Origin of the sequence: Pseudoalteromonas sp. 0303, assembly GCF_013349995.1 — a bacterium.
Taxonomy (GTDB): domain Bacteria; phylum Pseudomonadota; class Gammaproteobacteria; order Enterobacterales; family Alteromonadaceae; genus Pseudoalteromonas.
Genome location: NZ_JABVXF010000003.1, coordinates 1 through 57,671, shown reverse-complemented (window position 1 = coordinate 57,671; position 57,671 = coordinate 1). Strand labels below are relative to the sequence as shown.

Below are 57,671 nucleotides of genomic sequence, written 5' to 3'. Positions count from 1 at the left end.
TCAAATGCCCAAGAAGCCGGAGGCAGTAATGACTGCGCTTTAATGCCGTTACCGTAATATACAGCTTGCATGATTTTATCGACATCAATGGCGCTGGCGAGTGCTTGGCGTACACGTACATCATCAAAAGGCGGGCGTTCAGTGTTAAAGGCCCAATAACCAATATTTAAGTTTTGCTCTTTTTGAACTTTAATATCTTCACGTTGCGATAAAATACTCAACTGTGCGCTGCTTGGGTGCGCAGTAACATCACACTCTTTAGTGAGCATTTTCGCAACGCGTGTGGTGCCGTTTGGCGTAATGTCATACACCAGTTGCTCAAGTACTACAGGGTGTTTCCAGTAGTCAGGGTTGCGGTAATAGCGAATTAAACGGTCGCGACGGTATTCTTTATATACATAAGGGCCAGTACCCACAGGGTATTGGTCAAATAAGTTTTCTTGGTTTCGCGCTTTAAGCTGCATGGCGTATTCTTCCGATAACACCACGGCAAAGTCAGTTGCAAGGTTTGCTAAAAAGCTGCTTTCAGCATTATAAAGCTCAAACCGTACTTGGTAATCAGAAACACGCACAATGCGACGAATAAGCTGATCAATACCCACACTTTGAAAATAAGGGTAACTGGCATCACCAACAAAGTGATAAGGGTTATAAACGTCGAATAAGCGGCTGAAAGTAAAAATTACATCATCAGCGTTAAAATCACGGCTTGGGGTAAAGTATTTTGTGGTATGAAATTTAACCCCTTTACGCAGGGTAAAGGTAATTGCTTTGCCGTCTGGGCTAATTTTCCAATCAGTTGCCAGCTCTGCTTTAAACTCGGCAGACACCGGATCAATACTTAACAGGCGATCATAAAGCTGATTGGCGATAATATCGATAGTCGAACCCGTCGTTGTCACTTGCGGATTAAACGACACAGGGTTTGCTTCAGCGCAATAGACTAAGCCCTGGTTCTTTTGTTCTGTGGTTTTTTCTTCGTTATCTAGGCAGCCTACTAAGCACACCAAAGACAAAGCAAGTAACGGTTTAAACACCTGATTAGCCTCTAACTATTGCTACTGATCTAATAAATTGTATTTTTTCAAATAGCCACGTAATTGATGATACGTTAATTCTAAGTGTTCTGCAGTTTTCTTTTGGTTAAATTGGCTATGTTCAAGCGCTTTTTTAATGACATCAATTTCAAAGTCGTTAGACAGCTGCTTTAAATTACAAGGAAATTGAATGTCGGGCTTATTGAATGTCACAACGTCTTGATTTTGTGTCGTGGCGATAGGCGCAGCTTCGACGTTTGCAACAGGGGCACTGCTAACAGCAGCTTTAACGCGTTGTTTAGGTCTAAATTTACTCGCAAATGGGTCTAAAATAATCTGGTGAACGGGAATATGTTCGTTACCATGACGATATAAACTACGTTCAACCACATTCTTTAATTCACGAATATTACCCGGCCACTCATAAGATTGTAGCGTTTCGATGGCGCTACGCGTAAAGCCACTAAATAGCTCCCACTCAAGATCGCGAGCCATGTTAATTGCAAATTGTTCTGCCAATAACATGATATCTTCTTGACGTTCACGCAGCGGGGGCAGGGTAATAACATCAAAAGCGAGGCGGTCGAGTAGGTCGCTTCTAAATTCGCCTTGCTCAGCTAGGTTTGGTAAGTCTTCATTGGTCGCACAGACTAAACGGGTATCGACTTTAACGGTTTGCTTACCACCAACGCGTTCAAATTCGCCGTATTCAATAACGCGTAGTAGTTTTTCTTGTACCATCGCCGAGGTATTGGCTAATTCATCAAGGAATAGCGTACCGCCATTAGCACGTTCAAAGCGGCCTTCGTGGCGTTTACTAGCACCGGTGAATGCGCCACTTTCATGACCAAATAATTCACTTTCGAGCAGGTTTTCGTTAAGTGCTGCACAGTTGAGCTTTATATAATTTTGGTCCCAACGCTTAGATAAGAAGTGCAAACGCGCAGCAATAAGTTCTTTACCCGTACCGCGCTCACCAATAATAAGGACTGGCTTTTCTAAACTGGCTAGTTGCGAAACTTGATCAAGCACACTTAAAAAACTGTCAGATTGGCCGAGTAAATTATCCTGTTGGCGAAATTGGCTCATATTCCCTAACTCTTAGTCATTTTTACTAAGATCTAGTGTATTTCATTATCTATGAGAACTAAAGAAATTTATAAATTTAGTTTAACTGTTTGAATATATTAAGTTATTCTAAGTTTATAAAAGTTGGCAAGCATATTGATACTAGATATACCAACTGATTAAGTTAAAACACCAAAGAGGTAAATGTTATGGGAATTTTTTCACGTTTTGCAGACATCGTTAATTCTAATATCAATGCCATCTTAGATAAAGCAGAAGACCCAGAAAAAATGGTTCGCCTGATCATCCAAGAGATGGAAGATACATTAGTAGAAGTTCGCTCTACATCAGCAAAAACACTTGCTGAGAAAAAAGAGCTAGTACGTCGCGTTGAAACTTTAAAAGTTCAAGTTGCAGACTGGCAAGAAAAAGCTGAATTAGCACTCAGTAAAGACCGTGATGATTTAGCACGTGCAGCACTGATTGAAAAGCAAAAGTCAGCAGATGCAGTCGCAGCGGTTGAAACTGAGCTTGAGCATGTAGAGTCTCACATCGAGAAATTACAGCAAGAAGTAAGCACCTTACAAGAGAAGCTAGCTGATGCAAAAGCGCGTCAAAAAGCAATCATCTTACGTCAACGCTCTGCTGAGTCACGTCTTGAAGTTAAAAAAGCACTCGACAGCTCTAAAGTTGAAGACGCTTTAAACCGCTTCGAACGTTACGAAACTAAGATCGATGGTCTAGAATCACAAATAGAGTCTTATGATCTTGGTAAAAAATCATTAGCTGACGAAATTGCTGGTCTTCAGCAAGACGAGAAGATTGATGATGAGCTAGCTGAGCTTAAGAAAAAACTAGCAGATAAAAAATAATAAATGGGGGCATGTCCCCCAATGCTTAAACACATAACGGATTGACAGGAGAGTACCATGTTCGACGCAGAAGTTTTGATGGCACCGATTATTGTTTTTATGGTGGTTGTTGCCCCACTTTGGCTGATTTTACATTACCGTAGTAAAAAACAAGTGAGCCAAGGTTTAAGTGAACACGAGCACCGCCAATTATTAGAGCTTGCACAAAAAGCAGATAAAATGGCAGAGCGTGTTGAAACATTAGAAGCCTTACTTGACCAAGAGGCTCCGCAGTGGAGACGTAAAGTATGAGTACCAAACGCGAATTATTTAGAGACGCAGAGCGTGGCAAAATAGCAGGTGTGTGCGCAGGTATCAGCGATTACTTTAACATGGAGCTTTGGCTAGTACGTATTTTAGTCGTGACAGCTGTGCTATTATCAGGTGGTCCATTTATTGTTGTTGCTTACATTGCTGCTTGGTTTATTTTAGATAAAAAACCAGCAGAAAAAACAGAGAAAAGCGCAGACAGCATTCACCAAGACCCGCTTGAAGTAAAATTTAAAGTATGGCAAAAAGGGGAACCACCTCGCCGTGCATTGCAAGACTTAAAAGATCGTCTTGCTCGAGTTGATGGTCGTTTACAAGAGATGGAACGCTATGTCACATCAACAGAATTTACGGTTAGCCGTGAAATCAACAAACTTTAAAGGATATATACGCACCTTGTTTGCATCGTGATACCCAGCGCAAATAAGGTGCTAGACACTTTATGAGCCAATCATTCGCAAAGAACACCTTTAATTCGTTAAAAAATAAAGCGGAAAAAGCCCTTCATCGTAGTTTAGACCAACACGTGAAGTTAGCCGTCACAGGCTTAAGTGGCAGCGGTAAAACCGCTTTTATTACCGCCTTGGTTAAACATTTAACCAGCCAAGCTGACGATAAAAACTTACCTTTTTTTGATGTGATGCGTGAAAAACGTCATATCGCTACAAAAATAGTGCCGCAGCAAGCACTGACAATACCGACATTTGAATACACAAATGCATTAGCAGCGTTATTACCTGTTGAAGGTGAGCCAGCATGGCCTGCATCCACTGAGCGTATAAATACGCTACGTTTAGCAATTAAGTACCAAAGTAACTCGGGGCTACGCGGTCACTTTGCACCGCAATCAACGCTCTATTTAGACATTATAGATTACCCAGGTGAATGGCTACTTGATTTGCCAATGCTAGAGCAATCATTTGCTGATTGGAGTGAGTCACAATACTCACTCTTGCAGCAAACAGCACGCAACGAAAAAGCGAAGCCATTTTTAACCGCCCTTGCTGAACTTGATTTATCCGCAAATGTTGATGAGAGCAAACTTGCTGATGTTGCTGCGCTTTATCAACAGTTATTAGTCGGTCTTAAAAAAGACACCAAACTTGCCATGCTGCAACCTGGTCGCATGCTGATGCCAGGCGAGCTAAAAGGAGCGCCGCTACTGCAGTTTTTTCCGGTTGCCAATGTGCCTGACGACATAACCGAAGGGTCGAATCTCGCGCATCTTAAAAAGCGCTATAAAGCCTATGTAAAAGAGGTTGTAAAACCTTTTTACGAGCAGCATTTTCGTCATTTTGACCGACAAATTGTGCTGGTGGATGTGCTCAGTGCCTTGAATGAAGGTAGCGAAACGCTGCATGAGCAAAGCCGTGTTATTAACCAATTGCTGGCGCACTTTAATTATGGTGAAGCAAGCTTCTTTAAACGTTTGTTTAAACCAAACATCGACAAGCTACTGTTTGCGGCCAATAAGTCAGATCATATTAGTGCGCAATATCATAAAGATTTAGCGCTATTGCTTGATTCAATCGTGCATGACCAAACGAATCATTTAAAGTTCGAAGGCGTGCAAATCGAAACTATGGCAATGTCATCTATCTGCGCAACAGAGCCACGCCAAGTGGCTGAAAAAGGCCAGCAGTTAGCTTGTATTTATGGCAAGCCTTTAGGCGAGCAAGAATGGCTAACATATTTACCGCCACAGCCACCTTCACGCCTTCTCAACAAACAAGAGTGGCCAAAACAGGGCTTTGAGTTCTTATCGTTTTCGCCACTGCCATGTCCTGATAAACGGTTAAAGCATATTCGTTTAGATCATGTCATGCAGTACCTGATAGGAGATAAACTAACATGAGTGAGCAACCAAAGGAGATGAACTTTCAGGCAGGTCGCCGTATTTCAAGCTCTGCAAGTAACGAAGCTCCTACAGAAGAGTTAACTGTTGCTAAAGTGATAGAAAACGCCGAATTTATCGACACTGAAGAAGATCAGCAAGATAGCATTGAGCTTGAGCCCGTGTATAAAAAGTCGAAATGGCAAACCCTAAAAGGGGTGTTTGTTGTTAGCTTTTTAGTTTTAGTGCTACTTGAGTTTGCGATGTCATTGTTTGTGACGTTCCAGCAATCAATTATTTTAGGTTCGGTGTATTTAACGGCTGTTCTCAGTGGTGTGCTACTGATTGCCCGTGTCATTTGGCGCGAGTACCGTATGCTAAGAAGTTTGAAGCGTAATCAATTGCATCGTACCGAGGCCGACCGCTTACTTAATAGCGAGCAAGTAGGTGAAGCATTACCATGGCTAGAAAAGCTTAATAAACATCAAACGCTTACTGGGTTTGAAGAGTTTAAACAGCAAATAGCAAGTCACCATACTGATAAAGAAATCATGACCTTATACGCAGATAGCTTATTGGTAAGCCAAGATCAGCAAGCGAAAAAACTGATTAACCGTTTTGCCACTGAGTCTGGCTTATTGGTTGCGCTAAGCCCGTTGGCTTTAGTCGATATGATGGCGGTGCTATGGCGTGGCACTAAGCTCATTGAGCAAATTGGCCGTATTTACGGTATTGGTTTTGGTTATGCAAGCCGTATTAAATTGTACCGCTTATTAGTGAAACAAGTATTGTTTGTTGGTAGTGCAGAGTTAGTTTCAGATTTAGCAGCAACGGCACTAAGCGCTGAATTACTGGGGAAATTGTCGGGCCGAGCAGCGCAAGGGCTAAGTGCAGGTATTTTTACCGCGCGTATAGGGTATAAAGCGATGGAGCTTAGTCGCCCGTTACCTCGCTTAGAGCATAAGCGCAGCTTGCTGAAAGAAACCGCCAATAGTATTGCCCGTAAAATTGCCTCACGTACCAGCGACAAAGAGACCGAAAATACAAAATGACAACTTTTGTGTACAGTTAATAAAAACAGCTGAGTGATATTTAGCCATCTGAGCATCCGGCATGCTTGTGCATTGTGGGTATCTACGTTTTATTTATGAGTATGAAGTACTGATAATAAAAACGAGAACACACAATGACTAAGCATCACTTACATACACAATGTATTCATGGTCCAGAAAAACCAAATGACCCACATGGCGCACTGAGTGCGCCACTTTACCAAACCTCTACCTTCTCTTTTGCTAATGCAGCCCAAGGTGCAGCCCGATTTGCTGGTGAAGAGCAGGGCTTTATTTATACCCGCTTGGGTAATCCGACAACCCAAGAGCTAGAACAAAAAGTGGCTCAGTTAGAAAACTGTGAAGCAGCGGCTGCCACAGCGACCGGTATGGGGGCTGTGTCTGCGTCTGTGCTTAGCTTTTTACAACAAGGTGACCACCTAGTCGCATCAAGCGCGTTATACGGTTGTACTTTTGCATTTTTTGCTCACATGTTGCCGCGCTTTGGTATCGAAGTTACTTTTGTTGATATGACCAACGAGGCTGAACTTCGCGGCGCGGTTAAAGCCAATTCAAAAATGATTTTTGCTGAAACACCAATTAATCCGACCATGGCGGTGCTTGATCTAAGTTTAATCGCCGATGTTGCCAAGCAGCATCAACTGATAAGCGTTATCGACAATACCTTCTTAACGCCTCTGCTCCAGCAACCTACCTCGTTTGGCATTGATATTGTGGTACATAGCGCAACTAAATACCTAAATGGCCATGGTGATGTGGTGGCAGGACTTGTGTGCGGCACAGAGGAGCATATCAACCTGATAAAAATGACGGTGCTAAAAGATATTGGTGCAACGATTAGCCCTCATGATGCATGGTTAATTAATCGTGGTTTAAAAACCCTTGCTGTACGCATGGAGCGCCACTGTGCGAGTGCCCAAGTAGTTGCTGAATATTTAGAGCAACACCCGTTAGTAAGCCAAGTTTATTACCCTGGGCTTAAATCACACCCGGGTCATCAATTTATTGGCTCACAGATGAAAGCCGCTGGTGGTGTTATTGCCTTTGAAATAAAAGGCAGCCTTGAAGATGGCGAAACATTTATAAATAACACCCAGCTTTGCACGCTTGCTGTGAGTTTAGGGGATGCTGAAACCCTCATTCAACATCCTGCATCGATGACACATTCGCCTTATACACCTGAAGAAAGAGCAGCTGCTGGGATCAGTGATGGCTTAATTCGATTATCAGTTGGTCTTGAGGATGTTAACGACATTATTAACGATCTTAAAACTGCATTTACATTTATTGGGTAGGTTGTAATTTTAAGTTTACGGTTGTATTTGCTTTTATCCCTTTAAAAATGTGGTGTGTAAACTTTTGGATCTTTCGTTGTAATTTTAACTTTACGTTAAGGCTGTTTCTGCAAACCTTAGAAACAGCCTTAACTATTAAAATTTCGCTTACTTTTACATAGTATCGGCTTAACAAGTTAATGAGATTCTGATCAATGCTGATCAAGATTTAACGAAGAAGGTTATTATGGCTAAAGCAAGTAATTACACCTCCAAGCAACCTGATGAAAATGGGGTTATCCATTGGAGCGAAGAAGAAAATAAAATATGGTCTGAGCTAGTTGCTCGCCAACTCGCTTGCATAGAAGGTAAAGCCTGTGATGAATATTTAGCAGGTCTTAAGAAAATTAATTTACCAACAGATCGTATTCCACAACTTAGTGAACTCAACGAAGTGTTACTCGAAACAACGGGCTGGCAAGTTGCGCCTGTTCCGGCACTGATCGATTTTGATGAGTTCTTTCGATTACTAGCAAACAAGCAGTTCCCAGTAGCGACTTTTATTCGCAGCCGTGAAGAGTTTGACTACTTACAAGAGCCAGATATCTTCCACGAGATTTTTGGTCATTGTGCGATGCTTACCAACCCAGCATTTGCTGAGTTTACACACAAATATGGTCAGTTAGGTTATGCCGCTGAAAAGAAAGATCGTGTTTATTTAGCACGCCTTTACTGGTTTACCGTTGAGTTTGGTTTAATGCAAACCGAACAAGGTCTGCGTATTTATGGTGGTGGTATTTTATCAAGCCCAGGCGAAACACAGTATGTGTATTCAGATAAGCCAGAAATCAATGCGATGAATGTGCTTGATGTATTACGTACACCTTATCGTATTGATATTATGCAGCCTGTGTACTACACCATTAACTCAATCAATGACTTATTTGATATTTCACAAATGGATATCATGTCGCTGGTGAGTAAAGCAAAAGAATTAGGGCTACATGAGCCAAAGTTTCCTCCTAAAGAAAAATTAGCAAGTTAAGGATTTATAATGTCTTCATTAAGCACACAAAAGTGTGAAGCGTGTCGTGCGGATGCGCCTAAAGTATCTGATGCTGAATTAGCAGAATTGATCAAAATGATCCCAGATTGGGTGCCTGAAGTGCGCGACGGCATTATGCAATTAGAGCGTGTTTACAAGTTTAAAAACTTCAAACAAGCACTTGAGTTCACTAATAAAGTGGGCGATATGGCTGAAGAAGAAGGTCACCACCCAGGTCTGTTAACCGAGTGGGGCAAAGTAACCGTTACTTGGTGGAGCCACTCTATCAAAGGGTTACATAAAAATGATTTTATCTGTGCTGCTAAAACAGACGATGTATTCGCTGCACTGTAAACTTTAAGTTCTGCCCAGAACGATAAAAGGCGTAACCTCAGGTTGCGCCTTTTTGCTTTTTTAGAGTCCAAGAATTAACATTAGGCTCTTATCTTTGCGAGAACACTAGAAAAGTAAATAATGAAAAACAAAGCGCTTATTCTGCCATTCCTACTCATTTTACTGCCCTTAATTGATAGCTTGTTTATCCCGCAAACATTTGGCATTCAATGGCACAGCCCTAAGCTGATGTATCAAATAGGCGTAGCACTGATGATTGTAAAGCTCACTATGGTTGCCATTGGGCTTTGGTTATTATTAAAAGCAAAGCGCCTTTATATGGAAGCTAGTAAATCGACCCGTATTCTTAAATTTTCAGTCTTTTTACTCGGCGGCTTACAGGTGGTGATAATGACAGCAATATGCTTTTGGTATTTAGTAGCGGGCACGCAAGCGAAACATTTTATGCTGCAAGACAACATTGCTGTATTTACCGCTGATTATGGCGTATTTGCACCGGTACATCATGAGTTCTCATTTATATGCTTTGATGCCAAGGGTTTTTACCACATGCAACCAATTGCCCAGCTACCTTGGCTCGGAACCTTTACCTTTACTAGCCAAGATTCACGTTTGATCATTCAACATAAAAACCAAAGTGGCGCGAATACTCAAGAAATTTCATTAAAAGGGTATGGCTGTTTGCAGTGAGAGGTGTTGGCTTTGTGAAAGGAGGCTGCAATTATAAGTGGTTTTCAGGAAGCTGAGATTGGCTTAGTACGGCAACAATCATTATAAAACCATCTTCTTTAATAAAATAAGCGGTATGTTTACCAACAGAAAAGTAAAAACCATTTGGATAAATGTCATTACAGCTACGCCTAATTTCTGGATTTTTTGAAAGTGTTTTATAAAGTATCCAAGAAGTCTTTACCATCAACTACATTACTTTGAGCTAAGTCTCTTGTTGCGTTTTCAAAGCAATGCTTAATATAGTCGACTTTCTTATTTTTTAATTCTTCATAATCCTTTATAGACATAAACTCTACGGCGTCCTCGTTGTTTTTACTAATTTTAATAGGTTCACGCTGGGCGTTTAAAAGTCGCTCAGCAAAATTACGTTTTGCATCATTTGCTGTTAGTGTATTCATGGCTGACCTCTAAAATAAAGTGATAGGGGAATTATAGTAAAAAGCATGAAATGGTCGAAATAATTAAATCGCGCGATTAGAGTAAGTTCTGGAATAAAGGGGGCGGGTCTTGCTTTTTGCTTCCTAGAAAGTCAAAAAACAAGCGCAACTCTTAATAATCATTACTACCCTTTATTAGAACTGCCAGCTCTTAAAATATTAAATAGCTGGCAGTCATCTCAAGCCTAATAGTTATTGCTTTACCTGAACTTCGACTTCTTGTCCGGTTTGTAGTTGCTCGGCGCCGCGTACTGCGACTTTATCGCCCGCATTTAAAGCGATGTTAGAAGTCGGGGTGACTTCAACCAGTTTATCTTTGCCATTACCTACTTTTACGGGAATTTGCAGGGCTTTGTTGTCGTTGTCGATTTTGACGATATGGGTGCCTTTTTTGCGTAAGATCAGCGCATCGCGATTCACCAGTAGTACATCACCTTTGCTCTTTAGTGGCACGGCTACATCAACCAGTTGGCCAATTGCCCATGTTTGCTCGGCATCATTTGGTAGTAGGGCACGTACTTCTACGGTTTGTGAACGCGGATCGGTTGATGGGATCACCGCTGTTACGGTGGCTGTTGTCATATCTGGGGCTGATAAGTCGCCGGCTTTAATTGGTAACTCTATGCCTTTGTGTAAAAACTTTAAGTATTTAACAGGTACATACAAACGCACTTCTAAGTTATTAATATCGAGCAGAGTGACCAGTTCATCTGCGCGATTTATTTCGCGACCAGCGCGTTTAAAACGCTCGCTGATCACGCCGTCAAATGGGGCGCGAACGGTTGCACGCGAAAGCTGATCGTCTATTACTTTTAATTCAACCTTAGCCAGTGCGATATCAGACAACGCAAGGTCATGCTTATTTTGCATATCATCGACTTGGCTTGCTGCAGCACTGCTGGCTTTGGCGAGTTTTTGTAAGCGAGCGAGCTCTTGTTGATATAAGCGTAGGTTTATTTTGGCGCGATTGAGCATTTCTTGCTGGCGTGCTTTTTCAAGTTCAAGCGGTAAGGTGTCCATACGAACTAGGGTGTCGCCACTTTTAACCAGAGTACCTGGCTCAACAACATATAATAAACGCCCGCTAACGCCTGCTGTTAGGGTTACATCATCTTTGCCAAACAAAGTGCCGCTTACTTCAATTTCGCTTGTCAGTGGAGCTTGTGTGACGGTTTCTACCGTAACAGGTACGACGGCAAAGGCGTTAAATACAATAAGACTGAATAGCGCACAACAGCGAGCGGTTAATTTACGAAAAGGTGTGTTCATTGTTTTAATACTCATTGATTCGATACCAAGCTTAAAGGCGTTTTTTCTGGTTGCTGTTTGTTATTAACAGGCGGCAGTTGTCTGCCAAGTTGCAATAAACTTGGCATTAATATCAGGGTGAATAGGGCGCTAATGGCCATGCCGCCGACGATCACAGTGGCAAGACCACGGTAAATTTCTGATCCTACCCCCGGCATAAGCATTAGTGGCAGCATGCCAAATAAGCTGGTTAAGGTACTTAAGTAAACGGGTCTTGCACGCAGCAGCACAGCTTGGCGAACGGCGTCTTCTCGACTGAGTCCTGCGGCCATTGCGACACGGGTTTGGTCAACCAATAAAATGGCATTATTTACCACCAGGCCCAGCAAGATAATAAAGCCAATCATGGTCAGTAAGTCGAGCGATTGGAAGGTAAATAAGTTAAGTACGAATAGGGCCAGTACACCGCCTGCAATTGCCAATGGCATGACCAGTAAAACTAACGCGCTGTCTTTGGCTGACTTAAACAATGCGGTCATTAGCAAGAATAAAATAAACAGAGCCAAGATAAAGTTGATTGTCATTTCTTGCATGGCCGAATTCATCTTTTGTGCGTTACCCGCCAAAATCGCGCCAGAGCTGTCAGGCAAGCTTGCACGAACTTTTGGCATAACTTGCTCAGAGAGAATAGTTTGCGCTTGTTGCAAGCTCATGTCTGCTGGTGGCGTGACAACAATACTCACGGTACGGCGGCCATTAACACGTCTAAGCTGGGTTGGCCCCACGGTGCGCTCAATATTGGCAAGTTCGCCTAAGGTTTGAATACCTGATTGTGGGGTCACAATGGGAAGGGCTTTAAGCTCCTCTGGAGTTTGCCACGGTATGCCACGCAAAATCACGTTCATGCGTTCGTTGCCATCAAAGTATTCATTAACAAATAACCCACCTGTGTAGGCTTGCACTGCCTGAGATACATCACGACGAGTTAGCCCAGCTTGGGTTATACGACGGTCATTGGGTGTGAGCCTAAGCTCTGGCTCAGCCATATCGAGTCGTGGTTGTGGCCTTGCGGTGGCATTCGGCATTGCGTCGGTGACAGCTTGCAGCGCCACATTAGCACCGGCGATTAGCTCGTCCATATTCGGGCCCGTTAAATCGATATTGATATTACGACCATCACCGCCATTAGCAACTTGGATCATCGACCCTCTAAAGAAGAATACTTGGGTGTCGGGTAAATCAATGAAGATTTCTTCTCGGGCTACCTTCATTAATTCTTCAACACGTTGCGGATCGGCAGAATAAATAAAGCCGCCAGCATTCGAACCAAAAGCATAAAAGTTAAAATCTTTTATCCCCGGCTCTTTTTCACCTGTGTAATAAGGCATTAAGCGCTTTTTGATACGCATCAGTAGCTCTTCTTCCATAAACTGCACATTGCCGCCAGGCGGGGTATTTAAGTTAAAGAAAAAGCCATCGGTTGGTGCGCGCGGCATAAAATCAGTTTTCGGGAGCATGGTCATGGTCGCGACGAGTGAGCCACCCAATAACGACACTATCCACACTATTTGTTTAACGCGGGTATTGGTAAGCGCCATGATGAAGTTAGTTAGCTTATGCCAATATTCACGATAAGGATCCGCTTTGAGTTCTTTGTCTGGCCAAAAATGGTTAGCCAACGGAATAAGTGTAATTGCGCAAATCATAGAGGCAATTACAGCAATAGATAAGGTGAGCGCCAAGTCAGAGAATAACTGCCCCTCAATACCTGCCATAAATAAAATTGGCAAGAAGATAGCAACGCTGGTGGTGGTTGAGGCAAATAAAGCGCCTGTTACTTGAGCTGCGCCTTTTAGCGCGGCTTTTTTACTATCAAAGCCTTCGCTTCTGAGCCTTGCGATATTCTCTTGCACTATGATGGCGGCATCAAGTACTAAGCCAACAGCAAAGGCAAGACCTGCCAGTGAAATAACATTTAAGCTGCGGTCAAAAATATTTAACGTTAAAAACGCGACTAACAAAGAGACAGGAATTGTCGCTGCAATCACAAACGTGGCCTTTAAGCCTCTAAAGAACAGCCATAAGATTAAACACGACAGCAGAACACCCAAGCCTAAGTTACTTTTAACCAACGACAAAGCATTACGAATATGCACTGAGGCATCAAAACTTAATTCAATCGATAAGCCATTCTCAGCCAGCGGCCCTTCGTTTAGTTCTTTAATAGCTAGGTTAATGTCGTCGAGTAGGGCAACGGTATTGGCTTCGTTAGCGCGCGAAATACGAATGTAATACGCGGGTTTACCATTTCGACCACTCATCCCTAAACGGTCAGAGAAAGTGCGCTCTACACTTGCAATATCGCCAAGGTAAATAGGTCTATCACCTGAATAGCCAACGCGCATTTGTGCCATGCTCGATAAATCATATTGCCCAGTAAAGCGCACGGTATATTGACGACGGCCAACATTGGCAAGGCCACCAGAGGTATCGCGTGAGCTGGCTAATACGTTACTAATTTGGTCAAGGCTGACGCCAAGTGCGGCGGCTTTGTGAGGGTCAAAGGTAATACGTAATTCTTTTGGTCGTTCACTGGCTAAGTCAACGCGGGCAACACCAGGAATACGTGCCAAACGGGGCTCAACAAATTCATCGATTTGTTTTTGGAACTGCGCCATGTCTAAATCAAGGCTGTCGCTATTAAAATCTTTTGGGGTGACCAGTAACGTTGCAGCGGCTTCACCATTATTACCGCCAGCAAAAACCACAGGATCAAATGCATCTAACGGCAGGGGCGGCGCTTGGTTAAGGCTTGTTAACACATCAAGCATGGCCTGTTGCATGTTTTGTCCAACAGCAAAAGTCAACGTGATAGAGCCATTGCCACGGTTAATGTAAGTATTAACCTCTAAGGCACCCGGGGTGTTTTTTACTGCGTTCTCAAGCGGCTCAATGATCACCGATTCAATCTCTTCAGGTGCAGCTTGGCGCCAGCCAGAGAAAATAGTGATCTGCGGTTGCTCAATATCTGGTGTGAGCTGAATTGGCAGCTTAAAAATACTCAACATGCCAAACAACATAATCAACACCAAGATGACAATAACACTCGCAGGGTTTTTCAGCGAACTACGTGTCAGGTTCATTGTGTGTGTTCCAAAATCAGTTTGTCTGCATTGTAGTGCGATGTAAAAAAAGTGCCAGTGAGGTAAATGAAATGTGTTTCAGAAGTAACGCTGAATAGCCGTAATTAAGCGATAAAGTGTGTATTTGAAATAAGATGTAACAATTTAGCTGAGGCGCTTTAAGTTTTAAGCATTAAGTAATAGCGCCTGAAACTAGTGAGTAGTATCTTTTCGGCTAAGTGAAGCCACATTTTGCTCAAACACACGTTTTACTTCTGCACTGTAGTGATTGTGGTCGTTAATGGTGATAAACGGGTTCGTAAAACTAACATCACAGAAAACCGTATAACACTGGATTGTAACTGCAACTCGATCTGGGGTTGCAAGGCCATCTAAGGTTGTTTGCAATGCTTCAAAAACATAATCTTTATTAACGTGCGATGTTAAAGCAACTTCAAGTTCTTTAACTTCTATGCGATGTGAATTCATATCAGTTACAAAAAATTCGTATAGGTAACTACGTGATACAAACAGCAAGATTGCCACAAGGTAGAATAACCCTGTGTAATAAAATAACTCCGTGTGGGTAAAACTCCGAAAAGACTTAAACATTTTTACTATTATTTTTGTTTGTTTTTTATACTAAAACATATTTGTGAGTATATCTCAACAAACTAGCTAAAAATCATTGCATTACAGATAATAAAAAGCGCGAAACTAGTTAGCATCGCGCTTCTTATCTCAAACTTAAGCTGACGGCTGACGGCTGACGGCTGACGGCTGACGGCTTAAAGCTCCGCTTTATTATTCATCAATCGAGCGAAGTAGGGCATTAATACCTACTTTTTCGCGAGTTTGCTGGTCAACTTTTTTCACGATGATGGCAGCATATAGGCTGTGCGAACCGTCTTTTGACGGAAGTGAACCTGGAACAACGACTGCACCAGCTGGTACTCGGCCGTAATGGATTTCGCCAGTTTCACGGTCATAGATACGTGTGCTTTGGCTGATGTAAACACCCATCGAGATAACGGCGCCTTCTTCAACTACAACGCCTTCAACAATCTCAGAACGTGCGCCAATGAAGCAGTTGTCTTCGATAATAGTTGGGTTAGCTTGTAGTGGCTCAAGCACACCACCAATGCCTACACCGCCCGACAAGTGAACATTTTTACCAATTTGTGCACATGAGCCAACCGTTGCCCATGTATCAACCATGGTACCTTCATCAACGTAGGCGCCAATGTTGACATAAGATGGCATTAACACCACGTTTTTACCTACGAAGCTGCCTTTACGTGCCACAGCATTAGGCACAACACGCATGCCGCCTTGTTGGAATTGCTCTGGTGTATAGTCGCTAAATTTAAGTGGTACTTTGTCGTAAAACTGATTAACACCATCGCTCATTGGTTGGTTATCACGAATACGGAAAGACAGTAGCACCGCTTTTTTTAACCATTGATGTACAACCCACTCACCACTGATTTTTTCAGCAACACGTGCAGCGCCACTATCAAGTAATTCAAGCGCGTCGATAATAGCTTGTTTAACTTCACTTGATACCGTGCTTGGGCTGATGCTATCGCGGTTGTCCCAGGCGTTTTCGATCATGGTTTTTAAATCTGACATAAGATCCTCTTATTCGGTTTCTGCGTTGAGTTTTTTACGCAATGCTTGATGAATTTTAGCCTGTTCTTCGTCTGTTAATGCTTGGTATTCGTTATTTGATACCACGAAGAAATCTTCTGCTCGTTCACCAACTGTGGTGATCCGTGCGGCATGAATATGTAATAAGTGCGCTTGAAATACTTCCGCAATTTTTGTTAATAGACCCGGAATATCCACCGCTTGAATTTCAATTAAGCTGCGGTCTTTACGGGCATGCGGTCTAAGCACAATTTTTGGTTTGATATTAAAGTCTTTGAAGCGCTGAGAGCGATTCTTTTTAAGGCGAATTTTCTTTTTCGGGTCGCTAATTGCAAGATCTAAAGCACGTTTAATGCCTTGCGAACGGTTACTCGCAATCGGGTCACCATTGACTTCTAAAATAACAAAGCTAAATAGCACGTAGCCATCTTTTGTGGTCAGTACCTGCGCATGTTGAATCTGTGCTTTTTTCGAACCAATCACACTAACTAAACGTGAGAATAAACTGCCCGAGTAAGGGCTATAAGCAAATACTTGTGTACCACCATGCATTGCGGTGTTAGACACGGCAACGCTAGGCTGGCTTAAATCGTCACAGCTTAGTAAGTGCTCTGTGTGCCACGAAATCTGTTGCTCGCTAAAAGCAGTAAAATAATTGGCTTTAAAGCGACTCCAAATTAAGTCGATTTGATCTTCGTTACAACCGTGATTCAGTAAGCGCTGTTTGGCTTGCTGTTTTTTATCACGTATTTGATCACGTTGGTCCATTGGGTTTTCAAGCCCTAAACGAAGCGCGCGCTGGGTGTGTAAATACAACTCACGTAGTAGGGTATTTTTCCAATCGTTCCACAGGTTATCGTTAGTTGCGCGAATATCGGCCAAGGTTAAGCAGTATAAGTAGTCAAGCTGGCGCTCATTTTTCACCTTACTTGCAAAGTCTTTAATCACATCTGGGTCATTAATATCTTTACGCTGCGCTGTAACCGACATAAGTAAGTGATTAGCCACTAACCACGAAATAAGCTTGCCATCTGAGGCTGGGAAGCGGTGTAGCTTAGCAAACGCGATTGCATCAACTGAGCCAAGCTCAGAGTGATCGCCACCACGGCCTTTAGCAATATCGTGGAAAATACCGGCTAAATAAAGTAACTCAGGCTTGTCCATGCGAGTGACAATTTCACTACATAACGGAAATTCGCTGACTTTTGATTTATCAAAGTACTTATAAATATTGTTGATGAGTTTATGGGTATGTTCATCCACGGTGTAGGCATGAAATAAATCAAACTGCATTTGCCCAAAAATATTACGCCACTGTGGTAAGTAGGCAGCAATAATGCCGTGCTTGTGCATCAGCGTAAATGCGCGGCCCATACCATTAGGGTGTTTGATTAAACGCAAAAATGCTTCGCGACAGGCGGCGTAATCTTGTAAATCCCCCAATAAACGACGGCGAACTTGGCGCATTGTACGTATGGTACTTGGGTAAATATGGGTGATCTCTGGGTTATCAGCAATATGCTCGAACAACACAAATAGCTGATCACGGCGGAAGAACACCGATGGATTCTTAACACGAATTTGATGGCCAATGCGCTCAAAGTTACGGTCAAGCTCAATCACAGGTAACTCACCGGCACCCGGTAAAATGCTTTGCTCAAAGTATGAAAGCAGCATTTGGTTAAGCTCACGTACGCGGCTCATGATCCTAAATAAGCGTTTCATCATGCGCTCGACCGAGGCTTTACCGTCACTACCAAAGCCGAGAATTTCTGCGGCATGAGGTTGATGATCGAACAATAAGCGGTTTTCAGAGCGACCCGCAGCGATGTGCAGCGCAAAACGAATGTTCCAGAGGTTTTCTAAACACTCAGACAGCTCTTGGTATTCTTCGTGAGTAAGATAGCCGTGATTTATAAGTTCTTGTAATGTTTCGGCTCTAAAGTGCTTTTTAGCAACCCAAATAATGGTCTGTAAGTCGCGCAGGCCACCTGGGTTCTCTTTGATGTTAGGCTCAAGGTTATAAGCCGTACCATGGCATTTTTTATGGCGTAAACTTTGTTCTTGTACTTTTGCCAAAAAGAATTCGTCTGAGCGCCAAATCGGCGTATCAATTAAATGATTTTTTAATTTTTCGAATTCGATATGGTTACCGAAAATTAATCGGCTTTCGAGTAAGCTGGTGGCAAATGTCACATCTTCGCGTTTTTGTTCTAATGCTTGTTCTATAGTACGAACGCTGTGACCAATTTCTAAATTTAGATCCCAAAGCATGGTAACGAACTGGCCAATTTTTTCGCACACGGCTTCACTTGGCTGCTCGCTTACTAGCAACATAAAGTCGATATCTGAATAGGGGTGTAATTCGCCACGACCATAACCACCCACAGCAATCAGGGCAAGATCACTTTCGTGAGCAAGGTCGTAATCGTGAAACAGTTTAATTAATAAGCGGTCGATAAACTCAGCGCGGGCATTAATTAAGTTGCTAACGGGTTGTTTTGAGAATTCGTTCTGTAGCCATTTATAAAAATAACTAGAACAGTCGCGATAATCGCTAAGTTGCTCAGCTTGGCTGAGCAACTTTTTTACTTTATTGGGTAATGCCACTGGGGCTGGCTCCTAGTGTTCGATGATCCTGTCAATAGTATCATCTGATCGGAGCGTTAAAATTTCAACACCATTTTCAGTCACTAACAGTGTATGTTCCCACTGTGCAGACAATGAACGGTCTTTAGTTACGACAGTCCAGTTGTCTTTAAGTAGCTTACATTGGCGTTTACCAGCATTAACCATAGGCTCGATTGTTAAGCACATACCTGCTTTTAATACTTCGCCAGTACCTGCTTTACCATAGTGCATTACTTGTGGCTCTTCGTGGAACTCAGCACCAATGCCGTGACCACAATATTCACGAACGATTGAATAGCTAAAGCTTTCTGCGTATTTTTGAATTGCAGCACCAATATCACCCAAGCGTACGCCTGGTTTTACCATTTTAATTGCAAGGTATAGGCTTTCTTGCGTGATATCAGCAAGGCGCTTGCCTTGAATGTTAGGTGTACCAACGTGGAACATCTTAGATGTATCACCGTGATAGCCATCTTTAATCACAGTCACGTCGATATTTACGCTATCGCCTTCTTTAAGTGGTTTGTCATTTGGAATACCGTGACAAATTACATGGTTCACTGAGGTGCAAATTGATTTTGGGAAACCGTGGTAATTAAGCGGTGCTGGAATAGCATCTTGAACATTAACAATATAATCATGACAAATTGTATTTAGTTCATCTGTGGTTACACCTGGCACCACATGCGGTTCTATCATTTCTAGTACCTCGGCGGCTAAGCGCCCGGCAACACGCATTTTTTCGATTTCTTCAGGGGTCTTGATCACAGCACTCATTGAGGCTCCAAAGTTGTTTTTCAGGTCAGTTTTTAGTGCACAAATTTTGCACTAGACGTTGAGTTTTCAATTTTAATATGGTATAAAGCGCGCCGTCTTTTTACAAATAAATTCTTAACTGATTTTTTGTATTTAAGGCAAACACAATTTTATTTTAACACACACACGTATCGTCACATACACTTGGGTGCACTTAAGTTACAAATTAACTGCGGTGTTGGTGCTATGGGATATGTGGAGGCCTAACCCTAAATTATAGAGGATTATACAAATGGCAAACGTTTCAATGCGCGATATGCTTCAAGCTGGTGTTCACTTTGGTCACCAGGCACGTTACTGGAACCCTAAGATGAAGCCTTTCATCTTCGGCGCTCGTAACCGTGTTCATATCATCAACCTAGAGCAAACTGTACCAATGTTCAACGAAGCACTTAAGTTCTTATCGAACGCAGCTTCTAACAAAGGTAAAGTACTTTTCGTTGGTACTAAGCGCGCAGCAAGCGAAGCAGTTAAAGAAGCAGCGATCCAAAGCGAGCAGTTCTACGTAAACCACCGTTGGTTAGGTGGTATGTTGACTAACTGGAAAACAGTTCGTCAATCAATCAAGCGTCTTAAAGACCTTGAAGCGCAAAGCCAAGACGGTACTTTCGAGAAATTAACTAAGAAAGAAGCGTTAATGCTTACTCGTGAAATGGAAAAGCTTGAAAAGAGCCTTGGTGGTATCAAAGACATGGGCGGTCTTCCAGACGCGCTTTTCGTTATCGATGCAGACCACGAGCACATCGCTATCCGTGAAGCTAACAACCTAGGTATTCCAGTTGTTGCTATCGTTGATACTAACTCTAACCCAGACGGTGTTGATTACATCGTACCTGGTAACGACGATGCGATCCGTGCTATCCAACTTTACACAGGCGCTGTATCAGCTGCGATCACTGAAGGTCGTGAGAACAACATCGTTGCTCAAGCTGAGAAAGACGACTTCGTAGAAGCTGAATAATTAGCTGTCATCAAGTCTTCATCTAATTAAGGTGAAGACTTGTTATTCTTGTTAAGCGGCCTATACCGCTTCCCTATAACAGAATTCAATTGAGGATATTCTAATGGCTGTAACTGCTGCCCTAGTTAAAGAATTACGCGAGCGTACTGGCGCTGGCATGATGGATTGTAAAAAAGCGTTAACTGAAACTAACGGTGACATCGAGTTAGCGATCGAAAACATGCGTAAGAGCGGTGCTGCAAAGGCTGCTAAAAAAGCAGGTAACATCGCTGCTGAAGGTACAATCTTAATCAAAGAAGGTAACGGTTTCGCTGCACTTCTTGAAGTTAACTGTCAAACTGACTTCGTTGCTAAAGACGCTAACTTCCTTGGTTTCGCTAACCAAGTTCTTGACGCTGCTGCAGAATCTAAAGCAGACATCGAAGCACTTAAAGCACAATTCGAAGAAACTCGTGTTGCTCTAGTTGCTAAAATCGGTGAAAACATCAACGTTCGTCGCGTTGAGTACATCGACGGTGACAAGCTTTCTTCTTACCGCCACGGCGACCGTATCGGTGTTGTTGTAGTTGGTGAAGCTGACGAAGAAACACTTAAGCAAGTTGCTATGCACGTAGCTGCGTCTAAGCCTGAGTTCGTAAACCCAGAAGACGTACCAGCTGACGTTGTTGAAAAAGAAAAAGCAGTTCAAATCGATATCGCGATGAACGAAGGCAAGCCTGCTGAAATCGCTGAGAAAATGGTTATCGGTCGTATGAAGAAATTCACTGGTGAGATCTCTCTTACTGGTCAAGCTTTCATCATGGAACCTAAAAAATCAGTTGGCGAAATTCTTAAAGAGAAAGGCGCAACTGTTTCTAACTTCATCCGTTTAGAAGTTGGTGAAGGTATCGAGCGTAAAGAAGAAGACTTCGCTGCTGAAGTAGCTGCTCAAATCGCTGCTGCAAAAGGCGAGTAATTTTCTAACTTAGTGACGTAGGGCAATAAGATGAAATTAATCTGCTATTAGCTTTTGCGTCACTGATGAAAATTCTTTAAAATAACCGCGTTTTATGTGTAACCATAGCGCGGTTATTTTTTATCTCATTACTAAGGCTGGCCCAAATATTATGACTATCAATCGTAAACCTATTTTTAGACGTGTTCTTCTTAAACTTAGCGGTGAAGCATTAATGGGAGACGAAGGCTTCGGCATCGACCCAAAAGTACTTGACCGTATGGCTCAAGAAATTAAAGAACTTGTAGAGCTCGACGTAGAAGTAGGTTTAGTTATCGGTGGCGGTAACTTCTTGCGTGGTGGTTCATTAGCAGAAGCGGGTATGAACCGCGTAGTTGGCGACCACATGGGTATGCTTGCGACTGTAATGAATGGTTTGGCAATGCGTGATGCACTGCACCGTGCATTTGTAAATTGTCGTTTAATGTCTGCAATCCCACTGAACGGTGTGTGTGATGCTTACAACTGGGCAGAAGCTATCAGCCTATTAAAATCTGGCCGCGTTGTAATTTTCTCAGCGGGTACAGGTAACCCATTCTTCACGACTGACTCAGCAGCGTGTTTACGTGGTATTGAAATTGAAGCAGATACTGTAATCAAAGCGACTAAAGTGGATGGTGTTTACTCTGATGATCCAGTGAAAAACCCAGACGCTACACTATATCGCCACTTAAGCTACAATGAAATCATTGATAAAGAGCTTAAGGTTATGGATTTAGCAGCATTTACGCTGGCGCGTGACCACAACATGCCATTAAGCGTATTTAACATGAATAAATCAGGCGCGCTTAAGCGTGTTATTATGGGCGAAGATGAAGGAACGCTTATCTCTTCACAAGCCTCAGATGAAACTAGCAAATAGATTAGGATTGAACCGTGATTAACGATATCAAAAAAGATGCGTCAGAACGTATGCAAAAAAGTGTTGCGGCACTAGGCAGTCAATTATCTAAAATTCGCACAGGCCGTGCGCACCCAGCATTACTTGACGGTATTCAAGTGTCTTACTACGGTGCTGACACGCCATTAAACCAAGTTGCTAACGTAACAATTGAAGACTCTCGTACACTTGCAATTAGCGTGTTCGATAAGTCACTAGCGCAAGCAGTAGAAAAAGCGATCATGGCTTCAGATTTAGGTTTAAATCCAATGTCTGCAGGTACTGTTATTCGTGTTCCACTTCCTCCACTTACAGAAGAGCGTCGTAAAGACCTTATCAAAATCGTACGTGGCGAAGTTGAAAGCGGTCGTGTTGCTGTACGTAACATCCGTCGTGATGCAAATGGCGACATTAAGAGCTTATTGAAAGAAAAAGATATTTCTGAAGATGAAGCACGTCAAGCAGAAGACGAGATTCAAAAGCTTACTGATAAGTTCATCAAAGAGATGGACGCGCAACTAGCTGCTAAAGAAGCTGAGCTAATGGAAATTTAATAACCGCTGTTTATCTTTCAGACATTGATTCTGCAAGTAAACAGGCGAAACTAAATTTATTAGTTTTGAAACGCCGTCTAGGGTATACTAGACGGCGTTTTTTTATGGAATACTCGATATTTATGGTTCTTAACGCTGATAAAATTTCCCAGCAAAGTTTGCCTAAGCATGTCGCTATAATCATGGATGGCAACGGACGTTGGGCACAAGCGAAAAATCGCCCACGTGTTTATGGGCACAAAAAAGGCGTTGATGCGGTTCGTCAATCAGTGCAATTTTGTACTCGCTTAGGTATACAGTCGTTAACACTATTCGCATTTAGTAGCGAAAATTGGCGACGTCCAGAGGACGAAGTAAATACGCTTATGGAGCTATTTTTATTCGTACTGGGCAAAGAAGTTAAAAAACTTCATAAAAATAATGTAAAGCTAAACATAATTGGTGATTTATCACGCTTTTCAGAAGGCCTGCGTGAGAAAGTTGATGCAGCCCATGAATTAACTCGTAATAATACGGGTCTACAGTTAAACGTGGCAGCTAATTATGGTGGACGTTGGGATATTACTAACGCCGCAACAACGCTTGCGAAAAAAGTTGCAGCCGGTGAAATGGCCGCAGAAGATATTACTGAAGAGCTAATGGCTGAACAAATGAGTATGGCCGACCAAGGTGAGCTTGATTTAATGATCCGCACCGGTGGAGATCTACGCATCAGTAACTTCCTTTTATGGCAAGCGGCTTATGCAGAGCTTTACTTTACCGATACGCTTTGGCCAGACTTCAATGAAGCTGCATTTGCTGACGCTATCGCATGTTACGTTGCCAGAGAGCGACGATTTGGTTGTACAGGCGAACAAATAAAACAATTACTCGCCGAGACCTAATTACTAGTTGAAGGTACACACATTGCTAAAACAACGAATTTTAACCTCGCTCGTGTTGGCACCACTTGCACTTATTTTGGTTTTTTATACCCCATTAACACTATTTAGTTATATCGCCGCCGGTATTGTTTTACTCGGTGCGTGGGAATGGTCTGCATTTATGGGCCTATGCGATAAAGTTAAACGTTTTGGATTTGTAGCCGCAACGGCTGCATTTTTGGCATTACTTAACTGGCATTGGCCCATTGAATCACTTTGGCAAAATGGTCAATTAGTGGGTGATGCAAACTACCTATTTACCTTATCATTTGCATGGTGGATTGTGGCAACTTACTTAGTTTGGCGCTACCCAGCTATGGCAAAGGCTTGGAATGAAGGCATTGTAATGCGTGCCATTGCTGGTTTTTTAACGTTAGTGCCACTTTGGCTTGCACTAAATACACTACGTAGCGCAGGGTATGGCGAATCTACTCACTTTGGTTCAATGTTAATTTTAGTTGTACTTGGTATTGTGTGGAGTGCAGATATTGGTGCTTACTTTACTGGTAAGAACTTAGGTAAACGTAAACTAATGCCAAAGGTAAGTCCTAATAAAACGATTGAAGGTTTATTAGGTGGTGTAGTGGCTTCGGTTGTTTTTGTTTTAGCATTTTGCCATTTCACTAATGTTGATATGAGTGTTTGGCCAATCTATGCCGTGATGACTGCATTTATCGCGTTATTCTCAGCTGTAGGCGATTTACTCGAAAGTATGTTTAAACGTGAAGTTGGCTTGAAAGACAGCGGTTCATGTTTACCAGGTCATGGCGGTATTTTAGATCGTATCGATAGCTTAACCGCAGCTGCACCAATTTTTGTACTTTGCTACGCATGGACACTGAGTTTATGAGCAAAGTAGAGCAACTTGTCGTACTGGGCGCAACTGGTTCAATCGGTTTAAGCACCTTAGATGTTGTTGCTAGAAACCCGGAGCGTTTTGCGGTTTTTGCTTTAGCGGCGGGGAAAAATGCCGAGCAAATGGCTGAGTTGTGTATCGCACATCAGCCTAAGTTTGCTGTAATGGCTGATCAACAAGCCGCTAATGCGCTATCGAATTTACTTGCAAATAGCTCGTGTAACACACAAGTTCTAGCGGGTGTTGATGCGATGTGTGAGCTTGCTGCACACACAGATGTTGATGCAGTGATGTCGGCGATAGTAGGTGCTGCAGGTCTGTTACCGACTTTAAGTGCAGTTGAAGCTGGCAAAAAAGTGTTGCTAGCAAATAAAGAATCCTTGGTTATGTCGGGTCAGTTGTTTATTGATAAAGTAAAACAACATGGCGCCACTTTACTGCCTATCGATAGCGAACATAATGCGATTTTCCAATGTATGCCAGCATCATTACAAAGTGCATCTGGCCTACTAGCTGATAATGGTGTAAGCAAGATCTTGCTTACAGGTTCTGGCGGTCCTTTCTTAAAGCGTGATTTAGCGACATTACCATCAGTGACTGTTGCAGAGGCTGTGGCACATCCAAACTGGTCAATGGGACAAAAGATTTCTGTTGATTCAGCGACTATGATGAATAAAGGCCTAGAGTTTATAGAAGCCAAGTGGCTGTTTAACTGCTGTGCCAGTGATATTGAAGTGGTGATCCACCCACAAAGTATTATTCACTCTATGGTGCAATATCAAGATGGCTCAGTGCTTGCGCAAATGGGCAATCCAGATATGCGCACACCAATTGCTCATGCTTTAGCTTTTCCTGAGCGTGTCGATGCGGGTGTAAAACCGCTCGATTTTTCACAAATGGCAGATTTTACTTTCACTAAACCAGATTATGCTCGTTACCCTAATTTAAAACTTGCCATTGATGCGTGTGAAATGGGGCAAGGTGCAACCACCACAGTAAATGCGGCGAATGAAATAGCGGTTGCAGCATTTCTAAATGGTCAAATCGGCTTTACAGATATTTATCGAATTAACGCTGAAACGCTCAATGCAACACAAAATATCAACGTGCAGACCCTCGATGAGATTTTAGCTTGCGACCAAGCTGCACGTGTAAAAGCGACTGAGTTTGTAAAAAGAGGCATCAACTAGCATGTTTGATTTTTTCTGGAATCTTGGCTCATTTATTCTTGCTCTGGGTATTTTAGTGACTGTGCATGAATATGGTCATTTCTGGGTTGCGCGGAAAGCCGGCGTGAAAGTGCTGCGTTTTTCAATTGGCTTTGGTAAGCCATTAGTCAAGTGGTACGACAAACAGCAAACTGAATATGTGATTGCAGCAATCCCACTAGGTGGCTATGTCAAAATGCTTGATGAGCGTGTTGACGAAGTCCCGCCAGAGCAGCGACATTTATCATTTAATGCTAAATCAGTAAAAGCACGTATTGCGATTGTGGCTGCTGGCCCGATGGCAAACTTTTTATTCGCTATTTTTGCCCTTGCTGTAATGTATATGGTCGGCGTTCAGTCATTAAAACCTGTGGTGGGTGAGGTGTCTCAAGGCAGTCGTGCCGCAGCTGCTAATATTGAGCCAAATCAGCAAATTATTAAAATTGGTGAAGACGATATCAATACTTGGCAAGATGCCACATTCTCGCTCATGAGCCGCTTAGGTGAGCAAAGTGTTGTGGTAACGCTTCGCGATCAGAATTATCAAAAGCATGTGCGTACTCTTAACTTAGATGGTTGGAAATTAGATCAACAAGACGTACCACCATTAACCTCGATAGGCATTGTACCATTTCGTCCTAAAGCACTTTTAGAAGTAGCGATGATCAGCAAAGGCTCGGCGGCAGAAGCTGCAGGGTTACAGGTTAACGACAAAATCCTTGCTGTAAATGGTGAAAATATCAGCAGTTGGACCCGGTTAGTTTCATTAATTCAGCAATCACCTAACAAATCCTTACAATTTAGTGTACAAAGGCAAGATAGTATAAAAGAGCTGTCAGTGACGCCACAAAGCAGAACCAATGATGCGGGCGTTGCTCAGGGCTTTTTAGGTGTGTCTCCGGTGGTTGAGCCATGGCCAGAAAACTATATTGAAACTAGACATTATGGCCCTGTCGATAGTATTGTGCTGGGCATACAAGAAACATGGCGTTTAATTACCCTTAGTTTTGACATGATTGGTAATTTAATTACCGGTCAGGTGTCGGTTAAAAATTTAAGTGGCCCGGTGGGCATTGCAGTTGGCGCGGGAACTAGCGTAAGCTATGGCTTGGTTGCATTTTTAAGCTTTTTAGCATTGATTAGTGTAAACCTTGGCGTATTTAACTTATTACCGCTGCCAGTGCTAGATGGTGGGCACTTAATGTATTACATAATTGAACTTTTTCGCAAAAAGCCGGTCTCTGAAAAGACGCAAGAATTTGGTTTTAAAGTGGGGGCCTTGCTGCTTCTGTTTTTAACATGTTTCGCTTTGTTCAATGATGTATCGCGTTTATAACAAGTAAGCGAAAAATTCCAATTTGAACACGATTGTAAAACACCGCAAAAGTTAAATTTATAAGGTGTTGAGCGGTAATACAGTTGTAAAGGATAAAGATAACAAAATGGCTATAAAAAAACATTTGGCAGTTTCAAGTTTATTAGGTGCTAGCTTTGCAGCCCTAGGCCAAAACTCCTTTATTGTAGATGATTTAAAAGTTGAAGGTTTACAGCGTGTTGCACTGGGTGCAGCGTTAACGCATATCCCTATCAACGTGGGCGATAATATTGATGAGTACACAATTTCTAGAACCATAAAGGCTCTCTATCGTTCAGGTCACTTTGACAATATTAAAGCATTACGTGATGGCAACAGTGTTATCTTCCGAGTGACTGAACGCCCAACGATCAGCATGATCGAATTTGATGGCAATAAAGACATCAAAGATGAGCAACTTAATGAGTCGCTAGACCAGCAAGATATCCGTACTGGTGAGCCGCTTGATAAAACGGTTCTTGATAACATTGAAAAAGGCTTAGTTGAATTCTTCCACAGTATTGGTAAGTACAATGCAAAAGTGGATGTAAGCATTACTAAGTTACCGCGTAACCGTGTAAAACTTTTATTCACATTTGATGAAGGTGACGCAGCGTCAATTCGTCAAATCAACTTGGTTGGTAACGAGCTTTTCTCAGATGAAGAGCTACTTAAATTAGCCGAGTCTCAGCAAGATTTACCGTGGTGGAAATTCATGTCGAGTGACCGCTACCAAAAGCAAACTATCGAAGGCGATTTAGAGAAAATTCGTAGTTACTACTTAGACCGTGGTTACCTACGTTTTAATATCGATTCGACACAAGTATCAGTTAGCCCTGAGCGTGATTCTGTTTATGTAACAGCAAATATCACCGAAGGTGTTAAATACAAAGTGAAAGGCTTTGACTTTATTGGTGACCTGTTAGGCCGTGAAGAGCTTATTAAGAGCGTTATCCCGCTAAAAACTGGTGAGCTTTATAACGGCTCTGTGGTGACATCATCAGAAGAGTTTATCAAAAGCTACTTAGCACGTTTTGGTTATGCCAATGCTGAAGTACGTACCATCCCAGAAATTGATGACGAAAATAAAGAAGTTCAATTAACGCTTTCTGTTAATCCGGGCAAACGTGTTTATGTTCGTCGTATCATTGTGGGCGGTAACCAAAATACTTCTGATGAAGTGGTTCGTCGTGAAATGACACAGCTTGAAGGTGCATGGTTATCAAACCAAAGCCTTGAGCGCTCTAAACTGCAAATCCAGCGTTTACCTTACATGGAAAGCGTTGATTTTAATGTTGTACCAGTACCAGGTGTAGATGACCAAGTTGATGTAGATTTTACTGTTAAAGAACAATCTGCAGGTAGCTTTAACGCAGGCCTTGCTTATGGTTCTTACTTAGGTCTGCAATTTAACATTGGTGTGAGTGAATCAAACTTCTTAGGTACCGGTAACCAAATTGGTTTTAACATCAATACTTCACGTGGTTCTGAGCGTATTAGTGTGTCTTATACTGACCCTTACTTTACGCCGGATGGTGTATCGCAAGGTAGTAGCATCTTCTACAGTAACTATGATGCAAGTAAATTCAGCCTCATCGACTATAAATCGAAGAGTTACGGTATTGGTACAAACATTGGTTTCCCAATCGATGCGGTAAACCGTATTAACTTTGGTGTTCGTTGGGTGCAAGAAGAGCTGTCTGATATTGCAGAATATGAGCAAACACGTGTTATTCGTGAAACATTCTTAGACCCTGAAAATCCAGACGCAGGCTTTGACTTTACTAAGTACGAGTTAAGTGCAGGTTGGTCACGTGTTACTGTTAACCGTGGTTTATTCCCAACAGCAGGTTCGCGCCAATCTCTTAACTTAACTGCGACAACGCCAAACTCTGATTTACAGTACTTTAAACTAAATTATGACTCGCGTTTCTACTGGCCAATCAGTAATGACCACCGCTGGGTGTTCTCAACGCGTGCGGCACTTGGTTACGGTAATGGTTACGGTACAACCAATGGTTATGACCAAACACTGCCGTTCCAAGAGTTTTTCAGAATTACTGAAATGGAACTACGTGGCTTTGACCGTAATACGATCTTACCACGTGCTGTATCACGTGTTCCGCAAAGCATTCCTGGTACACCATTACCTGATGGTACAACAACAGGTAGCATTGGTGGTGCATCAGAGTTTGACCAACTTTACACAGCAGGCCGAATTGGTGGTAACGCCAAAGCGGTAGCAGGGATGGAGCTTATTGTTCCAACACCTTTCTTAGATGAAGAAAACACCAGCTCTGTACGTACTAGCTTCTTCGTAGATGCTGCAAACGTATGGGATACAGAGTTTAATATTGACCGTTATCAAAACCTTTCAACAGACGAGCGTGCAAAATTGGATGACTATGCAGATCCGATGCGCTTTAGGGTTTCAACTGGTCTTTCTCTACAATGGATCTCTCCGATGGGTCCAATGCTGATCAGTTTTGCGTATCCATTGCAAAAAGAAGAAGATGACGATACGAAGACCATCAGCTTTAACATTAGTAATACATTCTAAAGGAGTTTTTTCGTGAATAAATCAATTAAATCAACAGCTTTTGCACTACTTGCTACTTTATCTATGGGTCTATCTACTAACGCATTCGCGCACAAAGTAGGTATCGTTGATATGCAAGAAATCTACAAGCAAATCCCACAAATGGCGAAAGTAGAGCAAACTTTAGAAGCTGAATTCTCAGAGCGTCGTCAAGAACTAGAAAAACTTCAAGGTGATATCCGTTTTGAAGCTGAAAAGTTCAAGCGTGAAGCAACAACGATGAGCGACAAGCAAAAAGAAGAATTACGTACTAAGATTCAAGGTATGCAGCAGCAACTTGCTGAAAAAGGTCGTCCTTTAGAGCAAGAAATCAAAATGCGTCAAAACCAAGAACTAGCTAAAGTTCAAAAGCTAATCTTAGATGCAATCGAAGAAGTAGCGAAAGCTGGCAAATTCGATGAAGTTAAAGTTAAAGAAACAACAATTTATGTTAACCCTAAAACTGTCGATGACTTATCAAGCAAAGTTGTTGAAAAAGTAAGTAAGCAATAGAAATCATATATGCAAAACTACACGCTTTCGCAGATAGCGGATCTTCTGGGCGCAGACCTTCAAGGTGACGGCGCCACAGAGATTAAAAAAATATCTACACTTGCAAATGCCCAACATGGGCATATTGCATTTTTAGCGAACAAGAAATATCGCTCGCAATTAGAAGATACTCAAGCAAGTGCGGTGATTTTATCACCAGCAGATGCTGAGTACTTTTCGGGTAATAAGCTCATTGTTGCTAATCCTTATGTTTGTTACGCCAAACTTGCTCAGCTAATGGATACCACACCGCGCTCAGCAGTGACCGGTATTCACCCAAGCGCAGTCATTCACGATTCAGCCTCTATTGGCGATAATGTCGCGATCGCCGCCAATGTGGTGATCGAAGCGGGCGCTGTAATTGCAAACGATGTGCAGATTGGCCCAGGCTGTTTTATTGGTGAGCACGCAAAAATTGGCCAAGGCACTAAGCTTTGGGCAAATGTAAGCGTTTACCATGAAGTAGAGATTGGCAGCGACTGTTTATTCCAAGCGAATACGGTAGTGGGCAGTGATGGTTTTGGTTACGCTAACGAGCGTGGCGAATGGGTGAAAATACCGCAACTTGGCCGAGTAATCATCGGTGATAAGGTTGAGGTAGGCGCGTCTACTACGATTGACCGTGGTGCGCTAGACGATACTATCATCCATAGTAATGTAATTATCGATAATCAATGTCAAATAGCGCATAATGTCGAGATCGGTTCGGGTACAGCGGTTGCTGGTTGTACGGTATTTGCTGGCAGCACAGTGATCGGTAGGAATTGTCAGATTGGCGGTATGGTTGCAATTAATGGTCACATTAGCGTATGCGATGGTGCTATAATCACCGGCATGAGTATGGTGACTAAGGCAATCACAGAACCTGGAATTTATTCTTCAGGCTTGCCACATCTAACCAACAAAGAATGGCGACGTAGTATTGCCCATATCCGTAACCTTGGCGATATGAAAGACCGCATTAAAGCACTTGAGTCACTGACTAAGTCACTCAATATTGAAGACAAATAAGGATGCTATTTTGGCAAATGAATTAAATAGTCTTGATATCCAGGATATCTTGAGTTTACTTCCGCATCGTTACCCGATGCTACTTGTTGACCGTGTACTTGATTACACGCCAGGCGAGTCGTTACATGCTATTAAAAATGTAACAGTGAACGAACCTATTTTTACGGGTCATTTTCCTAATCAACCTATCTTTCCAGGTGTGTTGATTTTAGAAGCAATGGCTCAAGCAACTGGCTTACTTGGTTTTAAGACAGTTGAAAATCGTAGCGATAACGAACTATATTTATTCGCAGCGATCGACAATGCGCGATTCAAACAGCCGGTATTACCTGGCGATACTATGCATTTGCATGTAGAGTTTGTAAAAGAGCGCCGCAATATATGGAAATTTGCAGCAGAAGCAAAAGTTGACGGCAAAGTAGTGTGTACTGCCGAAATCATGTGTGCGAGAAGAGAGTTTTAATAGTGATCCATCCTACGGCGATAATCGAACCAGGTGCAAAACTTGGAAATAACGTATCAGTTGGCCCTTACAGCTATATCGGTAACGATGTAACTATTGGTGATAACTGTATCATCGAATCTCATGTGGTTGTAAAAGGCCCATCGACGATTGGTTCTGGTAACCACATTTTCCAATTTGCTTCGGTCGGTGAAGCTTGCCAAGACAAAAAGTACGCGAATGAGCCAACGACTCTGATCATTGGTGACAACAACGTGATCCGTGAGTGTGCAACAATTCACCGTGGTACGATTCAAGACCAAGGTGTAACAAAAATTGGTAGCAATAACTTATTTATGGCTTACACACACGTTGCACATGATGCAGTAGTGGGCGATAACGTCATTTTTGCTAACAATGCCTCTGTTGCTGGCCACGTACACGTAGGTGATTGGGTGATCCTTGCAGGTAATTCAGGTGTTCACCAGTTTTGTAAAATTGGTTCACATGCCTTTGTTGGTATGTACTCAGGCGTTAATAAAGATGTACCGCCATTTGTAACTACCATTGGTACACCGGCTGGCCCTGTAGCAATCAATACTGAAGGCATGAAACGCCGTGGCTTTGAAAGCGATGAAATCATGGCAACACGCCGTGCATACAAAACGCTTTATCGTAAGAGCTTAGGTGTTGAAGAAGCAATCGCTGAGCTAAGTGAAGATGCTGCGAAGTACCCAGCTGTTCAGCTGATGATAGACTTCGTGAAAAGCTCTGAGCGCGGAATTATTCGCTAATCATAAGCGAACTTCTATAAAAGCCACCGTAAGGTGGCTTTTTTGTTTTTATACTCATTCGCTTAATTAGGTGACTTGATATAGTTCAGGTTTTGCTAAGTTAGTGATTGCTATCTTCACGGCAAAAAAGGATCTACTAATATGAACAAACTCATCATCTTTGCATTGTTAAGCTTAATTATAAGTGGTTGTAGTAGTGCGCCTTCAGTATCAAAAGGAGCAATAGAAAAAGGCAAAGCCAGTTATTACGCTGATAAATATCATGGCCGAACGACAGCAAGTGGTGAAGTGTTTAATCAACAGGCATTGAGCGCGGCTCATCAAACGCTTGGTTTTGGCAGCAGAGTAAAAGTTACTAATCTTAGTAATAATAAAAGCGTGATTGTTACCATTAATGACCGCGGCCCATTTATCCGCGGTCGTATTATCGACTTATCAAAAAAGGCGTTTTCACAAATTGCCTCAGTCAAGCAAGGTGTGATTGACGTCACCGTTGAGCAGATCGATTAAAAACGGGTTATAAGCTCTACGTAGTCGGCTTCATTAGCCATTAATTCAGCATGACTTGCAAGGGATCTTACATGTCCTTGCTCTAACCAAATAACCTTATCAACACGACTTAGCATTGCTGGGTCGTGAGTAATGGTCAACATGGTTTTATCTGCCCATATTTTCTCAAGTGTAGTCAGCAAGTTTTGCTTAGTGTGATTATCTAGGCTCTCTGTTGGTTCATCAAGAATGATTAAATTACCTTGCCTTAATAGAGCTTGGGCAATGGCAATACGACGTGACTGACCATGAGAAAGCTTTCTGCCTGCTGTTCCTAAGCGGGTATTAAGGCCTGCTTTTAAGTTCTTAAGCCAAGAGCCAAGTTCAGCTTGTTCACAGGCCTCAATAAGCATTTCATCTGTCGCATCAAAAGCTGCATAGCGAAGATTTTCACGTAGCGTACCATCAAAAATATGATGCTGCTGGGCAACTATCGTTAGCTGCTTAAAGCGTGTTGCAGTGCTCAAGCTTTCAAGTTCAAAGTTATATTGCTTGGTGGTGAGCTTTAATGAGCCTGATTGCAGCGGCCAAAGGCCCGTGAGTAAGTTAACTAGAGTGGTTTTGCCACTGCCACTGGCACCGACTAGGGCAACTTTACTGCCGGGTGTAATCGCAAAATTGATATTGCTAAGGGCTTTACTTTTTGCCCCCAAGTATTGGTAATTGACCTCGCTTAGCTCAAGACCAAGCCCTGGTTTGTCAGCTAATTGGTTTGCTAGCTGATCATCTAAGTTGTTTGGCTTTTCGGCTAAGCTGCTGTGTTTATCTTCAAGATCAAACAGTCGCTTTGCGGCACTTAAAGTAAGCGGCAATTCAATAAATGCCGTAGGCAGGGTGAGCACGGTTTCAAAGCTTGCTAATACAAATAACGCGAGCATCGCCAGTTCAACGTTTTTCATAGTCCCCATTGCAACCAGTGGAATTATCATAAATACACTGGCCAGCATGGTGAGTTGGATCACCAAAGTGCTTAAACCATTACTGTTTGCCTCGGCTTTGTGGCGATTATAGAGCTGGTTGTTGTATTGTTTACTGAGTGAGTCACAATGCGCTAATTGCGCCGCCTGTGCTTGATAGACAGCAAGCTCTCTGGCACCTGATAGTGTATCGGCAAGTTCAGCTCTTAACTCGGCTGAAAGTTGGGTTTCGGTATCCGCTTGTTGGTGTAGCTTATGGCTTAACAATGTGGGAAGCAGCACGCCAATAATCATCAGTGAAGTAAAGCAAACTAATGCAACCTCAGCGTTATACATGGCCATGAAGGCCATTACGATAGGAATGCTGATCAAGGCGACAATAATCGGCAGCAGCACATTGAGGTAGAATTTATCCAGCGCATCTACATCATTCTGTAGCCGGTTAAATAAATCGCTACTACGACTCATTGCCAAGTCAACGTTGTTTAGTTGGCTCAGAGTCTTGAACATGTTTACGCGAATTTCGCTCAGTAATAAAAAGGTAGCATTATGGGTTATCATCCGCTCACCGTAACGAGACGCTGTGCGCACGATAGCTAAAAAGCGGATCACCCCCGCAGGGGTAAAGTAATTCATCTGCACACCCGCAATGCCCGCCGCTGCCATGGCTGCTAAAAACCACCCAGATATAGCGAGCAAGCCCACATTAGCGAGTACCGTTAAGCTTGCTAAAAAAGCCCCTAAAAGCAACATGCCAGTATGAGGTTTGCACAGTTTTAATAGACGTATAAAGTTATGCATGGGCGTCACCTTGGCTTACCAGTTTAGCAAAAAGGCCAGCTTGCTCAGTCAGTTGCTGGTACTGACCAGATTCAACAATGTGACCTTGCTGCATAACGTAAATATCGTCGGCGTGTTTAACCGTATTCAGTCGGTGAGCAATAACCAGCACTAAATGGTCTTTTGCATACTCTCGGATAGCTTGATTGATTAAATGCTCTGTTTGGCTGTCTAAGTGAGCGGTAGGCTCATCTAGCATTAGCACAGGGGCATTCTTCAAAAATGCACGAGCAAGGGCTATGCGCTGCTTTTGCCCACCAGAGAGGCCTTCGCCTTGTTCACCTAGCAAGGTATCAAAGCCATCAGGTAAGGCAGTAATAAACTCAAGTGCTCCAGCTTTACTTGCTGCTTCATCGAGCTCTGTTTGGCTTGCATCTGGTTTTGCTAATCGTAGGTTATCTGCAACGGTTCGATAAAATAATGTGGCTTGTTGTGGGATCCATGCCAGCTGTGCTTGCCAATCAGCTAATACCGTATCACTCAGTGGTTGCCCGTTAATGCTAATGGCACTATTAGCCTGATGATGAAAACCTAACAGGCAATCAAACAAGGTACTTTTACCCGAACCACTTTCACCCACAAAGGCAATTAAGCCTGTGCTTGGCAAGCTTAAGTTGATATCAGTTACCCCTTCGTTTGTTTCAGGGTAGTGAAAGGTAAGTGCTTTCAGTTGTATATCTTTTATCGGTAACTCAAGTTTAGATGAGCCTACATGTTCATCAGCGTCGCTTTGATTGATTATGTCGACCATATCAGCAGCGGCGCTGATCCCTTCGAGTTTTGCGTGATAATGAGTGCCCATTTGTCGAAGTGGTAAGTAAAACTCAGGAGCCAGTAGTAACACCACAAATCCAGTGGCAAAATCGAGCGTACCAAAAAATAATCTAAAGCCAATGATCACAGCAACAAGGGCAACACTTATGGTGGCTAAAAACTCAAGGGCGAAAGACGATAAAAAGGCGACTTTTAACACTCCCATGGTTGCCCCACGGTAATCATCAGAAATCTGACTGATGCTATCTAGCTCACGCTTGGTTGCATTAAAGAGCTTGAGTTGAGTCAGGCCTTGTAAACGGTCAAAAAAGTAATTACCAAGTACCGCCAGTTGTTGCCAGCGTTCTTGGTTTAATTGCTCAGCTTTATGGCCCACTAATATCATGAAAAAGGGGATAAGTGGCGCTGTTAAAAGGAAGATGAGGCCTGCTTTGTAATCGGTTGGAAAAATCACCACCAATATCGCTAATGGAATAAGCGCGCTGTAAGCCACACTCGGAATGTAGTTGGCGTAATATTGATACAGTGCTTCCACCCCATTATGTAAGGTGTTAAGTGTTGCGCCGTGACCTTTTTGTTCACTGTAGGCTGGCCCAAGTTTGCTGAGCTTTTCTAGCAGTGTATTACGCATCACGTTTTTTATCTTTAACGCGGCGAGGTTACTCACCCGTTCACTTAGCGCAACCAACAAAGAACGAACTAAAATTAGCCCTGCCAGCGGCCATAATATTGGGCTTACGGCTTGCAAGTTTGCTTGTTCAAACATGACTTGATGAGCCGCGCTTGCAAGAAGATAACAAGAGGCAATCATTAATAGGGCGTTGAGTGTGCCCAGACTAATGCTTAATTTAAGAAGCCCTGAAGCGGACTGGCTATACTGCTTTAAAAAAGCGCGCAGCGTTTGCTGCTGCGCGCGATTTGGTCGGGGTTTAGTCGTCATCGGTGTTTTTGAGTCTCGCGTACAGCTCTAGCTCATCATCAGCAATCGAATCTTTATGTTGGTGAAATTCGTACCACATTACGTTGATCACCCCAAGTGTACAGGCTAATAGAACACCTAAAATCCAGGCAAAATACCACATATTTAAATCTCCTTAATAGCTACCGTGAGTGTTGTTTTCAATTTCACTAATCGTTACTTTGCGCCACATCTTCACATAACACCATGTTGTGTAGATAAGAATAAGTGGTACAAAAATAACCGCAGCGATAAACATCACGTTAAGTGTCATATGGCTCGAAACCGCATCCCACATAGTTAAACTAATATTTGGGTTGTTGCTCGAAGGCATCACAAACGGGAACATTGACATACCCGCAGTTAAGATCACGCCTGCAAGCATTAAGCTTGACGCAGCCAATGCCATTGCTGGTTTTTGTAATTTAGATAACACAATCGCCAGTGCCGCCATCACGAATGCAAGGGCAGGGAACAGCATGGTTAATGGCATTTTTGTATAGTTATCAAGCCATGCACCCGGTGCCTGCGTGACTGTTTTAGCCAGTGGGTTTGCAAAGCCTTGGGTATCGCCCATGCTAACGATTTTATAACCGTCAATTTGCGATACCCACACACCTGCTAAGGCAAACAATACAATAAACGCCATCAGTGCATATTGACCATATTGTGCTGAGCGTTTAGCAACCTCTGCATCAGTACGAAGTTGTAACCACATACCTGCGTGACCAACCAGCATCAGTACACTCACTAAGCCAACTACAATGGCAAATGGGTTTAATAACGCAAAGAATGAACCTTGATAACTGACACGCAGTAGGTCGTCGATATGATAAGGCACGCCCAGTAATAAGTTACCAAATGCTACACCAAATACTAAAGCGGGAATAAAGCTGCCAGCAAATAGGCCCCAATCCCAGTTGTTTCGCCAGCGCGGTGAATCTATTTTTGAGCGATAATCAAAACCAAGCGGTCTGAAAAATAACGCAAATAACACCAGCATCATAGCAAAGTAAAAGCCAGAGAAAGCGGCCGCGTATACCATAGGCCAAGCAGCAAACAGTGCCCCCCCAGCGGTGATGAACCAAACTTGGTTACCATCCCAGTGAGCGCCAATGGTGTTAATAACTGTACGGCGCTCAACATCTGTTTTACCAACTAGGCGAAGCAAAATTGCCACACCCATATCCATACCATCGGTCACTGCAAAGCCAATCAGTAAGACACCAATTAACAGCCACCAGATTAGTTTTAGTGTTTCGTAATCAAAAATCATGACTGAGCTCCTTGGCTTGCAAGTGAATCCGCTTTAGCAAGTTCATGGTGATATTTACCGGTATGAAGTGAGCTTGGGCCTTGTTTAATAAAGCGCAGCATCAGCCAGCCTTCTACAGCAGCAAGACCTGTATAGAAAACTAAGAAACCAGTAATACTAATCAATAAGTCATTCACCGTGAGTGACGAGGTTGCCAAGAAGGTCGGTAAAATTTCCGAAATTGCCCACGGTTGGCGGCCGTACTCCGCAACAATCCAACCAAACTCAATGGCAATCCAAGGCAGAGGAATACTCCATACCGCAGCCCATAATAACCAGCGCTTTTGCTCAATAATGCGGTGTGCGTTGTAATAAAATGCGAGGACGAAAACACCAAGCATGATCACGCCACAGCCAACCATGATTCTAAATGACCAGAACATAGGGCCGACTTGGGGAATTGAGTCTTTCACTGCTTTTTGAATGTGCTCTTCAGTTGCATCTACCACGTTAGGGGTGTAGCGCTTAAGTAGCAAGCCATAGCCAAGGTCGTCTTTTAAGGTATCGAACTTTGCAATGTTTTCTGGGGTGTCTTCACCACCGCGAAGCTTTTCTAAGTATTCGTATGCAATCATGCCATTGCGAATACGTACTTCGTGCTGCTCTTCAAGGTCTTTAATACCTGTTACTTGCTCGTCAATAGAGCGAGTAGCAATGATGCCAAGTGCATAAGGGATTTTTACAGCGGCATGGGTGACTTGCTCTTCTGAGTCAGGAATACCAACCAAAGTAAATGCGGCTGGGGCTTCTTCGGTATGCCACTCAGCTTCTATGGTTGCGAGTTTGACTTTTTGCACCTCGCCAACTTCGTAGCCAGATTCATCACCAAGTAAAATAACACAAAGAATAGACGCTAAACCAAACCCTGAAGCAACCGAGAACGAACGCTTAGCAAAAGCAAGGTCGCGACCTTTTAAGATGTACCAGCTACTAATACCAAGTACAAACATAGATGCTGCAACATAACCTGCTGATACGGTATGAATAAACTTAACTTGTGCGACTGGGTTAAATACCAATTCAGCAAAGCTAGTCATTTCCATGCGCATGGTTTGGTAGTTAAATTCAGCACCTACTGGATTTTGCATCCAACCATTTGCTACTAAAATCCATAACGCAGATAAGTTAGTACCTAGTGCCATTAAGAAGGTAGCACCTAGATGCTGACGTTTACTCAAACGCTCCCAGCCTAAAAAGAACATACCGACAAAGGTTGATTCTAAGAAGAAAGCCATTAAGCCTTCAATCGCTAGCGGTGCGCCAAATATATCGCCCACATAGTGAGAGTAATAAGACCAGTTGGTACCAAACTCAAACTCCATGGTTAGACCTGTCGCCACACCAATCGCAAAGTTAATACCAAACAACTTACCCCAGAACTTAGTCATATCGCGATAAATTTCGCGACCTGTCATCACGTAAACGGATTCCATGATCACTAAAATCCACGTCATACCTAAGGTAAGGGGAACAAATAGGAAGTGAAATAGGGCAGTGATTGCAAATTGCAATCGCGATAGATCCACAAATGTTTCATCTATCATTGTTTAGCTCCTTGTTAGCGGGTGCGGTAGACACGAAAAATATTGATTATGAAGTTTCAGTAATTATTGAAACTTCGTGAATATTAAACCTGTATTCATTTTAGTCAATAGGAAAATACGAAATAAAGATGAATTAATCCTGCTCATCTTTTCTACAGATTAGAGATAAAGCTCTAAAGTTTCAAATATTTAATCGTTATAAAAAGCCGTTTTGCTATGGCTTATTTTATTCTTTTTAAGCTCTTTTTAGATAGTGGCCATAAACCTGCAGGCTACACACGCAAATAAATGCTCAACCAATGAGCAAGTAGGCAGGCTAATTTCGATTTCTAGTATTTATTAACTCTGTGACATTTATCCGACTGCTAAAACACGGTAAACTCGTTTTTATTAGTGCCAAAAGTTGCGAATTATCAACGAATGAAAGAACAAACAAAGCCGTTACGTATTGCCTTGGTGGCAGGTGAGTTATCAGGTGATATTTTAGGTGAAGGGCTAGTAAAAGCACTTAAGCGCCGTTTTCCGGATGCCATATTTGAGGGGATTGCAGGCCCGCGTATGCAAGCGGCTGGTTGTAAAACATTATTCGATATGGACGAATTATCTGTAATGGGCCTAGTTGAAGTACTTGGCCGATTACCGCGCCTACTAAAAATACGCAAACAATTGGTGCAGCATTTTATCGACAACCCACCAGATGTATTTATTGGTATTGATGCCCCTGACTTTAACTTACGTGTCGAAAAGCCGCTAAAAGAGGCGGGTATTAAAACAGTACAATATGTTAGCCCATCAGTGTGGGCGTGGCGCGAAAAACGTATTCATAAAATCAGTGCCGCCACTAATTTAGTGCTGGCACTTTTACCGTTCGAAAAAGCCTTTTACGATAAGCACGATGTACCTTGTACCTTTGTGGGTCATACTCTGGCTGATGATATTGCCCTTGAGCATGACCAAACCGAGGCTCGTAACCAACTAGGTTTAGCACAAACTGATAAAGTACTTGCGTTGTTACCAGGTAGCCGAGGTTCTGAAGTAGGGCTTTTAAGCGAAACCTACATTCAAACAGCAGCGAAATTACAGGCGCAAAACCCTGAACTCAAAATTGTGGTGCCTTTAGTCAATGAAAAACGAAAAGCTCAGTTTTGTGAAATTTTAGAAAAAACAGCTCCTGATCTAAAACTGCAATTATTAGATGGTCAGTCAAATCTTGCAATGCAAGCCGCTGATGCCATTTTACTTGCCTCAGGAACCGCAACGCTTGAAGGTATGCTGTACAAAAAGCCGATGGTTGTGGGCTACAAAATTAAGCCACTGAGTTACTGGATTTTCAAAACCTTATTCACCTTTAACATTAAGTATTTCTCGTTGCCTAATTTATTAGCCGATGAAGAACTCGTTCCTGAATACTTACAAACTGAGTGTAATGTTGAAAACCTATCAGCAGCGCTAACACCTATGCTTAATACCGATAACAGCGAACTAAAAGCGCGCTTTTTAGCCATACATAAAGACATTAGATTAAATGCCAATGAACAAGCTGCAGCAGCAGTCGCGGAGTTACTAAATGCAAATTGAACGACCGAATGTTAATTATATTGCTGGTGTAGATGAAGTTGGCCGTGGTCCATTAGTGGGTGATGTTGTTACCGCTGCGGTAATATTGGACCCAAATAAGCCTATTGCAGGGTTAGCAGATTCTAAAAAGTTATCAGACAAAAAACGTCAATTATTAGCGGTAGAAATAAAAGAAAAAGCCCTGTGCTATGCTATTGGCCGTTGCAGCCCAACTGAAATTGACGAGTTAAATATTTTGCATGCCACTATGCTCGCGATGAGCCGCGCGGTTGAAGGCTTAAGCGTAAAGCCTGAGTTTGTCTTTATTGATGGTAACCGTGTGCCTAGCCAATTAACTGTGCCAGCACAGGCGGTAGTAAAAGGCGATAGCCTAGTTGAAGAGATTTCAGCGGCATCTATTCTAGCGAAAGTTGCTCGTGACGAAGAAATGATTGAGCTTGATAAGCGTTATCCTGACTATGGCTTTGCAGGCCATAAAGGCTATCCGACTAAGGCACACTTTGCAGCACTTGAACAATACGGTGCTATTGCAGAGCATCGTAAAAGTTTTAAACCTGTTCAGCGCATTTTGGCGTTAAAAGGAGAGCAACTGTAATGCCTGCGCCACAATTTGTTCACTTACGTGTTCACTCAGATTTCTCAATGGTGGATGGCCTAGCTAAAACTAAGCCAATTGTCGCTAAAGCAGAAGAGCTGCAAATGCCTGCGTTGGCTATCACCGATCAGATGAACTTATGTGGTTTGGTGCGTTTTTATGGCGCTGCCCATGGCGCTGGTATTAAGCCTATTGTCGGCGCAGACTTTTGGTTAAGAAGCCCTGAATTTGAAGATGAACCTAGCCGAATTACCATCTTAGCGAAAGATAACGAAGGTTATAAAAACCTCACTTTGTTGATCTCTAAAGCGTACCAGCGTGGACATCTATTTCACCGCCCAGTGGTTGACCGTGAGTGGCTAGTGGAGCACAAAAACGGCCTAATTTTATTATCTGGCGCTAAAGATGGCGACTTAGGTAAAGCCCTATTAAAAGGTAACCCCGGGCTTATTGAATCGGTTGTTAGTTTTTATAAGCAACATTTTAGCGATCATTATTACATTGAGCTTATTCGTACGGAACGTGCTTTAGAAGAGGACTATTTACACCTAGCTGTTGAGCTTGCTACAAAAGAGCAGTTACCTGTAGTGGCAACTAACGAAGTGGTGTTTTTAAAACCAGAAAACTTTGAAGCCCATGAAATCCGCGTGGCAATCCATGACGGTTACACCTTAGAAGATAAACGTAGACCAAAACGTTTTTCTGAGCAGCAATATCTTAAAACAGCAGAGCAAATGGCTGAGCTATTTAGCGATATTCCTGAAGCGTTAGAAAACACCGTTGAAATTGCTAAGCGTTGTAATGTGACCGTACAATTAGGAACTTACTTCTTACCAGATTACCCAACCGGTTCACTGAAAATTGAAGACTTCTTGGTTAAAGTCTCTGAAGATGGCCTTGAAGAGCGTTTACAGTTTTTATTCCCAGATGAGCAAGAGCGTAAAGAGAAACGTGGCGAGTATGATGAGCGTCTGAAAATAGAGCTCGACGTAATCAACCAAATGGGTTTCCCAGGTTACTTCTTGATTGTAATGGAGTTCATCCAGTGGAGTAAAGATAACAATATTCCGGTAGGTCCAGGGCGTGGTTCTGGTGCTGGTTCATTGGTTGCTTATGCACTGAAGATCACCGACCTCGATCCACTTGAATTTGACTTACTATTCGAACGTTTCTTGAACCCAGAACGTATCTCAATGCCCGATTTCGACGTCGATTTCTGTATGGATAGGCGTGATGAGGTAATTGATCACGTAGCGGCGCTTTATGGCCGTGATGCGGTATCTCAGATCATTACCTTTGGTACCATGGCTGCAAAAGCGGTTATCCGTGACGTAGGCCGTGTACTTGGTCACCCATACGGCTTTGTTGATCGTATTTCTAAACTAGTACCGGGCGATCCGGGCATGACATTGGCTAAAGCGTTTGATGTTGAGCCGCGTTTACAAGAAGCCTACGACGGTGATGAAGAGGTCAAAGAGCTTATTGATATGTGTCGCATCCTCGAAGGCTGTACACGTAACGCCGGTAAGCATGCTGGTGGTGTTGTAATATCACCAACCACCATCACTGACTTTGCTGCTCTTTATTGTGATGATGAGGGTAAATTCCCGGTAACGCAATTTGATAAAAACGACGTTGAGACGGCGGGTTTAGTTAAGTTTGACTTCCTAGGTCTTAGAACACTTACCATCTTGCAGTGGGCAATTGATATGACTAACGAGCGCTTAGCCCGAGAGGGTAAAGAGCCGGTTGATATCAACGCTATTCCACTTGATGATAAGCCAAGTATTGAGTTACTGCTACGCGCCGAAACCACCGCGGTATTCCAGCTCGAATCTCGTGGTATGAAAGACCTTATTCGTCGTCTGAAGCCCGACTGCTTCGAAGATATGATCGCACTGGTAGCACTATTCCGCCCTGGTCCATTGCAATCAGGCATGGTAGATAACTTTATCGACCGTAAGCACGGCCGCGAAGAGTTATCTTACCCAGATGTGCAGTGGCAACACGATAGCTTGATACCCATTCTAGAACCGACCTACGGTATCATTCTTTATCAAGAACAGGTAATGCAGATTGCGCAGGTACTGGCTGGTTATACGCTAGGTGGCGCTGACATGCTGCGTCGTGCGATGGGTAAGAAAAAGCCAGAGGAGATGGCAAAGCAACGTTCAACCTTCGAAGAGGGAGCTGTTAATAACGGAGTTGACGGCGAACTTGCAATGAAAATCTTCGACTTGGTAGAGAAGTTCGCAGGTTATGGTTTTAACAAATCTCACTCAGCTGCTTATGCCTTAGTATCGTACCAAACGTTGTGGATGAAAACCCACTACCCAGCAGAGTTTATGGCTGCGGTAATGTCGGCGGATATGGATAACACCGATAAAATTGTTACCTTGGTAGATGAATGTGAAAACATGAAACTGACCTTGTTACCGCCGGATGTAAATGCCGGTGAGTACAAGTTTACGGTTAATCTACAAGGTGAAATTGTTTACGGTATCGGTGCCATTAAAGGGGTTGGTGAGGCGCCTGTTGAAGCTATTCTAGAAGCCCGTAGCGAAGGTGGCCCGTTTAAAGACTTATTTGATTTTTGTGCCCGTGTTGACTTAAAGCGTTTAAACAAGCGAGTTGTTGAAAAGCTTATTTATGCCGGAGCGCTCGATCAACTTGGTCCAGATAAAACACAGCCTGGCCGTGCAACCTTATTAGCAAGTTTAAAAGATGCCATGCGAGCAGCTGATCAGCATCATAAGGCTGAGTCATTAGGGCAGGCAGATTTATTTGGATTACTTGCCACAGAGCCAGATGAAGTTGAACAAGCATTTATCAAAGCCACAGATTTAACCGACAATGAGTGGCTAGATGGTGAGAAAGAAACTTTAGGCCTGTATTTAACTGGCCACCCAATTAATCAGTATCGTAAAGAGTTAAAGCATTATACATCAGGAAGGCTGGTCGATTTACAACCCACTAACCGCGATGTGCAGTCAACGGCTGCAGGCTTAGTGATTTCTGCCCGTACCTTAATAAATAAAAAGGGAAATCGATGGGGTCTTGTAACTTTAGATGACAAGAGTGCCCGTATTGATGTACGCTTATTCCCAGAACAGTTTGAAATGTACCAAGATTTGCTGCAAGTAAACAATATCTTGGTAATATCTGGACAGGTCAGCTTTGATAACTTCTCTGGTGGCATTACAATGACCGCTAGAGACATATGCACCATCGCTGAGGCGCGAGAAAAACGTATAAAAGCGATTAAAATGACCTTGAATATGGTGCAGATCGAGGCGAACTTCTTCGATAATTTACAAAAAGTACTGGAACCTTATAAGTTTGGTACTTGTCCTATTAAAGTATTCTATCAACGTCCGGATGCGTTGGCTGAGATTACCTTAGGAACCGAATGGTGTGTTACGCCGAGTGATGACTTAATTCACAAGTTATCGCTGATGGCGGCGCAAGATGTAGAACTAGAATTTAATTAATTAGGTAGTTTAGAGCATGAGCCTCAATTATCTTGATTTTGAGCTTCCAATTGCAGAATTAGAAGCAAAAATTGAAGAATTACAAAATGTAAGCCGCGCTGGCGAATTAGACCTTGGATTAGAAGAGGAAGTCAGTCGATTAAAAGAGAAAAGTGCTGAAATGAAAGAGAAAATTTTCTCTGAATTAGGTGCTTGGCAGGTTTCTCAGTTAGCCCGTCATCCGTTGCGTCCTTATACTCGTGATTACATCGAGCGCATTTTCACGGAATTTGACGAACTAGCAGGCGACCGTACTTTTGCTAACGACCCAGCTATTTTAGGTGGTGTTGCACGTTTTGAAGGTCAACCAGTGATGGTTATTGGCCAACAAAAAGGGCGTGACACGGCTGAAAAAATTAAACGCAACTTTGGTATGCCAAAGCCAGAAGGTTACCGTAAAGCATTACGCTTAATGGAAATGGCTGAGCGTTTCAAAATGCCAATCATGACATTTATCGACACCCCAGGTGCATACCCAGGTGTTGGCGCTGAAGAGCGTGGTCAAAGTGAAGCAATTGCGCGTAACCTTAAAGTTATGGCCGCGTTAAAAGTACCAACTATCTGTACTGTTATCGGTGAAGGTGGTTCTGGTGGTGCATTAGCAATTGGTGTGGGCGACCGCGTTAACATGCTGCAATACAGCACTTACTCTGTAATTTCGCCAGAAGGTTGTGCATCAATCTTATGGAAAAGCGCAGACAAGGCACCATTAGCTGCAGAAGCCATGGGTGTAACTGCTGCACGTGTTAAAGAGCTTGATTTAATCAACAACGTAATTGATGAGCCACTTGGTGGCGCACATCGTAATTACGATGCGATGGCGCGTAACCTTAAAAACCAACTTAAGCGTGACCTAGCTGACTTACAAGGCCTTTCACTAGATGAAATGCTTGATCAGCGTTACAAACGTTTAATGTCGTTTGGCTATTGCTAAACACAGCTTAAAATTGAAAAAAGCCGCTTTTGCGGCTTTTTTTGTTTTATAATGCCGATAACACAGACGCTTGTATACTCATTGGTTTTTAATGCAAACATCAGATTTATACCACCATTTTTTAGCACAATTGCAGCCTTTGCTGAACGCTCAGCAAAGTAGCTTTAGCGTTGCCTTATCTGGCGGTGTTGATTCGGTTGTATTGTTACATTTAATGAAGCAAGCTCAACAGCAACACTCAGAACTTAAACTTGAAGCTGTGTATGTAAATCATGGTTTGAGCAAGTATGCCGATGAGTGGCAAGGGTTTTGCCAATCGCTATGTGAAGAGCTCGATGTCGCATTTAAAGCGGTACACGTTGAAATTTTTGAGCGCTCGCGTACATCACTTGAGGCACAAGCAAGAGAGGCTCGGTACCAAGCACTCGACGAAAACTGTATACCAGGTAGTGTAATACTGCTTGGTCAGCACTTAAATGATCAACTTGAGACCTTCTTACTTCGGCTAAAACGCGGTTCTGGCTTGCAAGGCTTAGCATCAATGCCACAAACGCGATTGTTAGCGTCTGGGCGTGTATGTTTTAGACCGCTGATTAATATCACTCGTGAGCAAATTGAACAATTTGCCAGTGAATTTGCTATTACCCATATCACCGATGACTCAAATATTGATGAACGCTTTGACCGTAATTTTTTACGTCATCAGGTTCTACCCATTTTAACTGAGCGTTTTCAAGGGTTTGAAAAAAGTGCAGCGCGCAGTATTCGGCTGTTACAAAAGCAGCAATCGCTGCTCGATGAATATACTCAAAACGACCTTACACACTGTCAAAATAAGCAGGGTGGTTTAAGCTGCGAGGCAATTGCGGGGTTTAGTAAGCCCAGACAAGCAAACCTTATACGTGCGTGGCTGAATCAGTTTACCCATCAACTACCTTCTGAGAATCAGCTACAGCAAATTATTGAACAAGGCTTAACAGCAAAAGCCGATGCCCAGTTAAAAATTTGTTTGCAAAGCGGCGATGTTCGTCGACATCAGCAGCATTGGTACTTTGTGAAAGAGCAGGCAATACCTGAGGCGATGGATATTGCTTTGCAAAGCGTTGAACTGATTGGTGGCCGAAAACTAATAGTGAAAGCGGGCAAGGGTATTAGAAAACCAAAGCCCGATGAGCAAGTAAGGGTTGAATTTAATAAGCCACAAGCGCGTATAAAACCTTTGCATAAACCCGGCTCAAACACCTTAAAACATTGGTTTAAAGATGCCAAAGTAGCTCCTTGGTTACGTGCGCAGACACCACTTATTTTTTATAACGATCAACTTGTGCAAGTAGTTGGCTACTTTATTAGTGAGCAGCACAGTGTTGAAGATGGAATTCTTTGGGAGACAATCTATGAGTGAACAACCACATGTTGGTTTATCACTAGTTAATAAGGCACCACTTGGCTTTGCGTTGTCGGTGCTAGTGGCTGTAATTGCTGGTTTTGCTTATGCAGAGCTGACAATAAATACACTTTTTTATGCACTAGCTGGCGGCTTAGTTTGCTCATTATTGCTGCTAGGTTACTGGTCAGGCAAAGGCGGTATTTTCTTTATTCTAGGCGTACTTACGCCACTGGCTCTAGTGATGGTATCGCCCCTTACCACCATGGCTGCCTTGCTTTACTTATTAAGCGGCTTCTTCGCTGGTTTTTGGTTAGTATTACTTGGTTATAAATTTATAAACAAAAAAGCCTAGCGGGGGATGCTAGGCTTTTACTCAATTAGTAAGCTTTTGCGCAGTTTCTTCCTGCAGCTTTTGCCTTATAAAGACCCTTGTCAGCACGGGCAAACACTTCGTTTTCGCAGTCTTGGTTATTGGCGAGTGTATAACCAATGCTTGATGTTACATCATATTGAGCCATCAACCCTGAGCTAGCAACCAAACTCATAATACGATCAGCAATCACTTTATTAGTGGTAAATTCAGGATCGTCAATTAATAATGCAAACTCATCTCCACCAAAGCGGAAAATTGAGTCGGTACCGCGCACGCTAGTGCGTAATACATTGGCAAATTCTTGCAGTACATCATCGCCAATTTTATGACCAAAGTTATCGTTAACTTGTTTAAAGTTATCTAAATCAAGCAGCATTAAACTAAATGGACGATGCTGACGGCGGCAACGTTCTAGCTTTTGTGCCAAGCTGTCATTAAATTGACTACGATTATTTAAGCCGGTTAAAGCATCTTTAGTCGCTAAACGTAAAACACGGGTGTACATAAGCGCATTACGCAGTGGATAAACTAAAGCTGTATGTAGCTGTTTTAATTTCACTTCAATCGCTTTACCCATAGGGAACTGGCTAAAATAAATTAACTGCCCTAAGCGTTCACTTTCGATATCTAAATCAAAAGAGTACGGTGTTTGACTGGTATCGCTGCCAGCACTTTGTGACACTCCGAGTGCAGATTGGAACTGTAATCCAGATAAATTGATCAGTTGTTTTGCGTGTTCGGCAAAAATTGTCAAAATCTCTTCGATTGATAACGTAGTTTGTAACCTTGCGACCAAATCGTGTGGACTATTTGTTTCATTTATTCGGTAATGCTCTGCCGAAAACGGCAGAAACTCGCCTCGCGCAGACACCCGCTGCGTCAAAATATGGACATTTTCCATGATAATTCTCCCCCCGGAGTGTTTAGATACTCATACTTAGCGAGATTTGTGCCACATTTTTAAACTGGCTGAAAAACATATGGTTGCTATATTTAAGGTAGGGTACAGCTTTATCATCAAGTAGAAGGGAGTTTATTGCTTGCAAAATGTGCTGATTCAAGTGTTTGGCTTGCTCGTCGCTGCCGTATTATTTGTTTGGTTCTTCAAACGAATTGGTTTACCACCTATTCTTGCTTATCTTGCCACAGGCGTGTTGGCGGGGAGTCATGGTATTGGCTGGATGGCGCAAAGCCACGAAATGCACTTTGTTGCCGAACTCGGCATTGTATTTTTACTGTTTAGTTTAGGGCTTGAGTTTTCATTGCCGCGTTTAATGGCAATGCGCAATATTGTATTTGGCCTTGGCTCCTTACAGGTCGTGGTGACTAGCATTGTATTTATGCTGATTTTACTGCTGTTAGAGCACAGCCTTTTAAATAGTTTTACCATCGCCAGTTTAATGGCGCTGTCTTCAACGGCGGTGGTGGTTAAGTTACTTAAAGAGTCTGGAGATTTAAACCAGCGCCGCGGCCAGTTGGCAATAGGGGTGTTGCTATTTCAAGATATTGCTGTTGTCCCTCTACTCATTGTTTACCCTTTACTAGCACAAAGTGGCTCTGAAGAAATTGCTGGAGCATTGGCTTTTGCACTCACCAAAGGCGCTTTAGTGTGTATTTTATTGTTTGGTATAGGTAAATGGATTTTGCCTAAAGTATTTAGTGAAATAGCGCTGGTAAGAACCGATGAACTATTTATGCTAACGACTTTATTGGTTGCCTTGTTTGCCGCAGGCCTGACTTACCTATTTGGTTTATCGATGGCGTTAGGCGCCTTTTTAGCCGGCATGATGTTAGGAGAAAGTCATTATCGCCACCAACTAGAAGCCGATATTCGGCCGTTTCGCGATATATTGATGGGGCTCTTTTTTGTTACCGTCGGTATGCAGTTAGATGTGCTCTATGTACTTAATAGTTGGTACTGGATCATCGCAGTATTAATTGGCTTATTGCTATTCAAAATTGCGGTGCTCGCAATTTCTGCGCAAGTGATGGGGGAGCGTAAGCAAGATGCGGTATCGGCGGGTATTATGCTTTGGCAAATGGGAGAATTTGGCTTTGTATTAATTGCACTTGCTTCGCAGCATTTGCTAATAAGCTCAGAGCAAGCTTCGTTTTTAATTGCAGTTGGCGTACTTTCAATGGCACTAACGCCTTATCTTATTGAAAAAACACCGCTTATTCTTAAAAAACTTGGCCTTTTAAGCCATGCAGGGCAGTATTGGCAGCAGCCTGCGACAAGTAGCCCTTTATATCAAAATCATATTGTGATCTGTGGCTTTTCTCGTGTTGGGCAAACCGTAGCACGCTTTTTAAAACCCGAAGCAATTGAATACGTAGCGGTTGAGAGCAACCCCATCTTATTGCAAGAAGCAAAAGCGGCTGGTGAGCCAGTGATATTTGGCCATGTAAATCAAAAAGATATTTTAAAATCAGCGGGTGTAGAGCGGGCAAGGCTAGTCATTATTACTTTTACTGATTTTGAGCAAACGCAAATTGTTGTTGATGCCATCAAGCAAATAGCTCCTGACGTGAAAATACTGGTACGGGTGCGAGATGATACCGAAATGGAAACGCTTAAAGAGCTTGGTGTTACTGAGGTAGTGCCTGAAACACTCGAAGCAAGCCTAATGTTAGTTTCGCATGTGCTTTATATGTCTGGCGTGCCGATGACACGGATCATACGCCGAGTAAGTAAAGAGCGGCGTAATCGTTATAAGTTTTTAAATGGCTTTTTCACTGGCGATAAACTCGATGGCGAAGAGGCAAGTTCAGATAGGCTTGAGTATTTACATGTTATAGCTCTGCCAGAACACGCTTATGCGGTTAATCAGAAAATTAGTGAGCTTAAACTTGAGCAGCGCCGTGTGTCGGTTAGAGCGCTGCGCCGACAAGACCGCGAAATTGACGCACCTTCATCACAAACTATTTTATTGGCAGGCGATATTTTAGTGTTACAAGGCAAGCCTCGCCGAGTAGAGCGGGTAGAAAGGTTTTTACTCGATGGTATGGAGTAGCTTTTAGCTACTCCAGCTCTAAGAATTTACGAATTTCAGGTAGCTTTTTAAGGCCATCTTGGTAGCCAATTTCAATGAGCTTTTGGGTATAACGTTTTTCAAACAGTAAGTAGCTCGTTAAACTCGATTGCGAACGTTTCTTCACGCCTATCATGCGTAGTAACACTTTGATTGCCATAGGCATGTCATCATAAAACTGAGCTGCGATTGCATTAAAGTTTTGCGATGGATTGATCACGCAAGTTTCGATTTGTTTTAACTCTTGGTGTTTGTCGCGGGCAGGCAAAAGGCTCAAAGTACGGTTAATACGCTGTAAGCGCTCTAAATCAGACTGTAGCGTGTCGGTAAAGACGCTATCGAGTAAGTGACCTGCAATATTAGAAAGGCCCGGGTAATGAGGCTGGTAACCCGGTGGGTGCAATTCTTTTGGTTCATCAACACCAATAATAAAGATTTTTTCAGCACCTAAGTGAACCGACGGACTCAGTGGCGAAAGTTGGTGAATAGAGCCATCGCCAAAATAGTGGTTATAAACATTCACGCTCGGGAACACCATGGGAATAGCGCTCGATGCCATTAAGTGCTCAACATTAATGCGGGTTGCCTGCCCTTCACGCTTTGCTCTGCGCCACGGCTTTTGTGTAAGTGACTGAAAAAATGCGACAGAGTCACCCGTGGTGTAGCTCGAAGCGGTAATCGACACTGCATCTAGGTAGTTTTTATGTAAATTTCGTTCGATACGCGATAAATCGAGTATTTCGTGCAACAGTTTTCTCAGCGGTTTATTGTTCAGCAAACTCGCTGGTGGGTGATTAATATGTTCAGATTGAAAACTCGTAAGCATGTTGCGAGTAATATGCAAAAACACGCTTAAAAAGTCGCTTTTATAGACCTGAGAAGTCGAAAAATTCTTCCACACCCATTCAAGTTTTTTGCATGCTAAATGCGCACAGGATGCATAACATGCTAACGCTGCGGAATTAATTGCGCCAGCTGATGTCCCATTAATAATAGTAAAGGGCAGCGGTGCAGTACGAGGCATGCTTTGCGTTATCGCCTTAAGCACACCAACTTGATAAGCCGCTCGCGCGCCACCACCTGTTAGTAATAAAGCGATTTTAGAGTGTTGTGTTTTTTTTAACTTACTGCTCATGGTTGCATTTAAATAGTTGTGCGTCTTTACTTTATTTATCAACTGTAAGTCTTTAAGCTAGAAGAAGCAAAGATTAGCTCAAGGCTAAATGGTTTTTTCGTATTTTTATCTGTTTTATTTTTAAGGGAGTTTCTATGTCAGAGCATTCGTCAGAGCCTGAAGTACAAAAGGGTTCATCAAATAACAACCTGATTTTTGCGGTGGTTGTGCTTATCCTTGTTGCTGGTGTGGCAGCGTTTATTTTATTGAAGCCTGAAGATAAACCAGTGCAAGTTGTTGAAGACATTGTTGCAGAAGAAGCGCCAGTTGTTGAGTATCAAGAGCCTGAACCAGAACCTGAAGTGACAGAGCCTGAGCCAGAACCAGTTGTAGTCGATACTGCACCAGAGCGCACTCCAGAGCCAGTTCCAGAAGTTGAGCCACTACCAACGTTAAATGAAAGCGATGAAGTGGTTGTTGCTCGTATGGATGAGTTACTAAGTGACCAAGTGATGAGCTTAATGATGACCGATGATCTTATTCGCCGTGGTGTTGTGTATGTTGATAACATCGCCAAAGGTAAAGTGGCATTAAGCCACGCGCCAGTTGAACGCCCCAAAGAGTCGTTTAAAGTTATTGAGGGTGACATTTTAACAATCGACCCAAATAGCTATGAGCGCTACACGCCATACGTAAAACTATTTACCAGCCTTAGCGCTGCTCAAGTTATTCGTATGTACGATGAATACAAACCACTTATCAACGAAGCTTATGCAGAAATTGGCTACGAAGGTGATGCATTCACTGGCACGCTAGAAGAGGCAATTGACGTACTGCTTGATACGCCAGAGCCAAAAGGTGATATGCCACTCGTTCGCAACTCAGTTACGTATCAATATGCTTACTCTGAGTGGGAAAACCTACCTGATGCGCAAAAACAATTACTGCGTATGGGCCCAGAAAATATGAAAAAAGTGAAAGCTGCATTACGCAACATTAAAGCTGAACTTGAAAAGTAAGCGATAACCCCCTTAATGACAGTGCGATTGTATACCAAGTATGCAATCGCACTTTCTTTTTCGAATATCCCTTGAATAACAGGCTAAAAGTAGAGATAATCCCTTCCGCGCCAAACAAGGCCCTCAATGGCAGTCTTATTGGTCCTCTCGCAACACTAGCAGGTGAACCTGGTCAGGCCCGGAAGGGAGCAGCCACAGCGTGTGACGTGTGTGCCGAGATGCGGCTGGTAAGACTGCCACCCAAAATTCTATTTGGGTTGTCGTTTGAAGTATAAATTGACATATTTGTACTAAAAGATGACATAAATTGGAAGTATATGATGGCATAGTCTAGTATTTAACCAAATGGTTAGATGGTTGACTCACATGTACAGAAGAAAACTCAAACACTCCCGTGTAAAAAACCTCCATAAATTTGCTAGTCAAAAAAATAAATCTACCTGTTTAGTTGAATCCTCTTTAGAGTTTGATGCCTGTTTCCATTTTGAATTTTCACCATCAATAGCCGCATTTGAGGCACAACCACTAGGTTACGAATATGAGTTCAATAACCGTATTTGCCGTTACACACCTGACTTTTTACTTACCCATACAGACGGCACGCAAAAATTTATAGAAGTAAAACCGCAAAGCAAAATTGCTGACGAAGACTTTCGTGCACGTTTTATTGAAAAGCAAACCATAGCTAAGCAAGATGGACGCGACTTAATACTGGTTACTGATAAACAAATCCGTGTATACCCAACACTCAATAACTTAAAGCTTTTACATCGCTACTCTGGCTTTCAGTCCTTAACAGAGCAGCAAGAATCAGTGTTAGAACTAGTTAAGCAATACGGGTCTATTAAAGTGGGCCAGTTAGTTAGCTTTTTAAAAGTACCTGCAGGTGAGATGCTCGCTACGGTGCTACGCTTATTATCATTAGGGCAGTTATTTGCCGACTTAACTACAAATGAAATATCAATAGAAACAGCAATTTGGTCTAACAATGTTTAATGATGAGTTTAATCAGCCATTACCAAAAGTAGAGACTAAGCTACGTACAAATTATGCCAAAGATTTAGAAGCCTTTCCTGATAAAATAAGAAAAACCACGTTTGCTAAATTTAAGTATATTCAATGGATTGAAGCTAATATTCTAGGAGGTTGGACACAAAAAAATCTTGAGCCTTTATTAAAATTAATGCCCGAAGTTGAGGGGGAGAAAAAGCCTAATTGGAGAACAGCTGCACGGTGGTATAGGGCTTATACAAGTGCGGATAAAAATATCATGGCCCTAGTACCAAGGCACCATAAAAAAGGTAATAGAGAGTGCAATACATCCACCAATAAGTTTTTTGAAAAAGCACTTGAGCGTTATTTGGTAAAAGAAAAGCCGTCAGTATCATCGGCTTATAAGTTTTATAAAGACTTAGTGACTATTGAAAATGATAATTTTACAGGTAGTGATTTAAAACCTCTAACATATAAAGCATTTAAAAACAGAATAGATAATTTACCGCAATATGAAGTAATGGTGGCTCGCTATGGCAAGCACTTAGCTGATATTGCTTTTAATAAAGTAGAAGGGCATAAACGGCCTACCCGAGTACTCGAAAAAGTTGAGATTGACCATACACCACTTGATCTTATTTTATTAGATGATGAGCTACATATCCCGCTTGGTCGGCCAACACTCACCATGTTAGTTGATGTGTATAGCCATTGTATTGTTGGCTACTACTTTAGTTTTAGTGAGCCTAGTTATGATGCAGTAAGACGAGCTATGCTAAATGCGATGAAGCCTAAAAGTGAAGTAGCGAAACTATACCCAGATACGATAAATGAATGGAACTGTAATGGTAAAATTGAAACGCTTGTTGTTGATAATGGCGCTGAATTTTGGAGTAACAACCTTGAGCTTGCTTGTGAAGAAATAGGTATTAACACTCAATATAACCCTGTCGCAAAGCCTTGGTTAAAACCGTTTGTAGAACGCATGTTCGGCACAATTAACACAGAGTTATTAGATCCAGTTCCTGGTAAAACCTTTTCTAACATTTTACAAAAGCATGAATACAATCCCAAAAAAGATGCAATTATGCGTTTTACTACATTTATGCAGTTATTTCATAAATGGGTAGTAGACGTTTACCATCAAGATGCCGACAGCCGCTTTAAGTACATTCCGAGTCAACTGTGGGAGCAAGGGTTTAATATATTACCTCCAGCATTACTGAGTGATGCTGATTTTCAACAATTAGATATTGTGCTAAGTGTTTCAAATCATAGGATGCTTCGAAAAGGTGGGATACGGCTAGAAAACTTAAGCTACGACAGTTCTGAACTTGCAAATTATAGGAAGCAGTTTAGCCACAAGGCATCTCAAGAAGTTTTAGTTAAATTAAACCCTGATGATATTTCCTATATATACGTTTACCTAGATAAGTTAGACCATTACATCAAAGTTCCATGTATAGATCCAAACGGTTATACCCAAAATTTAAGCTTGAATCAGCACAAAATAAACAAACGTATTCATCGAGATTTTATTTCGGGCTCTATCGATAATGTAGGTTTAGCAAGAGCTCGTATGTTTATTCATAATAAAATTAAAAGTGAGTTTGAAGAGCTAAAAAATGCTCCCAAAAAACCAAAAGTAAAAGGTGGTAAAGCATTAGCTAAGCATCAAAATATAAATAGTGACTCACAAAAATCAATCGTGCAAAGTAAATCTGTGAAGACCAAAAAGGTTACTCCTAGAGAGCAGCCAGATCAAAGCTGGGATGACTTTACCTCAGATTTAGGTGGGTTTTGATTATGCTGACCGATAAACAAAAAGAAAGACTAAATGAATTTCGCAATGTATTTATTGAATACCCAGTAATAACAACGATATTTAACGACTTTGACAGGTTAAGACTTGGTAAAGGGTTAGCAGGTGAAAAGCCCTGCATGCTTTTAAGTGGCGATACAGGCACTGGTAAAACAGGACTAATAAAACAATATAAAGAACGCTATTTACCGCAATTTATTAATGGTGTGATGAACCACCCTGTATTAGTAAGCCGCATACCTAGTAACCCGACACTAGAATCGACTTTAGCCGAGCTTCTTAAGGACTTAGGGCAAACGGGTAGCACAGAGCGGAAACTGCGAGTAAATGGTACTCGGTTAACGACATCATTAATAAAATGCCTAAAAACTTGTGGCACAGAGCTTATAATTATTGATGAGTTTCAGGAGCTAATTGAACACAACCAAGGTAAAAAACGCCGCGAGATAGCTAATCGTTTAAAATACATTAACGATGAAGCAGGTGTATCAATTGTATTGGTAGGTATGCCGTGGGCAGAAAAAATAGCAGACGAGCCTCAATGGTCATCTCGTTTATTAGTACGGCGGCAGCTGCCTTATTTTAAATTATCAGAAAACCCAAAGCATTTTGTGCAGTTAATAATTGGCTTAGCCAACCGAATGCCATTTACCGAAAAGCCAAATTTAAGTGAGCAAACAACAGTGTTTGCTTTGTTTTCACTTTCAAAAGGCTGCTTTAGAACACTCAAATATTTTTTAGATGATGCCGTACTTTATGCATTGTTGGATAACGCGAAAACTCTCATGACCATACATTTGGTTAAAGCATATGAAGTACTGTTTCCTGATGTACCAAACCTATTTACCTTGCCCATTGCAGAAATTACGGCAAGCGAAGTTGAGCGCTATTCACTTTATAAACCTGAAAGCGCCCAGGATGAAGATCCGTTTATAGCAACCAAGTTTACTGACAAGATGCCGATTAGTCAGTTGTTGAGGAAGTGAAAATCTACACCCTAGTACTGAACTATATAGCCTATACCATCATTCATTTAGTTTGATTTTACTTTTGGCAATCATGTTGAGAGAATCTACCTTGAGTACTTGTAAATTTTCATTTCGGGGTGAAGCTTTAATATTAATACCAAAGTGCAAGTCTATTTCTTCATGATCATTCTCATTCAAGTGCACTAAGTCTAGAAACTTATCCCCACACTCTTTGATAAAGTTATACTTCTTTTTTACTTTTAAAAATTCATTTTTAAATTTGTCTTCGTTATAAATTGTTTCTAATTTAAACAGTTTAGAATTTTTCTTAATAGACTCATCTCTTATGATTAATTCAACTTCAACATCTTTTAATTCAAGGTTTTTATCATAAAAATTAGGGTTAGCTATATTAAATTTGAAGAAAGGGTTTTGATAATCTATTGATTTTTCATAAGGGTTTGCATAGCCCAAAGTAGATACTGAAGCTTTGTACCTCTCATTACAACGTTCACCAGCTGGAATTAAGTTTGAAAGTGTAGTTGCTAGAAATGGAAACTTTGATTTCGGATAGAAATGATCGAATGCTGGACGGTACCTAGCATCATTCTCAAAAATAGAGGTAATGTCTTCTTGATTACAATATGGACACACCGAAATTTTCAATTCTTTAATCAGTTCGTAACCAAATTTTTGAGCCATAATGTGGTATTTAAATGCTTTTGAAAACTCTATTACCCATTCACGGCGGGATCGCACTTTGTAAAAAGGCTTTAACATCCGCCTCTTTTCTGATCTAATAACGCCCACATTGTCACTA

51 protein-coding genes and 1 other RNA gene (1 of these 52 running past the window's edge) are annotated in these 57,671 nt (G+C 42.3%); 35 read left to right on the top strand and 17 right to left on the bottom strand.

Annotation, left to right across the window (positions count from 1 at the left end; translation table 11 throughout):
* Together HUS62_RS03435 and pspF are read right to left on the bottom strand one after the other, a co-directional pair.
* A protein-coding gene (locus tag HUS62_RS03435) for an ABC transporter substrate-binding protein (RefSeq protein ID WP_054562066.1) crosses the window boundary here: on the bottom strand, window positions 1-1,037 show its 5' portion. Its footprint begins 571 nt before the window's first position; 1,037 of the gene's 1,608 nt are visible here — the first part of the coding sequence; the start codon lies at window positions 1,035-1,037; the stop codon falls past the left edge of the window.
* Between the two features lie 21 nt (window positions 1,038-1,058).
* Complete coding sequence (pspF, locus tag HUS62_RS03430) at window positions 1,059-2,126, bottom strand: phage shock protein operon transcriptional activator (RefSeq protein WP_175078539.1); 1,068 nt, start codon at window positions 2,124-2,126, stop codon at window positions 1,059-1,061.
* 188 nt (window positions 2,127-2,314) lie between these two features.
* Between pspF and pspA the strand changes: the two genes are divergently transcribed.
* From pspA to HUS62_RS03385, 9 genes are all read left to right on the top strand, one after another.
* Window positions 2,315-2,977 carry a phage shock protein PspA gene (pspA, locus tag HUS62_RS03425; protein WP_054553137.1) on the top strand — a complete coding sequence of 221 codons (663 nt, stop codon included), beginning with the start codon at window positions 2,315-2,317 and terminating at the stop codon, window positions 2,975-2,977.
* A gap of 57 nt (window positions 2,978-3,034) precedes the next feature.
* Window positions 3,035-3,268 (top strand): envelope stress response membrane protein PspB, encoded by a 234-nt coding sequence (gene pspB / locus HUS62_RS03420; protein ID WP_036969793.1) that lies wholly within the window; start codon window positions 3,035-3,037, stop codon window positions 3,266-3,268.
* A complete protein-coding gene (pspC, locus tag HUS62_RS03415; RefSeq protein ID WP_175078538.1) occupies window positions 3,265-3,666 on the top strand; it encodes an envelope stress response membrane protein PspC in 402 nt (133 codons plus the stop codon). Before pspB ends, pspC begins: the two co-directional genes overlap by 4 nt.
* A gap of 62 nt (window positions 3,667-3,728) precedes the next feature.
* A complete protein-coding gene (locus tag HUS62_RS03410; RefSeq protein ID WP_175078537.1) occupies window positions 3,729-5,141 on the top strand; it encodes a YcjX family protein in 1,413 nt (470 codons plus the stop codon).
* Complete coding sequence (locus HUS62_RS03405) at window positions 5,138-6,172, top strand: TIGR01620 family protein (protein ID WP_175078536.1); 1,035 nt, start codon at window positions 5,138-5,140, stop codon at window positions 6,170-6,172. The genes HUS62_RS03410 and HUS62_RS03405 overlap by 4 nt, the downstream gene beginning before the upstream one ends.
* Window positions 6,173-6,306: 134 nt before the next feature.
* Window positions 6,307-7,488 carry a methionine gamma-lyase gene (megL, locus tag HUS62_RS03400; protein ID WP_063529998.1) on the top strand — a complete coding sequence of 394 codons (1,182 nt, stop codon included), beginning with the start codon at window positions 6,307-6,309 and terminating at the stop codon, window positions 7,486-7,488.
* 226 nt (window positions 7,489-7,714) lie between these two features.
* Complete coding sequence (gene phhA / locus HUS62_RS03395) at window positions 7,715-8,512, top strand: phenylalanine 4-monooxygenase (protein WP_054553132.1); 798 nt, start codon at window positions 7,715-7,717, stop codon at window positions 8,510-8,512.
* Between the two features lie 9 nt (window positions 8,513-8,521).
* Window positions 8,522-8,866, top strand: coding sequence for a 4a-hydroxytetrahydrobiopterin dehydratase (locus HUS62_RS03390; RefSeq protein ID WP_036969771.1), 345 nt, complete (start codon window positions 8,522-8,524; stop codon window positions 8,864-8,866).
* Window positions 8,867-8,986: 120 nt separating this feature from the next.
* Complete coding sequence (locus tag HUS62_RS03385) at window positions 8,987-9,556, top strand: hypothetical protein (protein ID WP_175078535.1); 570 nt, start codon at window positions 8,987-8,989, stop codon at window positions 9,554-9,556.
* Window positions 9,557-9,753: 197 nt separating this feature from the next.
* On the opposite strand, the gene HUS62_RS03380 is transcribed toward HUS62_RS03385, so the two are convergent.
* The 7 genes from HUS62_RS03380 to map all read right to left on the bottom strand — a co-directional run bounded on the left by HUS62_RS03380 (window position 9,754) and on the right by map (window position 19,487).
* Entirely contained in the window at window positions 9,754-9,996 is a 243-nt protein-coding gene (locus HUS62_RS03380) for a type II toxin-antitoxin system prevent-host-death family antitoxin (RefSeq protein WP_175078534.1), read from the bottom strand.
* Window positions 9,997-10,227: 231 nt separating this feature from the next.
* On the bottom strand, window positions 10,228-11,319 hold the full coding sequence (locus HUS62_RS03375) for an efflux RND transporter periplasmic adaptor subunit (RefSeq protein ID WP_258536707.1): 1,092 nt from the start codon (window positions 11,317-11,319) through the stop codon (window positions 10,228-10,230).
* The gene (locus tag HUS62_RS03370; protein ID WP_175078533.1) at window positions 11,316-14,426 is read right to left on the bottom strand and encodes an efflux RND transporter permease subunit; all 3,111 of its coding nucleotides are present in this window, start codon (window positions 14,424-14,426) and stop codon (window positions 11,316-11,318) included. The genes HUS62_RS03375 and HUS62_RS03370 overlap by 4 nt, the downstream gene beginning before the upstream one ends.
* Before the next feature lie 192 nt (window positions 14,427-14,618).
* The gene (locus HUS62_RS03365) at window positions 14,619-14,894 is read right to left on the bottom strand and encodes a hypothetical protein (RefSeq protein WP_175078532.1); all 276 of its coding nucleotides are present in this window, start codon (window positions 14,892-14,894) and stop codon (window positions 14,619-14,621) included.
* A gap of 315 nt (window positions 14,895-15,209) precedes the next feature.
* Window positions 15,210-16,037 carry a 2,3,4,5-tetrahydropyridine-2,6-dicarboxylate N-succinyltransferase gene (gene dapD / locus HUS62_RS03360; protein ID WP_054553126.1) on the bottom strand — a complete coding sequence of 276 codons (828 nt, stop codon included), beginning with the start codon at window positions 16,035-16,037 and terminating at the stop codon, window positions 15,210-15,212.
* 9 nt (window positions 16,038-16,046) lie between these two features.
* Entirely contained in the window at window positions 16,047-18,665 is a 2,619-nt protein-coding gene (gene glnD / locus HUS62_RS03355; RefSeq protein ID WP_062566881.1) for a [protein-PII] uridylyltransferase, read from the bottom strand.
* Window positions 18,666-18,677: 12 nt separating this feature from the next.
* The gene (gene map / locus HUS62_RS03350; protein ID WP_258536709.1) at window positions 18,678-19,487 is read right to left on the bottom strand and encodes a type I methionyl aminopeptidase; all 810 of its coding nucleotides are present in this window, start codon (window positions 19,485-19,487) and stop codon (window positions 18,678-18,680) included.
* 247 nt (window positions 19,488-19,734) lie between these two features.
* On the opposite strand from map, the gene rpsB reads away from it, so the two are divergent.
* The 14 genes from rpsB (at window position 19,735) to HUS62_RS03280 (ending at window position 33,119) form a co-directional block, all read left to right on the top strand.
* On the top strand, window positions 19,735-20,463 hold the full coding sequence (gene rpsB / locus HUS62_RS03345; RefSeq protein WP_054562046.1) for a 30S ribosomal protein S2: 729 nt from the start codon (window positions 19,735-19,737) through the stop codon (window positions 20,461-20,463).
* 103 nt (window positions 20,464-20,566) lie between these two features.
* Window positions 20,567-21,418: a translation elongation factor Ts gene (gene tsf / locus HUS62_RS03340; protein WP_062566883.1), complete on the top strand. Its 852-nt coding sequence runs from the start codon at window positions 20,567-20,569 to the stop codon at window positions 21,416-21,418.
* A gap of 151 nt (window positions 21,419-21,569) precedes the next feature.
* A complete protein-coding gene (gene pyrH / locus HUS62_RS03335) occupies window positions 21,570-22,319 on the top strand; it encodes a UMP kinase (RefSeq protein WP_054553317.1) in 750 nt (249 codons plus the stop codon).
* Between the two features lie 14 nt (window positions 22,320-22,333).
* The gene (gene frr / locus HUS62_RS03330; protein ID WP_054553121.1) at window positions 22,334-22,891 is read left to right on the top strand and encodes a ribosome recycling factor; all 558 of its coding nucleotides are present in this window, start codon (window positions 22,334-22,336) and stop codon (window positions 22,889-22,891) included.
* A gap of 104 nt (window positions 22,892-22,995) precedes the next feature.
* Window positions 22,996-23,775: an isoprenyl transferase gene (locus tag HUS62_RS03325; RefSeq protein WP_175078531.1), complete on the top strand. Its 780-nt coding sequence runs from the start codon at window positions 22,996-22,998 to the stop codon at window positions 23,773-23,775.
* Window positions 23,776-23,797: 22 nt separating this feature from the next.
* A complete protein-coding gene (locus HUS62_RS03320) occupies window positions 23,798-24,664 on the top strand; it encodes a phosphatidate cytidylyltransferase (RefSeq protein WP_054553119.1) in 867 nt (288 codons plus the stop codon).
* Window positions 24,661-25,860: a 1-deoxy-D-xylulose-5-phosphate reductoisomerase gene (gene ispC, locus HUS62_RS03315; RefSeq protein WP_175078530.1), complete on the top strand. Its 1,200-nt coding sequence runs from the start codon at window positions 24,661-24,663 to the stop codon at window positions 25,858-25,860. Before HUS62_RS03320 ends, ispC begins: the two co-directional genes overlap by 4 nt.
* 1 nt (window position 25,861) lies before the next feature.
* Complete coding sequence (gene rseP / locus HUS62_RS03310) at window positions 25,862-27,214, top strand: sigma E protease regulator RseP (RefSeq protein WP_175078529.1); 1,353 nt, start codon at window positions 25,862-25,864, stop codon at window positions 27,212-27,214.
* 106 nt (window positions 27,215-27,320) lie between these two features.
* Entirely contained in the window at window positions 27,321-29,792 is a 2,472-nt protein-coding gene (gene bamA / locus HUS62_RS03305; RefSeq protein ID WP_175078528.1) for an outer membrane protein assembly factor BamA, read from the top strand.
* Between the two features lie 12 nt (window positions 29,793-29,804).
* Window positions 29,805-30,323, top strand: a complete 519-nt coding sequence (locus tag HUS62_RS03300) for an OmpH family outer membrane protein (protein WP_054553115.1) — start codon at window positions 29,805-29,807, stop codon at window positions 30,321-30,323.
* 9 nt (window positions 30,324-30,332) lie between these two features.
* Complete coding sequence (lpxD, locus tag HUS62_RS03295; protein WP_054562041.1) at window positions 30,333-31,373, top strand: UDP-3-O-(3-hydroxymyristoyl)glucosamine N-acyltransferase; 1,041 nt, start codon at window positions 30,333-30,335, stop codon at window positions 31,371-31,373.
* A 10-nt stretch (window positions 31,374-31,383) separates the two neighbouring features.
* Window positions 31,384-31,836 carry a 3-hydroxyacyl-ACP dehydratase FabZ gene (fabZ, locus tag HUS62_RS03290; protein ID WP_054562040.1) on the top strand — a complete coding sequence of 151 codons (453 nt, stop codon included), beginning with the start codon at window positions 31,384-31,386 and terminating at the stop codon, window positions 31,834-31,836.
* 2 nt (window positions 31,837-31,838) lie between these two features.
* Window positions 31,839-32,609 carry an acyl-ACP--UDP-N-acetylglucosamine O-acyltransferase gene (gene lpxA, locus HUS62_RS03285; protein ID WP_054553112.1) on the top strand — a complete coding sequence of 257 codons (771 nt, stop codon included), beginning with the start codon at window positions 31,839-31,841 and terminating at the stop codon, window positions 32,607-32,609.
* A 141-nt stretch (window positions 32,610-32,750) separates the two neighbouring features.
* Entirely contained in the window at window positions 32,751-33,119 is a 369-nt protein-coding gene (locus HUS62_RS03280) for a septal ring lytic transglycosylase RlpA family protein (protein WP_175078527.1), read from the top strand.
* On the opposite strand, the gene cydC is transcribed toward HUS62_RS03280, so the two are convergent.
* The 5 genes from cydC to HUS62_RS03255 are packed head-to-tail and all read right to left on the bottom strand — an operon-like array spanning window position 33,116 to window position 39,506.
* Entirely contained in the window at window positions 33,116-34,876 is a 1,761-nt protein-coding gene (gene cydC, locus HUS62_RS03275) for a thiol reductant ABC exporter subunit CydC (RefSeq protein WP_175078526.1), read from the bottom strand. The two genes, HUS62_RS03280 and cydC, sit on opposite strands and share 4 nt — an antisense overlap.
* Window positions 34,869-36,629 carry a thiol reductant ABC exporter subunit CydD gene (gene cydD / locus HUS62_RS03270; RefSeq protein ID WP_175078525.1) on the bottom strand — a complete coding sequence of 587 codons (1,761 nt, stop codon included), beginning with the start codon at window positions 36,627-36,629 and terminating at the stop codon, window positions 34,869-34,871. The genes cydC and cydD overlap by 8 nt, the downstream gene beginning before the upstream one ends.
* Window positions 36,619-36,771 carry a cytochrome bd-I oxidase subunit CydX gene (gene cydX, locus HUS62_RS03265; RefSeq protein WP_175078524.1) on the bottom strand — a complete coding sequence of 51 codons (153 nt, stop codon included), beginning with the start codon at window positions 36,769-36,771 and terminating at the stop codon, window positions 36,619-36,621. Before cydX ends, cydD begins: the two co-directional genes overlap by 11 nt.
* Window positions 36,772-36,783: 12 nt before the next feature.
* Entirely contained in the window at window positions 36,784-37,923 is a 1,140-nt protein-coding gene (gene cydB / locus HUS62_RS03260; protein WP_055021939.1) for a cytochrome d ubiquinol oxidase subunit II, read from the bottom strand.
* On the bottom strand, window positions 37,920-39,506 hold the full coding sequence (locus tag HUS62_RS03255) for a cytochrome ubiquinol oxidase subunit I (protein ID WP_054562035.1): 1,587 nt from the start codon (window positions 39,504-39,506) through the stop codon (window positions 37,920-37,922). The genes cydB and HUS62_RS03255 overlap by 4 nt, the downstream gene beginning before the upstream one ends.
* A 420-nt stretch (window positions 39,507-39,926) precedes the next feature.
* Between HUS62_RS03255 and lpxB the strand changes: the two genes are divergently transcribed.
* The 6 genes from lpxB to HUS62_RS03225 all read left to right on the top strand — a co-directional run bounded on the left by lpxB (window position 39,927) and on the right by HUS62_RS03225 (window position 47,882).
* Entirely contained in the window at window positions 39,927-41,084 is a 1,158-nt protein-coding gene (gene lpxB / locus HUS62_RS03250) for a lipid-A-disaccharide synthase (protein ID WP_175078523.1), read from the top strand.
* Window positions 41,074-41,679, top strand: coding sequence for a ribonuclease HII (gene rnhB / locus HUS62_RS03245; protein ID WP_175078522.1), 606 nt, complete (start codon window positions 41,074-41,076; stop codon window positions 41,677-41,679). The genes lpxB and rnhB overlap by 11 nt, the downstream gene beginning before the upstream one ends.
* Window positions 41,679-45,170: a DNA polymerase III subunit alpha gene (gene dnaE / locus HUS62_RS03240; RefSeq protein WP_130166723.1), complete on the top strand. Its 3,492-nt coding sequence runs from the start codon at window positions 41,679-41,681 to the stop codon at window positions 45,168-45,170. Before rnhB ends, dnaE begins: the two co-directional genes overlap by 1 nt.
* A 16-nt stretch (window positions 45,171-45,186) precedes the next feature.
* A complete protein-coding gene (accA, locus tag HUS62_RS03235) occupies window positions 45,187-46,143 on the top strand; it encodes an acetyl-CoA carboxylase carboxyl transferase subunit alpha (RefSeq protein ID WP_054553102.1) in 957 nt (318 codons plus the stop codon).
* A gap of 91 nt (window positions 46,144-46,234) precedes the next feature.
* The gene (tilS, locus tag HUS62_RS03230; protein ID WP_175078521.1) at window positions 46,235-47,545 is read left to right on the top strand and encodes a tRNA lysidine(34) synthetase TilS; all 1,311 of its coding nucleotides are present in this window, start codon (window positions 46,235-46,237) and stop codon (window positions 47,543-47,545) included.
* On the top strand, window positions 47,538-47,882 hold the full coding sequence (locus tag HUS62_RS03225; RefSeq protein ID WP_062566895.1) for a hypothetical protein: 345 nt from the start codon (window positions 47,538-47,540) through the stop codon (window positions 47,880-47,882). The genes tilS and HUS62_RS03225 overlap by 8 nt, the downstream gene beginning before the upstream one ends.
* Before the next feature lie 25 nt (window positions 47,883-47,907).
* Here HUS62_RS03225 and HUS62_RS03220 read toward each other — a convergent pair whose 3' ends face one another.
* Window positions 47,908-48,804, bottom strand: coding sequence for a GGDEF domain-containing protein (locus HUS62_RS03220; RefSeq protein WP_175078520.1), 897 nt, complete (start codon window positions 48,802-48,804; stop codon window positions 47,908-47,910).
* Window positions 48,805-48,943: 139 nt separating this feature from the next.
* Between HUS62_RS03220 and HUS62_RS03215 the strand changes: the two genes are divergently transcribed.
* Entirely contained in the window at window positions 48,944-50,917 is a 1,974-nt protein-coding gene (locus tag HUS62_RS03215) for a monovalent cation:proton antiporter family protein (RefSeq protein WP_175078519.1), read from the top strand.
* Between the two features lie 7 nt (window positions 50,918-50,924).
* On the opposite strand, the gene HUS62_RS03210 is transcribed toward HUS62_RS03215, so the two are convergent.
* Window positions 50,925-52,070 carry a patatin-like phospholipase family protein gene (locus HUS62_RS03210; protein WP_138599329.1) on the bottom strand — a complete coding sequence of 382 codons (1,146 nt, stop codon included), beginning with the start codon at window positions 52,068-52,070 and terminating at the stop codon, window positions 50,925-50,927.
* A 134-nt stretch (window positions 52,071-52,204) separates the two neighbouring features.
* On the opposite strand from HUS62_RS03210, the gene HUS62_RS03205 reads away from it, so the two are divergent.
* The 5 genes from HUS62_RS03205 to HUS62_RS03185 all read left to right on the top strand — a co-directional run bounded on the left by HUS62_RS03205 (window position 52,205) and on the right by HUS62_RS03185 (window position 56,869).
* Entirely contained in the window at window positions 52,205-53,068 is an 864-nt protein-coding gene (locus tag HUS62_RS03205) for a DUF3014 domain-containing protein (protein WP_175078518.1), read from the top strand.
* 136 nt (window positions 53,069-53,204) lie between these two features.
* Window positions 53,205-53,301: signal recognition particle sRNA small type (ffs, locus tag HUS62_RS03200), an RNA gene on the top strand.
* 133 nt (window positions 53,302-53,434) lie between these two features.
* Window positions 53,435-54,064: a TnsA endonuclease N-terminal domain-containing protein gene (locus HUS62_RS03195; protein ID WP_175078517.1), complete on the top strand. Its 630-nt coding sequence runs from the start codon at window positions 53,435-53,437 to the stop codon at window positions 54,062-54,064.
* On the top strand, window positions 54,057-55,865 hold the full coding sequence (locus HUS62_RS03190; RefSeq protein ID WP_175078516.1) for a Mu transposase C-terminal domain-containing protein: 1,809 nt from the start codon (window positions 54,057-54,059) through the stop codon (window positions 55,863-55,865). The genes HUS62_RS03195 and HUS62_RS03190 overlap by 8 nt, the downstream gene beginning before the upstream one ends.
* 2 nt (window positions 55,866-55,867) lie before the next feature.
* Entirely contained in the window at window positions 55,868-56,869 is a 1,002-nt protein-coding gene (locus HUS62_RS03185; protein ID WP_175078515.1) for a TniB family NTP-binding protein, read from the top strand.
* Between the two features lie 39 nt (window positions 56,870-56,908).
* Here the strand turns inward: HUS62_RS03185 and HUS62_RS03180 are convergent.
* Window positions 56,909-57,671: HNH endonuclease (locus tag HUS62_RS03180; protein ID WP_404936065.1), on the bottom strand; the 763-nt coding region annotated here is incomplete at its 5' end.

Bases quoted from the DNA above. Each gene is read 5' to 3' on its own strand.
- pspF (WP_175078539.1), bottom strand. From the start codon at position 2,126: ATGAGCCAATTTCGCCAACAGGATAATTTACTCGGCCAATCTGACAGT.
- pspA (WP_054553137.1), top strand. From the start codon at position 2,315: ATGGGAATTTTTTCACGTTTTGCAGACATCGTTAATTCTAATATCAAT.
- pspB (WP_036969793.1), top strand. From the start codon at position 3,035: ATGTTCGACGCAGAAGTTTTGATGGCACCGATTATTGTTTTTATGGTG.
- pspC (WP_175078538.1), top strand. From the start codon at position 3,265: ATGAGTACCAAACGCGAATTATTTAGAGACGCAGAGCGTGGCAAAATA.
- HUS62_RS03410 (WP_175078537.1), top strand. From the start codon at position 3,729: ATGAGCCAATCATTCGCAAAGAACACCTTTAATTCGTTAAAAAATAAA.
- HUS62_RS03405 (WP_175078536.1), top strand. From the start codon at position 5,138: ATGAGTGAGCAACCAAAGGAGATGAACTTTCAGGCAGGTCGCCGTATT.
- megL (WP_063529998.1), top strand. From the start codon at position 6,307: ATGACTAAGCATCACTTACATACACAATGTATTCATGGTCCAGAAAAA.
- phhA (WP_054553132.1), top strand. From the start codon at position 7,715: ATGGCTAAAGCAAGTAATTACACCTCCAAGCAACCTGATGAAAATGGG.
- HUS62_RS03390 (WP_036969771.1), top strand. From the start codon at position 8,522: ATGTCTTCATTAAGCACACAAAAGTGTGAAGCGTGTCGTGCGGATGCG.
- HUS62_RS03385 (WP_175078535.1), top strand. From the start codon at position 8,987: ATGAAAAACAAAGCGCTTATTCTGCCATTCCTACTCATTTTACTGCCC.
- HUS62_RS03380 (WP_175078534.1), bottom strand. From the start codon at position 9,996: ATGAATACACTAACAGCAAATGATGCAAAACGTAATTTTGCTGAGCGA.
- HUS62_RS03375 (WP_258536707.1), bottom strand. From the start codon at position 11,319: ATGAGTATTAAAACAATGAACACACCTTTTCGTAAATTAACCGCTCGC.
- HUS62_RS03370 (WP_175078533.1), bottom strand. From the start codon at position 14,426: ATGAACCTGACACGTAGTTCGCTGAAAAACCCTGCGAGTGTTATTGTC.
- HUS62_RS03365 (WP_175078532.1), bottom strand. From the start codon at position 14,894: ATGAATTCACATCGCATAGAAGTTAAAGAACTTGAAGTTGCTTTAACA.
- dapD (WP_054553126.1), bottom strand. From the start codon at position 16,037: ATGTCAGATTTAAAAACCATGATCGAAAACGCCTGGGACAACCGCGAT.
- rpsB (WP_054562046.1), top strand. From the start codon at position 19,735: ATGGCAAACGTTTCAATGCGCGATATGCTTCAAGCTGGTGTTCACTTT.
- tsf (WP_062566883.1), top strand. From the start codon at position 20,567: ATGGCTGTAACTGCTGCCCTAGTTAAAGAATTACGCGAGCGTACTGGC.
- pyrH (WP_054553317.1), top strand. From the start codon at position 21,570: ATGACTATCAATCGTAAACCTATTTTTAGACGTGTTCTTCTTAAACTT.
- HUS62_RS03325 (WP_175078531.1), top strand. From the start codon at position 22,996: ATGGAATACTCGATATTTATGGTTCTTAACGCTGATAAAATTTCCCAG.
- ispC (WP_175078530.1), top strand. From the start codon at position 24,661: ATGAGCAAAGTAGAGCAACTTGTCGTACTGGGCGCAACTGGTTCAATC.
- rseP (WP_175078529.1), top strand. From the start codon at position 25,862: ATGTTTGATTTTTTCTGGAATCTTGGCTCATTTATTCTTGCTCTGGGT.
- bamA (WP_175078528.1), top strand. From the start codon at position 27,321: ATGGCTATAAAAAAACATTTGGCAGTTTCAAGTTTATTAGGTGCTAGC.
- lpxD (WP_054562041.1), top strand. From the start codon at position 30,333: ATGCAAAACTACACGCTTTCGCAGATAGCGGATCTTCTGGGCGCAGAC.
- HUS62_RS03280 (WP_175078527.1), top strand. From the start codon at position 32,751: ATGAACAAACTCATCATCTTTGCATTGTTAAGCTTAATTATAAGTGGT.
- cydC (WP_175078526.1), bottom strand. From the start codon at position 34,876: ATGCATAACTTTATACGTCTATTAAAACTGTGCAAACCTCATACTGGC.
- cydD (WP_175078525.1), bottom strand. From the start codon at position 36,629: ATGACGACTAAACCCCGACCAAATCGCGCGCAGCAGCAAACGCTGCGC.
- cydX (WP_175078524.1), bottom strand. From the start codon at position 36,771: ATGTGGTATTTTGCCTGGATTTTAGGTGTTCTATTAGCCTGTACACTT.
- cydB (WP_055021939.1), bottom strand. From the start codon at position 37,923: ATGATTTTTGATTACGAAACACTAAAACTAATCTGGTGGCTGTTAATT.
- HUS62_RS03255 (WP_054562035.1), bottom strand. From the start codon at position 39,506: ATGATAGATGAAACATTTGTGGATCTATCGCGATTGCAATTTGCAATC.
- lpxB (WP_175078523.1), top strand. From the start codon at position 39,927: ATGAAAGAACAAACAAAGCCGTTACGTATTGCCTTGGTGGCAGGTGAG.
- rnhB (WP_175078522.1), top strand. From the start codon at position 41,074: ATGCAAATTGAACGACCGAATGTTAATTATATTGCTGGTGTAGATGAA.
- dnaE (WP_130166723.1), top strand. From the start codon at position 41,679: ATGCCTGCGCCACAATTTGTTCACTTACGTGTTCACTCAGATTTCTCA.
- accA (WP_054553102.1), top strand. From the start codon at position 45,187: ATGAGCCTCAATTATCTTGATTTTGAGCTTCCAATTGCAGAATTAGAA.
- tilS (WP_175078521.1), top strand. From the start codon at position 46,235: ATGCAAACATCAGATTTATACCACCATTTTTTAGCACAATTGCAGCCT.
- HUS62_RS03225 (WP_062566895.1), top strand. From the start codon at position 47,538: ATGAGTGAACAACCACATGTTGGTTTATCACTAGTTAATAAGGCACCA.
- HUS62_RS03220 (WP_175078520.1), bottom strand. From the start codon at position 48,804: ATGGAAAATGTCCATATTTTGACGCAGCGGGTGTCTGCGCGAGGCGAG.
- HUS62_RS03210 (WP_138599329.1), bottom strand. From the start codon at position 52,070: ATGAGCAGTAAGTTAAAAAAAACACAACACTCTAAAATCGCTTTATTA.
- HUS62_RS03205 (WP_175078518.1), top strand. From the start codon at position 52,205: ATGTCAGAGCATTCGTCAGAGCCTGAAGTACAAAAGGGTTCATCAAAT.
- HUS62_RS03195 (WP_175078517.1), top strand. From the start codon at position 53,435: ATGTACAGAAGAAAACTCAAACACTCCCGTGTAAAAAACCTCCATAAA.
- HUS62_RS03190 (WP_175078516.1), top strand. From the start codon at position 54,057: ATGTTTAATGATGAGTTTAATCAGCCATTACCAAAAGTAGAGACTAAG.
- HUS62_RS03185 (WP_175078515.1), top strand. From the start codon at position 55,868: ATGCTGACCGATAAACAAAAAGAAAGACTAAATGAATTTCGCAATGTA.